The sequence below is a fragment of the Hymenobacter sp. genome (genome assembly GCF_031398885.1).
Classification (GTDB): domain Bacteria; phylum Bacteroidota; class Bacteroidia; order Cytophagales; family Hymenobacteraceae; genus Hymenobacter.
Map to the genome: position 1 here is coordinate 57,672 of NZ_JANNOD010000021.1, position 57,671 is coordinate 115,342.

Genomic DNA, 57,671 nt, shown 5'->3' on the forward strand with positions numbered 1-57,671 from the left:
ACCAGCTTGTGCCAGAGCACCTGCCCGGACGAGTTTAGCTTCAGCACCAACTGGTTTTGGGCGTTACCCGTCACCACCGTGCCGTTGGGCAGCGTCGTCACCGCGCCCACGTTGGGCGTCAGCACCATGTTGCCGGTGGTGGCGCTGACTTCCAGCTCGGCGCCCTCGTCCACCGGCGAAGGCCCCCCGATTTGCCGCACCCACAGCAGCGTGCCGGTGGGCGTGAGCTTGGCGACGAAGACGTCTTTGCTGCCGGCCACGGACGTGAGCACGGTGCCGTCGAAGCTGACGCTGCCCGTGAACACGCCCGACACGTACACGTTGCCGGCCGCGTCGGCGTCCACGCCGCGGGCGTGGTCGAGGCCCGCCCCGCCCCAGTGCTTGTAAAACTGCACCTGGCCCAGGCTGTCGTAGCGCACCAGGTAGATATCGCTGCCGCCGCGCGAAGTGAGGGTGGCGCCCCCAACCTGCACGGTGGCATCGAACTCCCCGGACAAGAGCACGTGGCCGGTGGCGTCCACGCTGATGCCGCGGCCTTCCTCGTGGCCGGTGCCGGGCAGCGTGAAGCCCCGCCGGAAGCGGCCCGTGCGCGAATGGTTGCTGACCCACACGTCGTCGGGACCACCGGCTTTGGCTACCCGGCTCCCATCGGGAAACTGGATGGAGTCGCCGGCGAAAATGCCCGTCGCCCAGACCTCGCCCGTGGCGGAAGTCACCACCTCGTTGCCCGAGTCGCTGCCCCGGCTGCCGAACGTGGACGCCCACACGGCCCGGCCCAGCGAGTCAAACTGGGTCACGTACACGTCGCGCTGGCCGCGGGGCGCGGGCAAGCTCACGCCGGGGTTCAGGGTCAGGGGACCAAAGTAGGTGCCCGTGATGTAGGCCGCGCATTCCGGGCCGTAGGTGTCGAGGTCCACGCCCACTTCGGGGCCCAGCCCCCCGAAAGTGCGCACCATTTGGGCGCTGCCGTTGGGCCGCAGGCGCGCCACGTAGGTGTCGGCCCCGCCGGCGGCCTGCACCGGCGTGCCGGCCAGGGAGAAGCTGTTTTTGAAGTCGCCGGTAATCCAGACCGCGCCCCGCTCGTCCAGGGCCACGCCCCGGCAGTAGTCGTCGACGCCGGCCGAGCCGCCCTTGGTGGCCCAGCGCCAGGTGGCCGGCGCCTGGGCGTAGCCCGCCAGCGCCGTCCCGCCCAGCACCAGGCTGGCGAGCAGCCATTTTTTTAGCAGTTGCATCATAACAAGGCTCTTATTTCCGCTGATTCTTAGGGTAGGACTAGGGTGACGGTTCAGGGCTGCACGAGGATTTTGCGGTAGCCCGCCGGCCCGCCGTTGACGCGCAGCCGCACGTAGTAGAGGCCGGCCGGCCAGCCCGTGGTGGGGAGGCTTTCGCCGGCGCGCAGCTGCACGGGCGGCGCGACCTGCTGCCCGGTCACCGACCAGACGCTGACCTCGGCCCCCGGCCCGGCGGGCCCTTCCAGGTAAATCCGGTCGTGGGCCGGGTTGGGGTAAAGGGTTAAGGACGCAGTGGCGGCCGATTCGCGCACGGCCGTCACCGTCGAGCAGCCGCCGCCAATCTGGGCCCGAATCAGGTCGATGGCCTGCATCGAGACGCCGGACACCCGGGCGTAGTTGGATTGGGTCAGGATGACGCCCGTGATGCCCCGGCAGCGGTCCACCCAGTAGATGGTGCCGAAGGCCCCGGCCCCGCTGAGTTGCTCGGTGTAGCGGGTGGTCGGGTTGTACACGTCCTGCCACGCGCCGAAGCCGTAGTAGATGACGGGCTGATTGTAGGGATTATTATAGGTTGGGTTGGCCGGGTAGGGCGAGGCCAACTGGGGCACCCGGTTGGTTTGGTCGCGCCACATTTCCTGCATCCACACCGAGTCGATGACCTGAGTGGTGCCCACCTTGCCGTTGCGCAAAATGAACTGGGTGAAGCGCATCAGGTCGCGGGCGTTGGAATTGATGCCGCCGGCCAGGCGCGGGTTGGTGGGGCTGCTGAGCTGGTACGTGGTGCTGCTCAGGCCCAGCGGCTGCTTAATACGCGTGGTGAAGAGCGTGTTCCAGTCGGTGCCCGCGGCCACGGCCGCGCATTGGCCGCCCACCTGCATCGAGACGCCGCTGTATTTGAAGGCCGTGCCGGGCCGGTATAGCTGGGGGTCTTCGCGCAGGATGCTGTCCACGCTCTGGGCCAGGGTAATGTTGGTGCGGGCCAGAAAGTCTTCGCCGCTGGTACCGGCCCAGCCGCCGGTATGCGCAAAGTTCTGGCGAATGGTGGAGCTGCCCTTGCGGAAGAACGTGGCCCGCGGCAGGTAGGTGCCAATGGAGTCGTCGAGGCCCAGCACCCCTTCCTGGGCCAGGCGCAGCACCACGGCGGCGGTGATGTTCTTGGTGGCCGAGGCAATGGGGACGACCGACAGGCTGTCGAGCGTGCCCAGCGCCCGGTAGTACACTAGGCGGTTGCCCTGCTTGACGAGGCACACTACGCTGCCGTTGTAGCGGGCCAGGTTGGTGGTGAGCAGCGCGTCCACGGCGCTGAAGTTGGGCGTTTGAGCGCGGGCTCCGGAAAGGGCGCTGCCCACGAGCCCGAGCAGAAGTAGTAGTCGATTCATGACAAGTGCAGCAGTGAAAGAAGGAGTGAACAGGCAGATGGACTGGCCCTTTGGGGAAAAGTTTAAAGAGCAGGCATTATTTAAAAAATACCAGCATCGTGTTAAACCCAACAACCTGTTATGCCTCCAAGCCACCGAAACCGACCTTTTTAATCCTCCTTATTTTACTCGTCATGAAAATGTTCAATCTTCACCACCTGGGTTTGGCGACGCTGGCCAGTGGTATGCTCCTGCTCGCCTCCTGCGATAAGGACCGCGACCCCGCCGCGCTCGAAAGCATAGCTTCCGCTGAAGACAGCGGCGTGGCCGAGGACGAAAACGCCGCCACCAGCGACCTGCTCGATGCCGCCGCCCCGCAGGACGTGACCCAATCCACCAGCGCTACCGTTGCCAGCCCGGCCGATTTGGCCCGCCTGCTCGCCGGCTGCGTCACTCGTACCTACGATGCCGCCACCCAAACCCTGACGCTGGATTTTGGCCCGACCAACTGCGTGGGTCCTAACGGCGTGGCCCGGCGCGGCAAGCTCGTGGCCGTGTTTAGCGGCCCCTACCGCCAAAGCGGCGCGGTGGTGACCGTGACGCCGGTCGACTACTTCGTGAACGACAAGCAGCACACCGGCACCCGCGTGCTGACCAACCTGGGCAACGGCTCCTTTTCCCTGAGCTCCGCCCAGGCCAGCGTCATCACCCCGGAAGGCACCCACCGCTGGTCGGCCGAGCGCACGTATACCCGCACGGCCGGCTTCGGCACCCCCACCATTCTGGACGACAAGTACAGCGTCACGGGCTCGGCCACGGGCACCAACCGCCAGGGCAAAACGTATGCAGTGGTCATTGGGCAGCCGCTGGTAAAGGAATTTGCCGCCGGCTGCGCCCGTCATTTCACGGCCGGCACCGTCACGGTGACCAACGCGCAGGAGAAATCGATGCTGCTCAACTACGACCCGGCCGGCACCCAGGCCTGCGACAATATCGCCTCCGTCACGATTAACGGCCGCACTCGCACCATCCGGCTGCGCTAGGGGCTCCGATGTTCTTTTCTTCCATCCTTATACTTGTGCCATGTTGCTCACTAAAAAAATGCTCTTGTTCGTGCTGACTGTTTTGGGCAGCACCAGTCTTTCGGCCCAGGCGCAGGTTGTGTACTACCGCCGGCCGGCTCCCCGGCCCGTCGTTATCGTGCACCCGGCCCCCCGGCTGCTGGTGCGTCGGGCCCCCGTGGTGGTCGTGGCCCCGGTTCGCCCGGTGTACTACGCGCCCGCCCCGGCGTATGTCGTGGCCCGGCCCCGGACCGTCGCGTACCGGCGTTTCTATTAGCGATTCAGGTGTAGGCTAACGTGAAACCCCGAATTGTGCGTACCGGCCCAGTTCGGGGTTTTTCTTGGCTCTAGCAGCCGTGGTACTCAATACCCGGGCACCTAAAGAAAAGCGCGTTCACCAAAAGAATAGTAGTAAATTCAAGGCGCTTTGTCGTTTCTCTGCCTATCTCTAACCAATCTTGCCGGCTAGCCGGCTATTACCAGTTACGCATCTGTGCTGTGCCAGCCGAAATAGATGCACGATAACTCCCATGCGGCTTTCAACTGCATCTAAATGGCCTTGAGGGTATTGGCCTGAATTAGGAGCGAGTCGGAATAGGATATCGCGCTAATACAAACCCAGTTTACTTGACGGATTATGACTTGGCTTGAGGGACTACTCAGCGCACTCCTGCTCCTGGGCTGCGGCCTGGCCCTCGTCGCCCGCCAGCGCTACCAAGCATTAGTCCGCAAACACAAAATCCTGCAGCGCCTCTACGACAAGGCCGAAGCGCAGCTAAACACGTTGTGGACCGAAAAACGGTCGTAGCAATGAATTTTCGCGGGCGCTCAGCCCTTTCACCAACACACCAGTTGCTGGGCTACTATATGAACCGGAAGCGACTTGAAGCCGCAGGATTTGTCTTCGTGGACTACTTGCCCAGCGGCACCCATTATGACGAGGGCAACCTCTACGTGCTGCTCCAGGGTGGCAAAATCGTGCGCGTCTACTGGCCGAACACCTCCGATGCAGTGGAAGTGGCCACCGGGGATTTATTTGCGCCCGAGATTCATTACAACGGGTCTGTTAGCAATATAGAAGAATTGCTGGTACTTGTCCGAAAAGCTTTGCTGTAAGCGTTTAAAGGGCTTGACGTAATTCTGTTTTGCTATTGAATGCCTGACGTTCCTGCATCCCACACTTTGCCCAATACCTGAATTTTTCTAAAATCTGCCCGAGCGGCTGATGCTGCGCAGCAGTGGATTCTGCAGTAGCTGGTTCCGGTAAGCTCCTTCCACCGCCTGCTTTGCTGGTCCGCGCTTGCCTGCTTCCTGAATCAGGCGGTCGGCTTCCTGCCGCAGCTGCAAGGCATTGACCATTTAGTCGTTAGCCTGCCCCATGGCTCGCAACCGCTCGGCTTCGGTCATGGAGTAGCGGCCGGGGTTCTTGAGCGTGGCAATCAGCTCCACACTCTGCGCCGTCAACTCATCAGTAATCTTCTGGTAGTTGAAGGCGGTTTCGACGTTCTTTTTCTTGAGCACTTCCTCGTAGGAGAGCATCAAAAAGTGTGGGGCAATTCTGTTTCAGGGTAAGTGGCTAATGGCTGTGCTAGCTTCTAGACAGACCAGAAATTTGGACTGCCCCACACTTTTTGATGCTCTCCTAACATATGCCGGGTGCGAAGCTATTGGTTTCCGGAAATGATGGTGGGTTGGGGTGTGAAAACCTGGCAACCCGAGTAAAAGAGCGTGCAGGGGCTGCGTTGCTACAAAAGGCTTTCTTTTTTTAGGACAAGCAAATTTAATTATTAGCACACTGTAAATCAATTAAGTACGTACTTATCGTGTAAATCCGCTCAATAGGGACAAGAACTACATTATTAAGCAGAGGCGGTTCACTTTTGCGCTTGCGATTCGAATTATCTGGCCTGGTTCGGCTCGCTTGGCACATACTGCCCCGATAGTACGTCCTTTGCTTCCATATGAAAATCCTACTCGTTGAAGATGAACCCAAGCTTGCCTCCTTCGTGGGCAAAGGCTTTCGCAACGAGGGCTACGAATTGGACGTGGCCTACGACGGCCGCATGGGCCTCTCGCTGGTGCAGCAGAACACCTACGACCTGGTGATTCTGGACGTGAACCTGCCCTACATCAACGGCTTTGAGCTGTGCCGGCTCATCCGGGCCGACTACCCGCAGGTGCCGGTGCTGCTGCTCACGGCGCTGGATAGCCTCAACGATAAGGTGACGGGCTTTGAGGCCGGGGCCGACGACTACCTGGTGAAGCCCTTCGAGTTCAAGGAACTGCTGCTGCGGGCGCGGGTGCTCACCCGGCGCAGCTCCGAAGCGACGGCCGTGAAGCGCGTGCTGCGCCTGGCCGATTTGGAGCTCAACCTCGACTCCAAGGCCGTGACCCGCGCCGGGCAGCGCATCGAGCTCACTACCAAGGAATATGCGCTGCTCGAATACCTGCTGCTGAACCGCAACCGGGTGATTTCGCGGGTCGATATCGCCGAGAAAGTCTGGGAGTTGAACTTCGACACCAACACCAACATCATCGACGTGTACGTGAGCCACCTGCGCAAGAAGCTCGACAAAGGCTACGACACGAAGCTGATTCATACCGTGGTGGGCATGGGCTACGTGGCCCGCGAAGGGTAACCCAAGAGGCCATGCTGATTCGCAACAAGCTCATTCTGCGCTTTACGCTGCTGGTGCTGGCCATTCAGCTCAGTTTCTCGGCCTTTGTGTACTACTTCCACGCGGTGGCGCGGGAGCAGCGCTTCACGCGCCGGCTGGCGGGCAAGGCCGTGATGACGGCCCGCCTGCACCTGCGCCACCCCACCGACACCAGCCGGGCCGCCCGGGCCTTTCGCCGGCGGGATTTGCTGACCATCGAGCAGGAGGAAATCAGCATCTACGCGCCCGATAACCGCCTGATTTACGTGAGCGCCGACACCGTGCCGCAGGGCGAGAACCGGGCGCAGCTGGCGCGCCTCGACGCGGGCGACCCGCCGGTGCGCTTCCGGACCGGGACGCTGGATGCGGTGGGGCTAACCTACGGGCCGGCGGGCCGGCCGTACCGGCTGTTTGCGGCCGGCTACGACGAGCTGGGCTGGGCGCAACTGGCCAACCTGCGGCTGATTCTGCTGGCTGGCAACGTGGGGGCGCTGGTGCTCATCCTCCTGGCCGGCTGGTACTTTGCCGATGAGTCGCTCAAGCCCATTGCGCGGGTGGTGAAGCAGGTGCAGAAAATCACGGCCCGCGAGCTGAGCCGGCGGGTGGACGAGGGCAACGGCACCGACGAAATTGCGCAGCTGGCCATCACCTTCAACCAGATGTTGAACGGCGTAGAACTGGCCTTTGAGGCTCAAAAGAGTTTTGTGAACCACGCCTCGCACGAGCTGCGCACGCCGCTGACGGTGGCGCTCGGCACCCTGCAAACGGCTCACGCCTACGACCAGACGCTGCCCGAAGCCCGGGAGAGCATGGCCTCGGCGGTGGAGGAGATGCTGCACCTCGTGGCCCTCACCAACGGCCTGCTGGCCTTGGCCCAGGCCGACGAGGCCCTGTTTCGGCGCCAGCTCGTGCGCCTCGACGAGTGCCTGACCCAGGCCGTGGCCCAGTGCCAGGGCCGCTATCCGGGGCGTGCGCTGCGCGTGGATTTCGGTCAGTTGCCAGTTGTGCTTGACACGCCATTTGCGGTAATGGGCAACGCGGAACTGCTGACCACGGCCCTGCTCAACCTGCTCGACAACGCCTGCAAATACTCCCGGGCCGGGGTGCGGGCCACCCTGAGCTACCCCAGCCCAACCACCGTGGAAGTAGCCGTGGCCGATACCGGCATCGGCATTGAGCCCGCCGAGCTGGCCCGGGTGCAGGAGCCGCTGTACCGGGCCGAAAACGGCCGCCACGAGCCCGGCTACGGCATTGGGCTGGCCGTGACCCAGAAAATTGCCCAGCGCCACGGCGGCGAGCTGCGGCTGGAATCGGCCCCCGGCCGGGGCACCACGGTCACGCTGCGGCTGCCGGTTGCTAAAGCCTGAGCGGGCCGCATTTAATGTTTTTTAATGTCGCATTCAGACCGCGTTAATGTCGGGGAGGGTGCTTTGTGGCCTTCCCTGTCGCTAGGCCGCTGCTATGAAACGAGAAAAACGCCCCTGGATGCTGCTCTACCTGCTGGTGGGCGTGCTGGTGCTCTCCACGGGCCTCAATTTCTATTTCCTGCTCCAGCTCGACAACCGGGTGTGGGACCAGGAGATGAAGGCCGAGTTGCAGGACCGCGCCACCGACGCTCAATCGGTGACGTTCCGCCTGCCCGCCGCCCCGCTGGCCTTGCCCGATACGGCCGCGGCCCCGCCGCCCTGACGCGCCGGGTTTTGCCGTTTGCTCACCCTTGTTTTTTGTCTTGTTCCCCTCAATGCTTCCCCGCCAACAACACCTGCTTAACGCCCTGAATGCCTGCCCGGCCGCCCGCAACGAATGCTTCGCCGGCAACTTGGCCGCGCCCGACGGGGCGCCCGCCGCGCGCAGCATCCAGCTCACCCGCGACTGCGCCGACCTGTGCCAGCTGGTGGCCGCCTTCGTGGCGCGGGGCTCCGAGCACGTGAAATTCCTGCTGCGCGAATGCGCCGAACTCTGCCGCGCCTGCGCCGACGAAGAGACCCAGCTGCCCCCCGACTACTGTCGTCGCTGCACCGACGCCTGCCGCCAGGCCGATAATGCCTGCCGCACGGCCTACTAAGGTCGTTTTATCTCTCATTTCTTCCATTTAAGCCTCCCCACGCATGGCTACCGTCATCTCTTTTTCGGCTCTTTCGCCCGCGGCCCAGCTGCTGGCCGTGCGCCCACTGCGGCGCGACATGGTGCGGCGCCTCGGGCCCTCGGATGCTTCGCTGCTGTGGTGGCGGCAGGCGGTGCTTGCCGCCGACCCCGTGCTGGAATGGTCGGCGGACCGGGGCACGGCCATCGTGCGCCGGGGACAGGCGCTGCTCGACCGCGTGGCCCGCTGCTACCTGGTGACCCGGCCGCCGGTGCCCGACCTCATCGACGAAGAGCTGCTGGCCCTGCTGCCGTAGCGCCCAGAATCCCTAACCTATTGATTTTCCCTGCTACCCCCCGCGCCCCGTGGTGCGGCCCTCACCTGACTGTGTCTATGCAAAGCCCCTTGTTGCGCCACCTGCGCCATTATTGTCTGCCATTTTTTGTGGGCGGAAGCGCCTTGCTGGCCGGCTGCGGCCAGGGTAACGCCGAAGCCGAAGCGGCCGCTCCGCCCGCCGTGGCCCTGCCCGTGATGCGCCTGGCGGCCCACGACACGGTGCTCACCCGCGAGTACGTGGCCGACGTGCAGGCCGTGCGCAACGTAGAGCTGCGGGCCCGGGTGAAGGGTTTTCTGGAGAAAATCTACGTGGACGAGGGACAGTTGGTGAAGAAAGGCCAGCCGCTGTTCCGCATCACCGACACCGAGTACCGCACCCGGTTTGACCGGCTGCGCGCCGGGCGCAGCGACGCGAACGCGCAGGCCCGGGTAGCCACCCTGGAATTGGAGCGGGTGCGCATGCTCACCAAGGAGAATATCATCTCGAAAACCGAGCTGGACGTGGCGCTGGCCAAGCTGCGGTCCGCTCAGGCCCGGGTGAAGGAAGCCGGTTCGGGCGAGCGCAACGCGGCCCTGATGCTGTCCTACACCCTGGTGCGGGTCCCCTTTGATGGGGTAGTGAACCGTGAGCCCCTGAAAGTGGGCAGCCTGGTGGACGACGGCACCCTGCTCACCACGGTGACGGATGCGCGCGAGGTGTTTGCCTACTTCAACGTGTCGGAGGCCGAGTACCTGGAGTACATCAAAACCCGCGACCAGGACCCGGCCCGCAGCACCAACCAGGTGCGGCTGGTGCTGGCCGATGGCTCGCTCTACCCCCCGGCCGGCAAGATTGAAACCGTGGAAAGCCAGTTCAAGGCCGGCACCGGGGCCATTGCGTTCCGGGCCCGCTTTGCCAACCCCAAGAGCCTGCTCAAGCACGGCGCCACCGGCAAGGTGCGCCTGGCCAACACCGTGGCCGATGCCCTGCTGGTGCCCCAGAAAGCGGTGTTCGAGCAGCAGGACAAGAACTACGTGTACGTGGTGGACGCCAAGGGCACGGTGCGCCAGCGCAACTTCGTGCCCCAGAGCCGCCTCGACGCCTTTTACGTGGTGAAAAGCGGGCTGAAAGCGGGGGAAACCATCGTGTGCGAAGGCATTCAGGACCTGCGCGACGGGGAGCGCATCACCACCCGGCCGGTGACGCTCAACAGCTTGGCCATGGGCAAGTAGGGGCGCGGCTTTCTGCGTGCCCAACTGTAATTAAAACTCCGAAACCCATGCTCAGTATCTTCATTCGCCGGCCGGTGCTCTCGCTGGTCATCTCGCTCTTTATCACCCTGCTGGGGGTGGGGGCGCTCTTCACGCTGCCCATCACGCAGTTCCCCGACATTGCCCCGCCCTCGGTGACGGTGCGGGCCAAGTACAACGGGGCCAACGCCGAAGTCTGCGCCAAGGCCGTGGCCGTGCCGCTGGAGCGGGCCATCAACGGCGTGCCGGGCATGACCTACCTCTCGACGGTGACCTCCAACAACGGCACCACGCTCATCACGGTGTATTTCGAGGTGGGCGTGGACCCCGACATTGCGGCCGTGGCCGTGCAGAACCGCGTTTCCACGGTGATTGACGAGCTGCCGCAGGAGGTGATTCGCAACGGGGTGATGACGGAGAAGGAGGTGAACTCCATGCTCATGTACCTGAACGTGGTGAGCAACGACCCCGCCGCCGACGAGCAGTTCATCTACAACTTCGCCGACATCAGCATCCTCAACGAGCTCAAGCGCATCAAGGGCGTGGGCCTGGCCGAGCTGCTGGGCAACCGCGAGTACTCGATGCGGGTGTGGATGAAGCCCGACCGCCTGCTGGCCTACCGCACGTCGGTGGAGGAAGTTGTGACGGCCATTCAGCAGCAGAACATCGAGGCCGCCCCCGGCCGCACCGGCGAGAGTTCGGGCCGCGCCCCGCAGATGCTGCAGTACGTGCTGCGCTACACCGGCAAGCTGGAAAAGCCCGAGCAGTACCGCAACATCGTGGTCCGGGCCAACCCCGACGGCTCGGTGCTGCGCCTCAAGGACGTGGCCGACGTGGAATTCGGGGCCCAGACCTACCGAATGGAATCCAAGACCAACGGCCGGCCCTCGGCCGCCATTCGCCTCAAGCAGCTCCCGGGCTCCAACGCCTCGGAAATCATCGAAAACATCAAAATCCGCATGGAGGAGCTGCAAAAAACCAGCTTTCCGCCGGGCATGAAGTACATCATCAGCTACGACGTGTCGCGCTTTCTCGACGCGAGCATTCACGAGGTGCTGCGCACGCTGGTGGAGGCGTTTTTGCTGGTGTTCGTGGTGGTGTACCTGTTTTTGCAGGACTGGCGCTCCACGCTGATTCCGGCGCTGGCCGTGCCGGTGGCGCTTATCGGCACGCTGGCCTTCATGCAGCTGCTGGGCTTCTCGATTAACCTGCTCACGCTTTTCGCGCTGGTGCTGGCCATTGGCATCGTGGTCGATAACGCCATTGTGGTGGTGGAGGCCGTGCACGCCAAGATGCACGAAGAACATTTGTCCGCTATGGGTGCCACGCTGGCGGCCATGAGCGAAATTAGCGGGGCCATCATTGCCATCACGCTGGTGATGTCGGCGGTGTTCGTGCCGGTGGCCTTCCTGAGCGGGCCGGTGGGCGTGTTCTACCGGCAGTTTTCGCTCACGCTGGCCATTGCCATCGTCATTTCGGGCATTAATGCCCTGACGCTCACGCCCGCCCTGTGCGCGCTCATGCTGAAAGAGCCGCAGGCTGATTCCGAGCGCACGGGTCTGCTGGGCCGCTTTTTCACGGGCTTTAACCGCCGCTACGAGGCCTTTGCCGAGCGCTACCAGGGCCTGGTGCGCTGGCTCTCCAGTCGCCGGCTCATCACCACGCTGCTGCTGGTGGGCTTTTTCGTCGCCACCTGGGGCATCAGCCGGGTGCTGCCCACGGGCTTCATTCCGAGCGAGGACCAGGGCATGGTCTACATCAACGTGACCACGCCGCCCGGGGCCACGCTGGAGCGCACCACCAAGGTGCTCAACGAAGTACAGCGCATCGCCAGCCAGCTCAAGCCCGTGGAGTCGGTGTCGACGCTGGCGGGCTTCTCGCTGATGAACGACGTGTCGGGGGCCAGCTACGGCATGGGCATGATTAACCTCAAGGCCTGGGACAAGCGCACGGAATCGGTGCAGGACCTAATGAAGCAGCTCACCGCCCAGACCCGCCACCTGACCGACGCCAACATCCAGTTTTTCACCCCGCCCACGGTGCCGGGCTTCGGCAACGCCTCGGGCTTCGAGATGCAGCTGCTCGACCGCACCGGCCGCAACGACTTGCAGCAGACCGACCGGGTGGCCCAGCGCTTCCTCAAGGCCCTGGCGAAAGCGCCGGCCGTGCAGGGGGCCTTCACCGGCTTCGACCCCAACTTCCCGCAGTACCTCATCCACGTCGATGCCGACCTGGCGGCCAAAAAGGGCGTGAACGTGGCCCAGGCCATGAGCACGCTCCAAACCCTGATGGGGGCCAACTACATTTCCAACTTCATCCGCTTCGGCCAGATGTACCGCGTCATGATTCAGGCCGACCCCGGCTACCGCTCCACCCCCGAGGACCTGCTGAAGCTCTACGTGAAAAACGACCAGGCCCAAATGGTGCCCTTCGCCGCCTTCACCAAGCTGGAACGCGTGTACGGCCCCGAGCAGCTCACCCGCTACAACCTCTACAACGCCGCCCAGTTCAACGGCGAGGCGGCCCCCGGCTACAGCTCGGGCGACGCCATCAAGGCCGTGGAGGCAGTAGCCGCCAAGGAGCTGCCGCGCGGCTACGTTTTCGAGTGGAGCGGCATGACCCGGGAGCAGATTCTGAGCGGCAACCAGGTGCTCTACGTGTTCGGCATCGTCTTGATTTTCGTGTACCTGTTGCTGGCCGCGCAGTACGAGAGCTTCGTGCTGCCCCTGCCGGTGCTGCTGAGTTTGCCCACCGGGGTGTTCGGCTCCTTCCTGTGCCTGAAGCTGCTGGGCCTGGAAAACAACATCTACGCCCAGGTGGCGCTGATTATGCTCATCGGCCTGCTGGGCAAAAACGCCATCCTCATTATCGAATTCGCGGTGCTGCGCCGCAAGCAGGGCGCCTCGGTGCTGGATGCGGCCGTGGAAGGGGCCCGCTCGCGCCTGCGGCCCATCCTGATGACGTCGTTTGCTTTCATCGCGGGCCTGATTCCGCTCTGCATCGCCAGCGGGGCCGGGGCCATGGGCAACCGCTCCATCGGCACGGCGGCGGCGGGCGGCATGCTCATCGGCACGCTGTTCGGCGTGGTGCTCATTCCAGGATTGTACGTGCTGTTTTCGCGGGAGAAAAAAACCGCCCAGCCGGATGAGGAGCCGCTGGCGGAAACGGAAAAAACCCCTGCACTCACGGCCGCTGCTCCGGCCCACGCGACTGCTTAGCCTGTTCTTATGTTTGTTTATTCATCTGGTTTTCTCCGTTCTTTCCTGCGTTTTCTCCCCCGGCTGGCCGGCCGGGGCGGCGGATTGGCGCTGCTGACGGGGGCGCTGCTGACGGGGGCGTTGCTCGGCGGCTGCACGGCGGTGGCCCCACCCGTTGCGTCGCCCCGCGCTACTGCCTCTCCCTCCACCTTTACCGCCGTTGCCAATGCGGCCGATACAGCCAGCGTGGCGCAACTTTCGTGGCGGCAGTTCTTCGCTGATTCGGCCCTGGTGGCCCTCATCGACACGGCCCTGCGGGCCAACCCCGACCAACTCATTGCCGTGCAGCGCGTGGAAGAGGCCCGCGCCGGTCTGGTGGCCGCCCGCGGGGCGCTGCTGCCCATCGTCAGTGCCGGGGCCACCGGGAGCTTCGACCGTTTTGCCGATTACGCCGCCCTCGGCCAAACCAGCACCAACGACGGCCGGGAATTGCCCAACGGCGTACCCAACTTTTTCCTGGGTTTGCGCAGCAGTTGGGAAATTGACCTCTGGGGCAAGCTGCGCCAGCGCCGCCAAGCCGCTTTTGCGCGGGTGCTGGCCAGCGAGCAGGGCCGCCGCCTGGTGCAAACTGCCCTAGTGGCCCAGGTGGCCAGCCTCTACTACGAGCTGCTGACCTACGACAACCAGCTGGCCGTATTGGGCAAAAACCGGGCGTTGCAGGAGCGGGCCGTGGAAATCGTGAAGCTGCAAAAGCTGGGCGGCCGGGCCACCGAGCTGGCCGTGCAGCAGTTCATTGCCCAGCTGCTGCGCACCCGCAGCCTGCAGGTCGAGGCCGAGCAGCGCATCGTGGCCACCGAAAACACCCTGAACCGCCTGCTGGGCCGCTACCCGCAGGCCATCCGCCGCGGCCGGGCGCTCACCGCCCAAACGGTGCCCGCCGCCGTGTCGGCCGGGCTGCCCAGCGCCATGCTGCTGCGCCGGCCCGACGTGCAGCAGGCCGAGCTGGAACTGGTGGCCTCCCGCGCCGACGTGGCCGCCGCCCGCGCCGCCTTCCTGCCCTCGCTCACGCTGGCGTCTTATTTAGGCGTGAATTCCTACACGCCCGCGCTGCTGCTGCAAACGCCCGGCTCGCTGACGTTGGGCCTGCTCGGCGACCTATCAGCTCCGCTGCTCAACCGCAGCCTGTTCCGGGCCAACTACCGCCGCGCCGCCGCCCAGCAGCAAGCCGCGTACTGGAACCACCAGAAAGCCATCCAAACCGGTTTTGAGGAGGTAACCACCGACCTGCGCGGGCTGGAAAACTACCGCCGCGCCGCCGACCTGCGCCAGCAGGAAGTGGCCGCCCTCACCCAGGCCGTGGCCGTTTCCAACAAACTCTACTCGGCCAGCTACGCCAATTACCTGGAAGTGGTGACGGCCCAGCGTAGCGTGCTCGACGCGGAGCTGAACCTGACGGCCGCCCGTCGCCAGCAGTTCCTGCTGCTCATCGACCTATACCGCGCCCTGGGCGGCGGCTGGACAAGGCAGCCGTAGTCCAGCCGCATTTTCTGGCCAGTTATACCGGCAGCCCTGGCTTTTTTTCGTACGCTGGGTACCGCTTCCTGTTTACTGCCCATGCCCGACCCTCTTTCCCTTACTGACCGCCTAGCCCTGCAACGCACCCGCCTGGCCAACGAGCGCACGTTTCTCACCTACGTGCGCACCAGCCTGGCCATGCTCGGTTTCGGGCTGGTCCTGATTCAACTGCATCCCGTGCGGACGGGTGCACTCGGCTACGGGGCCGTGCTGGCCGCCGCCGTGGTCATGCTCACCGGTTTTATCCGGTTTCGGCAGCGGCGGCGCGAAATCGAGGCTTGTTGACGCACATGGGCGGAGGTCATCCTGCCCATCCGCGGAGCACAGCTTTGGCCTTAAAGGAATTTTACCGCCCCGCTGCTACGAAAAGGCCAGTTACACTCACCGCTGCACGAGCAGCTTGTGCGTGGAACGCTGCGCCCCGGCCGACACCCGGACAAAATAAATGCCGTTCGGCAGGTGCGAAACGTCCACCATGCGCTGGTTGCGCGTGGCGGAAACGCGCTGGCCCAGGGTGTTCACAATGTCGGTGGTGAAGTCAGCGGCCGACGGCGGGGCGATGGTAATGGTGCCGGAAGCCGGGTTGGGATACACCGCGACGGCGGGGGCGGCCGCGGGGTTGGTGGCGGCCGTGACCACGCCGCAGCCCGCGTGGGTGAGCATGTACACCCAGGCTGGCGTGTAGTACGGCACCTTGCAGATGGTGGCCGCCGCCACGTCCACGGCCACCACGTTGTGGGCGCTGCCGCCCGTGAGGCCGGCCAGCGACGACAGCAGGACGTGGCTGTTGTTGTAGGCGCCGTTGCTGGTTTCGAACACGGCCGGGGCGGGCGCAAACCGGTCGATGCCGAGCCGCCGGAATATTTCCAGCTGCTGGGCCGGGGTGCAGCCCTGGTTATCGGCCTGGTGCGTGAGGGCGTAGGAGCGGCAGGTGGGGGTAGCCGAGGGCCGGTTTTCCCAGGCCGCGGCCTTGCGCAGCGGCGCGACGAAGTAGTCCTTCGGCGCGGCGAAGAGTACGGCCCGGTCCACCACGGTTTGCTTGGCGATGAAGGCCGCGTGGCCGCCGCCCTGCGAGTGGCCAGCCACGGCGATTTTGGTCCAATCCGGCGCATTACCGCTGTAAAACTGGCCCCAGCCTTCGGTCGGGAAGTTGGTGTGCAGGTATTGCAGCGCCCTGAGCACCCGGTTGGTGATGGAGTTGGCCGCGTCCACGGCCACGAGCGGGGTGCGGTCAGTCCCGTCGATGACTTCGCCCCGTACTTTATCGAAGCACAGGCTGTCGGAAGAGCCGGCGCAGAGCGGGCTGATGGTGGCGTTGCTGTAGCTCAGGCCCAGCGCGTGATAGCCCTGCTCGGCGGCCAGCTTCTGCACCCCATCGTAGCCGAAGGGACTGGAGTTGGAGCCGGGCAGGAACAAGAACAGCTTGTTGCGCGGCGCCACGGCGGTGTTGACGAAGGTCTGGTGGTAGCCAAAATCGTTGCTGATGCCGGCGTCGGTCAGCGACGGAATCACCACGCGGTGCTTTAGCCCGGCCACGACGGGAGTGCTACCAGCCGGGTTGAAGAAGGCCGTTTTGCTGGCCCGCAGCGCGTAGGCCGTGTTGTGCGACGGATTATCGTCGGCATCGTAGCCGCCGACGTACACGAAATCCGCGTCGTTGACGAAAGGCGAAGCCGCGATGGCGCGGGTGGAATTGAGCACCGTGAGCGGCCCGAACATGGTGTTGTCGATGCGTTTCAGCGAATACGTGACCGCGGCGCCCACCTGCTTGCGGGTCAGGTAAAAGGCGTCGTCGCGGAGGTTGGCCGGGTGGTGCTGGAGCGTGATGGTGAGCACCGAATCGGCCGTGACCGGCTCCGTCACCCAGGTCATCTCGCTGTTGGCCACCACGTAGTACTGGCCGGGGTAGCCGAAGGCAGCGGTCAGAGCAATGTCCACGTCGTACTCCGTCGCCACTGGGTAGGGCAGCGTGGCGCTGGGCGTGACGCGGTAAATCCGGCTCACCGTGCCTTCTAGCGCAGCCAGCAACGCTTGGCCCGGTCCGGTGGGGTTCTTGATGGTGGTCAGCCCCCGAAACCCGCTGCTGCCGCCCGGCACCGCCACGAACGGGTAGGAAAACACCGAGGTCCAGGTCGGGTTGGGGCCGTCGTTGCGCTTCCAGATGTTGGGCGCGATGGCGCAGTACAAATCCCCGTTGCACACCGCGAACGCCATGGGCCGGCCCACGAAGCCGGAAAACTCGGCGGCGGCCGTGTTCCAGGCGATTTTGCCGGGCCGGGTCGCGTCATAAGCCCCCGAGATAAGGCCGTTGGGCAGCGAGCCGGCGAAAATCCGGTCCACGCCCGTCACCTTGTCGCGGTATACGATGAAGCTGCGAATCGTCCCGTCGTTGTCATTGCCGCCGGTGGGGTTCGCCGGCACGGTGCCGATGACGGTTTCGGTCCAGGCGGCGGGCGTAGCCGCATCGTTGCGGGTGTACACCGACAGGATGCCGGTGAAGTCGCGGGCGGCGGCAATCAGCACCGTGTCCGGGGCGCTGAGCGCGGTCCCGGTCTGGTCGGTGCGGAACACCACCGATTCCAGCGCCGTAATGCCCTCGTTGCGCTTGCGCTCGCGGCCGGTCAGGTTGGGGAAGAAGGTGTTGAAGTGCTTGTCGAGCCGCCAGGGGCCGGTGGGCGCGTCGAGCCGCACGATTTGCGCCCCGATGAACGAGTCGCAGGTGCCGGTGGTGTCGTCCTTCCAGGTTTCGGTGCCGCCAAACAGCCGGCCTTTGTGGGTGGCCAGCACCCGCATTTCGGTGCCGCCCATAAAGTTGCCGCCGGGGTCCACGGTCCCGCTCGTGTAGGAGCGGGAGAATTGGGCCCGGGCTCCGCCGAATGTGCAAGCCAGGGCCAGAACGCAGAGTAACGTTTTCATATCGATGGGAGGAAATCAATTTGGGAATAAAGAATAACCTGCGAGAATCTCATGCTTCGTCTAGCGTCCGCTTGCCGAAGCATCTCTACTCGGAACATCTTTACTACGCAAGTAATCCAGTCGATTCAACGAAGTGGTAGAGATGCTTCGACTGCGCGAACGCCAGATGAGCATGACGTTCTTTTTGTCGTTTTTTGCATAGCCTCCAAAAACCCAAAACCAGCCTACAGCCCCGTCTCGCAGCGGCGCACCCGCAGAATCGTGGTCGGGTCGAGCACGTTGTCGGGGGTGGCGGCGTCGTCCACTTCGGTGTAGTAGATGTAGAGGCCGGCGGCGGTGGGGTAAGGCTCGGGGTCGGTGCGGGCCCGCACCGAGTTGTCCGACACCATCTTGTAGGCCGGGGCGGTGCTGCTCACCGTGGCGAGCCAGATTTCGGCCGGCCCGCCCGTCGTTTCCAGCGGCGACGACGAGGCCATGAACGTGATGTAGGACTTGCCCTTGTAAATCACCGGCTCCGGCGAGCCGATGTTGGGGTACGCCGGGTTGGTGGAAGGGCAGCGAAACTGCTGAAACGGGGCGTAGGCATTGCTGCCCGGCGCGGTTTCCTTGAACACCTGAATTTCATTACCGTTGGCCTTGGCGAAAAACATGCGGGCGTTGCCCTGGTCGGGCGCCCGCCACATGTAGGGCCGCGAGTAGGTGGTGCCGCTGGTCTGGGTAAGCTGCACAGGCGCGGCCGTGGGGTTGGCGGGGTTGAACAGCCCCACCTGATTGTTGGGCAGGATGCCGGTCAACACCTGCTCGTCGTCGGCCCAGTGCGCGTCGCTAAAACTGGCGATGGAAAACTCCGTGCCGGGGTTGTCGAAAAATTTGTACTTCGTGGTGCTGGTGCCGGGCGAAGTCGCGCACTGAAACGCGGCCACGTTGTCGTTCGGGTTCTTCGTGGCCCGCGGCAGGAAGCGGTTGGGCGTGGTCATGAGCGTATTCAGCGCCCAAGTGGCGCCGGGAGTACCGGCCGCACCGGTTTCGGTGGCCACGGCCACGTAGCGGCTGCCGCCGCTGTTTTTGGTGTACACGATGGCCGCGCCCGCCCGGCTGAAGGCCCACTCGCCGGCATTGAACGTGGCCGTGAGCGGCACCACGTCACCGCCGTCCACCAGCGTCTGCTGCCCGTTGGCCACGGCCAGCTTGCCCGTCACGGGGTCAATGGCGCACACCCAAATCTTGTGGTCGGTGATGGACTGCCAACAGATGCGCCCGGTGTAAGGGTCAAATTCCGGGTCCCCAATCTGCGCCCGCGCGTCGCTCACCAGGATGCCGGTGGCGCTGTCCGGGACGTTGGGTGTGGGGGTAACTTCTTTTTCTTTGCCGCAGGCGCAAAGCAGGAGCAACAGGGCTGCTGCATGGAGGTTTTTCATGATGAGGGGTGTGGATTTACTAGCTAGGGTGCGGGGGCGCATCCTACAAACAGGGAGCGGAAAACCGCCCTGGTTTTATTGAATCACTATTTTCCTCGTCACTTGCCCGCCGTCCAGCGTGATGGTCAACACGTACAGGCCCGCCGGCAGGGCCTGCACGTCCAGCGTTGGCGCACTGGTCCGCCGCACCACCTGCCCGGCCATATCGGCCAGGGAAGCGCTGCGGAAGTCGTGGGTTTTTACTTCGATGGTGAGCACCGAGCGGGCCGGGTTGGGGTAGGCGCTCACGCCGGCCGCATCGGCCCGCAGGTTGCGTGTGCTCGTCGGGTTCAGGCCGAAGTCGCCCCGGTACACCCAGGCGGTTTGGCTGGCCGGCACCCCGTTGCTGTCGTAGCCGCCGGCGTAGAGCACCTGGCCGTCTTCCGAGGCAAAGGGCGACGCGCACAGCGTGCGCACGGCCAGCAGCGTGTCGGTGGGCGTAGTGCCGTTCTGGAGAATGTTTTTCAGGGTGTAACCGACCGCCCCGTTCACGATGGCCCGCTCGTAGTACATGCCGTCGATGCTCCAGCGGTCCACGTTGGCGCGGGGGCCGGGGGTGGTGTAGCGGGCCTCGAAGCCGATGAGCTGCACGGTGGCCTGGCGCAGAGGGTTGTACCAGCTCAGCAGGTTGTCGTTGTAGGCGGCCAGCACCCCGTTGATGGGCGTACCCAGGCGCTGGGCTAGGTCCGGGGCGTAGCTGAACTCGATTTGAGCCACGCCGGTGGCCGGGTCGAGGGTGCGGGCGCTGCCGGTCCAGGAAAACCACAGCACCTGGCCGGGGCCGCCGGGGCGGTCCACCGCCGAGAGCCCGCGAATGTCGGCGTTGGTGCTGCCCTGGTTGTCGGTCCAAATCTGGGTCCAGCTCGGGCTGGTGGCCGAGTCGTTGCGACGGTAGATGCGGGCCACGCCGTTCTCGGAAGTGCCGCAGTAGAGCACCCCGTTCAGCTCCGTAAAGCCCATCACCCGGAACTCCTGGCCCACGGCCAGTTCCGGGATTATTGTCCACGCTATTTTGGTGGATAAGCCGGGGGTGTACACGCCCCGCAGGATGCCCGTGGTTTTGAGGCCCAGAAAAATGTACTGGCGGTTGGCCGCCGCGTCGTAGTGCATCCCCGCCGCCCGCACGCTCACGTCGGCGCCGGGGTAGGTGAAGGTGGTGATGCTGTCCTTCACCCACGTGTTGGCCGCGTCGTCGCGCAGGTACACGATGAGCCGGCCGTCGCCGTTGCCGGGGTTGGCCAGCAGCACCGTGTCGGGCCGGGCCAGCAAGTTGCCGTTGTTATCGCGGGTAAAGATGAACTGCTTGAGGTTGTTCATCCGCAGGCTGCCCGGAAACTCTTGCTCCTCCTGCCACGGGGCGGTGGGCGAAGCCTTGCTTAGCAGCTGGCAGCCGGCCACGGGCAGGGTGCGCCGGCTTTCCATCCAGTAGCTGTTGCCGGCGTAGAGCCGGCCCTTGTGCGGCACGAGGTGCAGGATTTCGGTGCCGCCCAGGTACTGGCCCGCCACCGTCTGCCCGGCGGAGTAGGACTTGGCCCATTGCTGAGCAGCCGCAAACCGGCAAGGGAGCAGCAGCGCAAACAAGGCAAAGTACAATATTTTCACGGGCGTTGGGGGTGAGGTTCAGCCCTTCAGACAAGACCAGCAGGAACAGGTTTACCCCCCGGGAAAAGAATTTTTATTTGGGAATCAAGCGCTTAAACCCTGAAGACAAATCTTCCTCTATGGTAAAAAGCCACTCCACTGCCCCATGCGCCATTTCCTGATTTTACTATTTGCTGCCGCTGTATTACTAGGCAGCGCCGCCTGCACCAAGAACGACGGCCCTTCCCCCACCAATACCTACGGCGAGCCCACCACTGCACAGTACAAGACGCTGCCGGGCACCGACGCCAACCTGTTGAGCCTGGACATGTACACCACCGGGGCCACTACCGGGATCAGCGCCGCGCCGCGCCCCGTGGTCATCTGGGTGCACGGCGGCGGCTGGCGCCAGGGCGACAAGGCGCAGCAGCTGGCCAACAAGCTCAGCCTGTTCAGCTCCTTGGATTACGTGTTTGTGAGCGTCAACTACCGGCTCAGCCCGTCCTCCTTCGAGCTCAACAACCCCAACCGCATCAAGTTTCCGGACCACAACCACGACGTAGCCGACGCCGTGCAGTGGGTGTTCAACAACATCGGCGCGCACGGCGGCGACCCGGCCAAGGTGGTGCTGCTGGGCCACAGCGCCGGCGCCCACCTGGTATCCCTGACGGGGACGAGCCCGCAGTTTCTGCCCGCGCGCGGCCTGGCCCTGAACCGGCTGAAGGGAGTGGCCAGCATCGACACGGATACGTACGACCTGACTGGGCAGGGCGGGGAGGACATTTACCAGAACGCTTTCGGCAACGACCCGGCCACCCTGCGGCAGGCCTCGCCGATGACCCACGTGGCCGCGGGCACCGCGTACCCCCGGTTTTTCGTCGCCAAGCGCGGCGCCGCCGGGCGCGTTGCCAACGCCAACGCTTTCATCAGCCAGTTGCAGGCCGCGGGCACCGTGGTGAGCCAGGTAGACGGCAGCCGCTACGACCACGAAGGCGTCAACAACGCCATCGGGGAGCCCAACGAAACGGTGGTCACGCCGGCGCTCCGGACTTTTCTGGAGGACTGTTTCCAGTGAGTCACGCAAGTGGTGACTCACTGTTGGTACGCAGCACGAGCCACACGATGCTGTGCTTGTCGGGTGCCGGCAGCTGGAACAAGTGAGCGAACAATTCATTCGGCAAAAGACGACGGCGCTTAACTCGCTGGAAGCTTTGCAGCAGCACCCGGTGGCAAATGCTCAGGCCGAGCAGCATCTGCGCAGGGCGCTCAGCTGGTTGGAGGGGCAAATCCAGGGGGTGGAAACGGGACTGGTCGGCTTGTTAGAACAACACAATGACCGGGAAATGCCCTTGCTGATGCCAAAACTTCCTGAGACGCATTGGCTTTAATGGTTGCGCTGGCACCTACCGCCGCCGGTCGGGAGCGGTAGTGGGGAAGCTCAGCACGTTACACATCTCGCGCAGGCGGCTACGGAGGCGGTCGCCGTAAAGGGTTTCCAATTCGGAGGCGTTGAGGTTACTGGTAAGGTGGGTGCGCATCCGGTGAGTAACAAACCGGTCGTAGCGGTCAAGCAGGATTTCGGCCAGCACATTGCACTCGTTGCCGTAGAGGCGGGCGTTTTGCTCCACGCCGAGGTCGTCGAAGCAGTACGTGACGGGGTGGCGATGGTCGGGGCCGTGGCCAGCACCATAGGAACGGGCCATGAAGGCCTGGGCCCCGTAGCGGTCGAGTACGGCGAAGCCTTCGGTCAGGAAGCGGCGAGCTACGTCGCGGGCCGGGACGACGCGGTAGGCGGTTCGGGCGTTGCGCTCGAAGAAGCGCATGGCGGCGGTTTTGCCACACCCCACGGGGCCAAGCAGCAGAATTCCCTTGCCAGGGTCGAGACCCAAGGCTGTTTGAGTAGGAGCGTCGCCGGCGAAATGAGCCAACAGGCGTCGGTACACGGACTCGTTGTGGGCATCGAGCTTGAAGCCTGGGACTTGGGCGGCGAATTGGGCAAGGAAGTGTCGCCACAGGGCCTCAAAGTCTGGAGACTGGCTCATAGCGGCTCGTTGTAGTTTTTGGTGCCACCAGAATGCAGGCGCGGCGTGGCTCCGGTTGCCGGGCTGGCGGCGGCCGGGGCTTTGAAGCGGTCAGCGTTGAGGAGCCAGTTGCGGGCAGCGGCGGGCCAGTCGGCCATTGCATGGCGGCCGACGCGCCAGCCGTTGGCCTGGTAGTAGTTGCAGAAGCGGGTGGCTTCGGCGGCGGCCACCGTGGTGTTCGTATCGGGCTGCTGTGTGAAGTAGGCGATTACCTCGGCCAGCGTGGGGCATTTAAACGCGCCGCCGACGGCTGGCGGCGTGGGAAGGGGGGGGCGCGCAACGGGGGGGATGGGCGGCGGAACCGCGCCGGCAGGGTGCAGCTCATCTTCAACTTCAAGCTCGGGCGCTAGTGGCCCTCCTATCTCCCATTCATTATTATCATTCTTTTTACCTAATAGGAGTGCCTCCATTTCGGTGAAGGAAATTTCGGGATAGGCCATACGGTTTGGCGGAATGGGGGGTGCGGAAAACCGTGCGGCAGGGTTCGATAAATCGGGTGGGGCTGACGATTTATCGGCAGGAGTCGGTGCCAGGCCCGCGGCCGGGCGCAACAGGCGCTGGTTGCTATGGGCGGGGTCGGTGACAGTGGCAAGATGGCCGCGCTCGATGAGCTGGCTTATCCAGGTGGAGACAGTAGCACGGCGCACCTGGTAGAGCCGGGCAAAGTAGTCGTTGGTGGCCCAGCAGTAGCCGCGCTGGGCGCAGAGGGCGGTTATTTCACCGTAGAGTAGGCGGGCGGCGGGCGGGAGGGCCAGGTCGTAGCGGACGGCGGCCGGGATGACGGCGTGGGTGGTAGGCAGCGGGGTCATGGTGCGGGCCGCCTACTTGCTACGGTTTTCTTCGAGCATCCGCAGGATGTCGTCGGACTGGTAGTACACCATGCCCCCAACCTTGGTGAAGGGCAGCGTACCGTTCACGCGCAGGTTTTGGAGCGTGCCGGGCGAGATGCCAAGCAACTCCCGCACTTCGGGCGACTTGAGCCACTTCTTTTGGAGGCTGCTGCCGGCCTGGGCAGCGAAGAGCTTTTGCAGCTCCTGAAACAACTCTTGCTTGAATTCGGCAAGGTCTTCGGGGGTGATGATGCGGGCAGCCATACGATTTGTGGGCGTTTGATGATGCCGACAAAGGGATGGTTTCAGGGCATGCGCCGCCAGTTATAGGGGTTGTACAACCCCCTGCAACCCATTTGATTTACAGGGCAATAATTTTTATTTATAGGAGTAGCTAATTTGATTGGTCGTTAGTCGGCTGTCGCACGGATTGGAGCATTTTGGCTACCAGCTTCTCGACGGCCTGGCGGGTGCCTTCTTCAGAATTATAAAAATTGGCAGCCAGGCTTTTTTCGGAAATGCGTTCCTGACGGGCAGTACGAAAGTTGGTGGCCAGCATTTTAAAGAGGTCGCGCTGGCTGGCTTGGCCGAAAACCCCAGCGTCGTAAAGAGTACGTAGCAGCTGAGCCATTTGAGCGACCGACAACGGGGTGAGAATTCGGGCGGCTTCCGAAGCGGCGGCCGGGGCCGAAGCGTTGGTGGCCTGCACCAGGTGGCTGAGGTATTCGTGCTCGGCTTCGAGCCAGTTGATGAGTTGGGTTCGGAGCGGCGGTAACGTGGGCACGTAAGCGACTTCGGTGGCGGGCTGGAGCTGGCGGTAGCGGGTGAGGTAGCGCAGGATTACGGGTACTTGGTCGGCGAGCTGGTCGCCGGCGGCTTCGGCCTCTGCGCGCACGTAGTCTTTGACCAAGCGAAAGAACTGAGGCGCGTTGAAATTGTAGCGCAGCAGCAGGCGGCCCAGGTTTTCGGGCGTGAGGGACCAGCCGCGCTGCAGACGGCTGTGCAACTCGCGGAGTAGCAGCCGCGGGTAAAGCAAATCCTGGTAGCTTAGGCTGGTATCCTGGACGGTGATGAGCAGGCAGTTCAGGCACTCGCGTACGGGTGCCAGCAACGGCTCGGGCAGGCCTTCGGCGCTGTGCAAGGCCAGCAGCACGGCCGCGAGCGGGGTTTGCACGTCGGCGAGGGCCTGTATCAGGCGGCGGTAAGATAGCGGCGTGGTGAGATTGAGGTGTTCAGGAAAGCTTTGCTCGAAATAGGCCAGCAGTTTTTCCAGTTCCACATACATCAATTGGTGAACCTCAGCCAGCGAATAGAACTGCGGGGTGCCGTAGTAGTCGGCTCGGCGGGCGGGTTCAAGGTACTGGCGGACGTGGGTCAGCAGATTTTGCAGGGTCCGCTGGTGCTGCTGCACGTAGCGCGTGACCGCGGCGGTATCTGGGCGCAGCAGGGCGCAGGCGGGCAGGGCGCGGTGCAGGCGGGCGGCCTCGTCGAGTAGCTGCGTGTGGTAATAGAAGTAGCGGGCTTTGGTGGCGGGCAGGCTCTCGAAGCTACTGGCGGCGGTGAGTTCGAGAAAGAACTGGTCGCCGACCCGGTGGCAATTGGCATCTTGCAGCTCGGGCAGGGAGAGGCTGAGGCGGGGCAGCGCGTCGGCCAGTAGCAGGCCCAGGGTGCGCGGCTCGGGGCCGGTGGGTACGGCGGGCAGGCCTGGCAGGTCGTTGAGTTCGAGAAATACGAATTCGTCGTGGCGCTGGTAGGTAAACTCGCCGAGTTCGGAACCCAAATACTGGACTTTGAAATGGCGGACGTAAGCGGTGAAACGGTGGCGCAGAAAATTGCGATGGGTCGTTTGTTCAGAAAGCCGGAAGCTGGCAGGAGACAAATCACCGGAGACGAGCCGGGTGAGCAGGTCGAGTTCGTAGGGCACTCGGGTAGTGGGTTACAGTTTGTGGGCAGGATTGGTAACACAAACGTAACATGAGGTCGGGCATTCGATTTCCTGCAAGCTGAGGTGGTTTTGCCTAAATAGGTAAGGATGAACTCATACTTTATTTTGGATATTAGTGGGCAGAAACTGAATGAGCTGAACTAAGATGCCGTTGAGGTCGCGCAGACCAGCCACTACCTGCCCCTGGGCATTTAGAGCAGGGTGCAACACGGGCACAGCTCCGTGGGATAGAGCATGGTCGAAGAGTGATTGCACATCGGTGGTAGTGATATCGAGGTGAAAGGCTGGTGGGTCGGCCAAAAAGGAATTGGGACGATGAGGACCGAAGGTTTCTTCCTGTGCGTCGTGGGCCACGAAGATGAGCGACTGGCCCGCCACCTGGAAGTGGGCCGAAGCAGCATCGGGTGATATTGCTGCAACAAAGCCGAATACCTGACGATACCATTCGCAGGTTTGCCAGATGTTGAGTACGTGAATGACAACAGCGGATAGTTGGGGAGCCATATGATATTGCTTTTATTTCAACGTGAAGAGCTACTATAAGTCGTATAAGCGCTAGGGGATATCTTGTTTCCAGGAATTAGGCAAACGACCAAGTAGTCTGGCCTTGCACCACTTAAATTGTAATAAGGCTCCAGATGCATCACGTTAAACAATTCTCTAAAATCGTTGACCGGAGCCCCACCTCCTTTAGTGCTAATGTCGAAAACTACCAATAAACCTAATTGATGATAAGCATGAACGTAGGTTTGGGCTTGTGCTAAATAGTGCGCTTTGATGGAGGCCCAATCTGGTTTATTATCCTCTTTCTTCACCTCTACCGGAAAAACGAGTCCCCCTTCAGTATAGACAATATCAATGCGCCCACTCCCGATTATGTCAGCGGGTTCGTAGCTGTAATAAGCCGCTCTGCTACCCGATGTTAAAGCGGTGTAGAGATGATTCTGAAATGTTTCTTCTTGGTCAGCAGCAGGGTCATATAGGTGAGGAAAAAACTTTTTTGGCTGGGTTCCCGCTCGGTAAGCGTACGATATAACATCCGCCAGCACACGCAGAAAAGTGGCCCGGCTACGGGAAGGATACGCAGGCAGCACCCGCTGTATTTCTCGGGAAAGCAAGCTCAACACCTCGTCACCCACTGGGAAGCCTGTTTCGTAATCCACAAAACTAACTTGCTGCGTTTCCGGCAAATAGCGGAAGGTCAGATTCAATACTGACTGAAGGTCATCTTCGCCAGCCTCGCGCAGAGCCGCCACGTCTTCTAGAATCCGAGCCGGTTCAATTTGTGGAAAAACGCTGATTAGTTGCGCTACCTGGCTGGTGGTATCGACCGCGCTTTTTTTTTTCAAGGGCACCCTCCAAATCCTGTAAAAAGGCGGACAGCGGCAGGTCCTGTTCGCCCAACTCAGTTAGTACCGCGGCAATCTTGAGCCGGCACGCCGATAGATTCTGCACGTAGTAATGATGAATCACATTTGATGCAATGCCATCGGCGAACTGTTGGTAAGAGCCTTGAAGCGTACTGCTGAGCGAATCTATCAATGCAATGTCATTGCAATGCTTGCTGAGCTTGGAAAACTCTCGGCGGTAATCTGTCCAAGACGATTCCGTTGCTGTTTTCTCGCCTATCAGTCGCAGGTTTTCGAGGCCGTGTAAAATGTGCCACTCCAATAATTGCGCGGGGTGTTGCCAACTCCATAGCTGACGTTGCCACAACAATGTATTGAGGTCGGCCAGCAGTGGCTCGTACTGCTCACGCCGCTGTCCCAGTAGTCCAATCAGGCAACCAACCATCATGCTGAAGAACTGGGCGTCTACCCGGTTTTCGGCTAACGCTTGGGCTTGTTGAAAACAATGGTTGGCCTGTGCTAGCTCTTCATAAAATTGGTGCTCCGAGGCTTGGCCAGCACGGTACAGAAGGTGTACCAACCCTTGGCGGTAGTAAGCTTCCGAGACAATTTCCTCGTCGGTATTACCAAGGGCATTTACCAGTTCGGTGTATACTTCAGCGTCATCTCCAGAAAGCAAAAACAAGTACTTGAGCTTACAGACACTGATGTAGCGCTCCTCATCTATCTCTACATCAAGCAAAAAGTCTCGGGCGAAATCGAGGCGCAACACATTGGCCAAGGCTAATTCGCCAATCCACTCAAGGGCTTTTTTACGCACGTAGTGGTTGGAGTCGTGCTCGTAAACGGAACGCAAGAACCCTTTAATGGCACGTTGCTCGGCAGGCACGGCTATGCTGTCCCAAGCAAGCTCATCGAACCATTCGATTCGACTGTCTACTGCTTGGGCGCTGAATTGGGCATAGTTTAGCGAAGCCAGCACGGGTAACTAGAAAAAATATTCGCTCCTTCTTCGTACGTCCACTTTCTCTGCCACTGCTGCCGCCTGCAACTCCCGCTGCGCCGTGCCAACAAACACCTGTAGTTCCTTGCCGAGTGCCGACTCAATGTAAGCCAAGGTTTCTTTAAGACCTTCTAAGAAGGTCTGGTCGGCTTCTTCCCCAGCAGGCGAGTCGAGCATGATAAACCGAGGATGGCGTCCATTTTGAAATTGAACATCCATATCGATTAGGGCAATGTATAGCCCCAGTTTCGCACGCAACTGTTCACCAGGTGAAAGCTCGTCAAATTTAAAGTCTTGCTCGTGTTTGGTAAAGTGAATACGAAAATCCCCATCGATGGTCACTTGTTCGTAATGCAGCAGGCCAAAGGCTTTCAGGTGCTTGAGGTATAGCCCTTCCAATTGGCGCAGCAAGGTTTTACTGCGTTCCGCCTGCATGGCTAGCAGTTCAGTGCGCGCTATCTCCAGCAGTTCCACTTTCTGCTCCATCTCGGCCAGTTGTGCATCAGGCCCACCGCTTGGTGCAGCCAGCGATACCAATTCCGCTTCAACTGCTGCTTTGCGCACGTTTAGGGTAGTCATTTCTGCTACCGTGGCCATGACATCCACAACTTTGGCTTGAGGTGCCCGCGAAGCCTGCTCGAGCTTCCCAATCTCGTCTACCACCGGTTGTAAATGAATACCGCCCAACCGCTGGCGCTTATCTCCCAGCTCACTTTTCAGCTGACCTTGTTTGTGACGAAGGTCAGCAAGTTTCACTTTGAAATTGTACTCGTCATCTTTAAAAGCCTGTGCTTCGGCCTTTAGTTGCTCCAATTGTTCGGCGTATGCTTCGGGTTCTATGGCTTGCGCGGGCACCTGATGAGTTCTGCACAAACGGCAACTGCCGGTTTTCTTTTCCTGAACTACCAACGACGACTCGACATCGTGACTGCAGCTAGGGCATGTTTTAATTTCCAAGCTGTTGAAGAACTCTCCGAACTGCTCATACTCGGCCAAGTCATTGATGCGTCGGTTTCTCTTATTCATCTCCACACCACTGTCGTGCATCTGTCGCTGGGCACGAAGGGCCTGTTTTTCGAGTTCATTATAGTCGTTTTCCCCGCGAATGATATCCGCGTTTAGCGAGGTTTGCAACTGCGATAAGGTGTTGTAGCGGTTGCGCTCAATTTCCAATTGGCGCAAGGTGCCGGCTTGCGCAGGCACATTACTGGCTTCAAGGTTTTGGGTGAGCAGGGCCACCTTGCGGTGATTCTCTTGCAATTCGGCCTGAAGCTCAGCTGTCCGGGCGGGGTCGGCCGCTGCCTGAGGCGTTGCCTGAATTTTACGAAGGCCGATGTCGTTTTTCAGGTTATCGACTTTCACCTTCAGTCGGTTGATAGGATATGTCAATTCTAACCCCAACAACATCTGAAAGACAAGCTCCGATTGGTTGCCGTAGAAAAAGGAGTTGTCGTTGGCTTCGAGAAAAATGGATTTAAAGTACGTTTTCCAGCTTGCCGTCGCCGTGAGTAGGTTGGGGTTGTCTTTTTGAGAAGCCCGTTGGGTACGTTGCAACCGATAGTAGTCAAATTCGCGAAAAAACAGATTCTCAACGAAATCAGCGTAACCTGCTAAACTGCCTTTATAGCTTTGGGCTGCTTCTACTTGCTCGAGAGTAAATGCTTGCAGAGCTTGCCGGTTGGCATTGAAGAACCGATAGACAGCGCTTCTATCGGTATCACCTTTTGTCATATGAACGGTGTAGGAATTACCGCCTATTTTAAATTCAACCCACGCTTCGCGCAGCCAGCCCATAATTTCCTTATCCAAGCTGTCGTTGCCGGAAAGAGCAAGCTTTAGTACTTTAAAAATGCTGGTTTTGCCTTTGGAGTTGTCGCCTACCCATAGGTTAACCCCATCTGTCATGGAGCGGACGTACTCGAGTACTTCGCCGGTGTTTTTAACACCAGAAAAAGCGACCGATAAAACACGCAGGGTCTTACCGATAGACCTTGGACTATCGCGCTGGTAGGCATCTTCGTCGAGAGCAAGCAACTCCTGAATTTGATTCAGCGCCATTACGCCATTTGAGCGCTTGAAAACGAGCTTACTTAACTTCTCCAATTCGGTTGATGCACTCATAGCATATTGTTGAATAAGGCGTAATATTCAGCGCGGACTCGCGCTTCAATGTCCTGAATGTAGTCCCCTAGCGGCGTGTCTCGGTATTCTTCGATGGCGTACTGCCGGTTTTTTAATTGAGTACCAGAAGCGTCAGCGAAATACTGCTTGATTAATTGACATCGGCTGAAATACCATTGGGCAGGCGCTACATTAGCAAGTCCCTGCTGAATTTTGTGGACGCCGGTTTCGGTAATGAAGTAGGCCTTGCGTATGTCTTTTAGGCCTAGGCTTGTTTGCTTCCTGAAATCCACCAGACCCACTGATTTAAGAAACCCGATTATATCATCGAGGTCCTGGTATGCGCCAAAGAAAAACCGCTTCATCTCGTCGGTGCGCAGTTCAGGTTCACCGTTATTGAAAATGCTGCTAACGATTCGCTGCGCGTCGACTGCGCTAGGCACCCCGGTTTCCTTATGCAGACGTAGTAACTCAAAACACAGGTAGCTCGGATAGCGGATGAGGAAATCTATTTTTTGAATTTTCACCTCCGAGTAAAATACTCTAGCTAAACTGGGCTCCAATGCATTGAGATATTCTTCAGAAAAGAAGTAAAGAATCAACAAAACACGTAACCGCTCCTTGTAAGGGACTATTTTCATACTGCACTGATTGATATGACCTAATAGAATTGCTAGTTTTGTGGTTTTTATAGAATTATTCCAGCTTATGAATACCCGATTCTATTAGCAGTGCACCTGTCAAGCTAACTTTTGGCCTCAATAGTTTTCACTTAACTGCGACCCAGCACCACCGCTTCGGCGTGCTTCACCAAGCCCGCTAGTAGCCACCGAAAGGTAAGGTCAGGGGCGGGCTGGGTGACGGTGGTGGGCGTAGAGTTGGTGGCCAGCAGTAGGCAAGCGGCCGAGTAGAGGTTTTCGTGTATCAGCCGACGGCATAGGATTTCGTAGCGCTGGGCATAGGACGTACCGCCCTGGGGTGTGACGAAAACCGGGTCCACGGCGAAGTAGGGCTGGTTGAGCTTAACCGGGGCATGCACTCTGGGGCAGTCTTCGAGTAAGAAGAGGTAGCCGAGAAATGGGCGTGGGCCGGGGCCGAAGCGTTGCTCGCGGTAGGCCTTCCACACGTCCTCAGCGCTGCCCACGGCTTCTTCGACGCGGTTGTTAGCGTTGTTGCCGAAGGAGGGGCCGACCTGGCTTTTGAACTCCAAGGCAGCAACGAGCTGGCCATTGGAGAAGATGAGCATATCCCATTTTTTCTCGGGGCGGTAGTAGCCGGGGATTTCCAGGCGGCCCTGGGAAACAGCATCTTCGGAGCGGCCAATCTTAATGTCGAGGTTGGGCAGTCCCACGAGGCGTAGCGCGCGCACGATAAGGGCTTCGAGCGCCCCCATCTGACCGCCAGCAGTTACGGCGCTACGGGTGCCGGCGTCGAGTTGGCCGGTAGCCTGCTGTCGGGTGCGGGCTTTGTCGCGGGCATCCCAATAGTATTGCACGGCTATTTGCAGCTCGGCATCGAGTGTTTGGAAAAGGGTGTCGAGGGGACTGGGCACTGGGTAGAATTTTAATCAAGAGGCCAGAGGTGGCCGATGCCGTAGACGGCGACGGCGGCGCGGGTAGCGGCCGCCACATCGCGGGTTTGGAAGGCTTCGCGCAGCGCAGCCGCCTGGGCTGGGGTAATAGCGGCCGGGGCCGGCACCCGGATTTTGCGCAGGTATTGGGCCTGCATTCGAAGGTAGCCGCCGCGCATTCGCACCCCGTAGCACTCAACGAAGAACGTGCCGATGTCGCTCAGCAGCAATCCTCCCAATACTTCGAGGTCCCACCCGTTGGAAACGACAAAGTACAGGTTGTGGTCGGGGTAGGTGCCACCGGAATCGAGCACCGGGAAAAGCGTGTTTTTAATGTCGGGAATGTAGAGCTTGGGGCGTAGGTACAGTTGCGCGTCCACTTTGTCGATGGTACGGTACCAGGCGGCGGGGTTCTTTTGAGCCACGTGCCGGGCTTCGAGGCGGGCACGGTGGCTGGCCAGGTGAGTAGCCAGGCGTGGGGTAGTGGTGAGGTCAGTCAGATGGCCCTGGTGCCAAGGGCTGATGAGCCACTGGCCGCCCCAGGTGAGGCGGCCGGTACGGACGTCGGCCGGGCGGACCAAGCGCAGTTGCTGGGCCGGCTCCACAGCGTCGGGGTCGTCAGTGAAGAACACGGCATCGGCACCGGTAGCTACGCCAAGGCCCACGCGGGTGCCAGTGACAGCAGATTCTAAGGGGCCAAAATGACTTTCGAGGTGCGCGAGCAGCGCGGCGCGGGCGGCGGAGGGGCGGGTCCAGGGCTCGCCGGGCGCGAACCAGCGCGGCAGCCGCCGGGCCGTGAGGCCGGGCAGCGCCGGGCCGTCCAAGGCCGTGAGGCTGCGCACTACGTCGGCCGTGGGCACTTGGCCGATGGCGGCGGTGGCGGTGGCCACCACAGACGGCCCCTGGGCGGCGCGGCGGATGACGGTGATGGCCGGGTAGGCACTCACTGCATCGTCGAACGCATCGGCCTGGTGCAGTTCGAGCACCGTTTCAACGGCGAAGCCGGTGCCGACGTAACGCCGCAGGGTTTCGCCGTACTGGTTCAGCATCCAGCGGTCGGCACAGATGAAGGCGCACACGCCGCCGGGGCGCAGCTGGCGCAGGGCGGCTTCGTAGAAACCCACATATAGGTCGGCCCGGCCCCGCATCGTGGGAAAGAGCTGTCGGTAGGCAGTGTTTTGAGCTTCAGGGATGCTTTCGAGGCGCACGTAGGGCGGATTGCCAAGGACGAAATCCAGGCCGGGGCATTCGTCAAATAGGCCGGGGGCGTGGGCTGCGGGGCCGGTGGTGCGGCCCACCACCAGCAGGTAATCGGCCTCAACCAGCCAGGCGTTCAGCAATACGGTGGCATCGGGGTCGGGCACGCCGGCCTGCTCCAGAACGGTAGCCAGCTTCCGGCGGCACTGCTGCAGCGCAGCGGCGTCGAGGTCGTAGGCCCGGAGCGAATCAAGGCAGTCGAGCCAGGGGCGGCGCTGGCTGCGGCACGAAGCCAGCAGGCGCGTGGTCATCGGCACCAGAAACGCTCCCTCGCCGGCCGACGGCTCCACGGCGCGGGCATCGACCAAGTTGCGCGGGGCCGCATAGCCGGCCAAGGCCAGCACCAGGTGCACGGCCCACGGCTTGGTATAGACGGCTCCTAATGATGGAGCAACTTCGATTTCTGGCTGCATGAGGGTACTTACTCTTGGAAAGATAATCTTTACGCGCTTAGCTCTCGCAGGCTGTTGGTCGGCACAGCCGGTTTGGCTAACCGCTCTTCCAGCCGGTCCATGTCTTCGCCTACTTTGTGCTCCACCACTTTGGCATAAATCTGCGTGGTGCGCAAATTTTTGTGACCGAGCATCGAGCTAACGGTTTCAATGGGTACCCCGTTGGTAAGCGTGACGGTGGTGGCAAAAGTGTGGCGGGCGATGTGGAAGGTGAGCGGCTTAGTAATGCCGCACATATCAGCCACTTCCTTCAGATAAGCATTCATTTTCTGGTTGCTCTTCACCGGCAGCAGCCGCTCTTTGGCCAGGCACTCAGGGTCCTGGGCGTACTTGGCCAGGATGGCCAGCGCTGGGGGCAGCAGCGGTACGTTGGAGCGGGTTTCGGTTTTGATGCGTTGGGTCATTATCCACTTTTTGCCGTTGATGCCGGTCAAAATATGGTCGGGCGTGAGCTTGAGCACGTCGGCGTAAGCATAGCCGGTGTAGCAGGAGAACACGAAAATGTCGCGTACCTCATCGAGCCGACGAATCGAGAAGGGCTTTTCCACCATGCGCGCCAGCTCCTCGGTGCTGAGGAATTCGCGGGTTACTTCCCGAATCGAGTGCTTGATGCCCACGAACGGGTTCTTGTCGAGCCATTCGTAGGAGAGGGCCAGCAGCACCGTTTTCTTGAGGTACTTGATGTAGTTCATGGCCGTGTTGTGCTGGATGCCCTCCACGGTCTTGAGGAAGTGCTCGAACTCGGTGATGAAGCGCCGGTTGAGTTGGTCGAGCGGCATATCGGTGCGCTGGTACTGCTGTTTCATGAACAGCTTTACCTTCTTCAGGCCCACCCGGTAGCGGCGCAAAGTAGCCGGGGCATAGTCGGTGCCGACGCGCGCGGCCACTTGGGCATTGTGGTAATCCAGCACCTCCATGATGGATTTGGAAGGCGCGACCTTATTCAGAAAAGCATTCTTCAGCAGCTCCGCCGTCACGGGCTCGTCGCCGCTGAGCAACTGGTTGAATTGCTTGTTGAGCTTGGCCCGGAGGGTATCGAGGTACGTGTTCAGGGTGCGGGCATCCTCTTTCGTGCCTTTCACCTTGCCGGCACCGCCTTCCCATCTGCTGGGCAGTACGCTACGCTTTGCGGAGATTTCGGCCCGTTGGCTGGCAACCGTCATGCGAATGTAGACGGGGGCTTCACCGGTGGTCGGGTTCGTTTTGGAAGTGCGGAGGAAGAAGAGAATGGTCAGGCTGTGGCTCATAAAGAAGGCGCTTAAAGTGTCCTCAGAATAGGAAGTGTTTCAGCGCCAAAGCGACCTGTTTGCCAGCGCGTTACCATCAATCCGGTGAACTGCACAACTTGTGTTTTTATTAGTTCACCGCTTGGTTCACCACTTTCTTGATTTTGGGTGAATGATTTCATAACGCAAGATAACAAAAAAGCCCCAAATCATACGATTTGAGGCTTTTTGAATGAGTTTGGTAAACAAACGGTGGAGATGCAGGGATTCGAACCCTGGTCCAGACAAGGAAATCAACGTGCTTTCTACGTGCGTATCTAGACTTGGATTTTCATGAAATTCCAGGCGCCCATCAGGCCTTTGAAATTCCCCTAGCTGCAGTGGAGTTTCGCCCCCGAGTCACAGCTCCTCGGAGGCTATTTTCTACTTACGACGCTCCGAACTCCCAGGTGTAGAAACTTACCCGGGCGGAACGATGGCAATTACCTAATTCTGAATTAGGCAGCCATGGCGTACGAATAGTCGCCAGTTGTTGTTTGATAGATTTTTTTACGGGAGAGCTTCCATCAACTCCCGGCACGCTTACCCGCAATTTGCGCAAGCTGTCAATTCCGGTCATCCCCAAATGGTAAAGAACGAGTCCCGCTTCTGAAGAGGCGGAAGGCAAAGATACGCGCCGGTCGCGGGAAATGTTCCGGTCCCGGGAGATGGCGTGCGCCGGCCGAGCCCGGCTGACCGGACCCGCGCCCCGGACCGGCCCCGGCGTTCCTGCGGCAGCATCTAAGCTCCAGCACCGTTCGGCGCTCCAGCTCCCGAAGCAATTGCCCCGCCGCCGCGCCACCGCCGACGCGGTGGCGCGGCACGGGCCCGCCCGGTGTGGGCACGATACCGATTTGTTATCAATTGGCAGCAGGCATATTCTTTATTATTCGGATAACATAAGTGAAATAACCGGGGCAGAATTTTGCATTGCGTGGTCCCAGAGCCGCGCCGCTTCGCTGCGCAGACCTTCTGATTCTCCTCTGCCCGGTGGCGACCAGCCCCGCTTCGGAACGCCGAGCGGGGCCGGCGCCCTCCCGCTTGCAACGGTGCATCCATTCCAACCCAATTTTGCTATGAGACAATTTTTTACCCCTGCCCGCACGGGCGGGCCGCGCCGGTTGGCCGGCCTGGTGCTGCTCCTGGCCTTGTGCGCATTCGCCCGCCCCGCACGGGCCCAAACCCGGACCGTGCAGGGCCGGGTCGTGACGGCCAAAGGCGACGCGCTGCCGGGCGTGAACGTGCTGCTCCAGGGCAGCTCGACCGGCACCACGACCAGCGCCGGCGGCGACTACTCGCTGGCCCTGCCGGCCGACGCGACCGCGCCGGTGCTCGTGTTTTCGTTCGTGGGCTTTCAGGCGCAGCAGGTGCCCGTGGGCAGCCAGGCCACCATCGACGTGACACTGGTGGACGATGCCCAGCAGTTGAAGGACGTGGTGGTCATCGGCTACGGCACGGCCACCAAGCAGGACATCATCGGGTCCGTGAGCTCCGTTAAGTCGGAGGAATTCAACCAGGGCGTGCTGATTTCGCCCGCCCAACTGCTGCAAGGCAAAGTGCCGGGCCTGAACATCACCAAGAGCGGCGACCCCAACCAGCGGCCTTCGGTCGTGCTGCGCGGGCCGTCCACCATTCGCACCGTGAACGGGGGCGTCACGGAGCCGTTCTACGTCATCGACGGCGTGCCGGGCGCTTCGGTCGACCTGCTGGCGCCCGACGACATCGAAAGCATCGACGTGCTGAAGGATGCGTCCTCCACCGCCATCTACGGCACCCGGGCCGCCAACGGCGTCATCATCATCACCACGAAAAGGGCCAAGCCCGGCCAGGCCCGGCTTACCTACAGCGCCTACGGCGCGATGGAGAAAGTATCGAAACAGATTGACATGCTGAATGGCGACGAGCTGCGCCAGTACCTGCTCGACAACGGGGTGCGGCCCCTGGCCGTGCCGCTCGACGACGACGGTTCCAACACCAACTGGCAGGACCTGGTGCAGCGCACCGGCTACTCCACCAACCACAACCTGTCGTTCGGGGCCGCGGCCAACAACACCGAGTACGGGGCGAGCGTCAATTACCTGAAAAACAACGGCGTGTTGAAGCGCACTTCCCTGGAGCGCACCATTTACCGGGGCTACATCAACCAGCGATTTTTCAACAACCGGCTGAAGCTGGGCATCAACTTGGTGAACAGCACCACCACCCAGAACGATGTTCCGCAGGCCCAGCTGCTGCCGGCCATGCTGTTCTACCTGCCCACGGTGGGCCCGTTCAACCCCGACGGTACTTACAAAGAGAATTTTGCCCGGACGGGCAGCGGCACGCTCAACCCGCTGTCGCTGCTGGACAACAACACGTTCGTCACCAACGACACCCGGACGCTGATAAACGGCATCGTGCAGGTCGACATTCTGGAAGGGCTGAAGTTCACGCTCACCGGCGCCGCCCAGAAAGACCAGAACAACCTGAATAGCTACCTCAACCGGCAGTCGGGGCTGGCCGTGAACCTGGGCGGGGTGGCCCGGCGCAACGAGTACCGGACCACCAACGACGTGTTTGAGTCGTACCTGAACTACGACCGGGATTTCGGCAAGCACGGCGTGAAGCTGCTGGCCGGCTACTCCTTCCAGCAGGACCGCACCAACGACGGGTTCGGGATTACGACCCAGAACTTCGCCAGCGACGCGCTCAGCTACAACAACCTGTACCTGTCGAACCCGTCGTCCCTCGCCCAGATTGCGTTCGACAACAACCCCATTTCCACCCTGCGCCTGGAGTCGCAGTACGGCCGCGTGCAGTACCAGTACGCCGACCGCTACCTGGTGCAGGCGTCGTTGCGGCGCGACGGCTCGTCGGCCTTCGGGGTGAACAACCGGTACGGCCTGTTTCCGAGCGCGGCCGTGGGTTGGCGCATCATCAACGAGCCGTTTATGACGGGCCTGCCGATGGTTTCGGACCTGAAGCTGCGGGCCGGGTTCGGGGTGTCGGGCAACAGCCAGGGCTTCGACGCGTTTTCGGCCATCCTGATTTACGGCACGCCGCCCGGCAACACCAAGTACCTGAACAACGGCGTGATTTCCAACGTGCTGAACGCGGTGCGCAACGAAAACCCGGACCTGAAGTGGGAAAGCACCGCCACCACCAACGTGGGCCTGGATTTCGGCCTGCTCAACAACCGCATCAGCGGCTCGGTGGATGTGTACCTCAAAAAAACCAGCGACTTGATTAACGACGTGCTGCCCGTGTCGTCGACGCAGTTTCAGTACACCACCTACACGGCCAACGTGGGCAGCATGACCAACAAGGGCGTGGAAGTGGTGCTGAACCTGGTCCCGATTCAAACCCCGAATTTCACCTGGCGCTCGTCGCCGAATTTCGCGCACAACGTCAACAACATCGATAACCTGTCGACCGACCGGTTCACCATCCCGTTCATCCAGACCGCGGTGCTCGGCGGCAAGGGCCAGAGCTTCAACTACAGCCAGATTGTGCAGCCGGGCTCGGCCCTGGGCACGTTCAAGCTGTGGCACTACGTGGGCAAAAACGAGGCCGGCGTGAGCACCTTCCAGCGGGCCGACGGCAGCATCACCCCCACCCAGCCCCTGACCACCGACATGCAACTGGCGGGCAGCGCGCAGCCCCGGTTCATCTACGGCTGGACCAACAGCTTTGCCTACAAAGGCTTCGACCTGAATTTTCTGGTGCGCGGCGTGTACGGCAACAAAATCCTGAACGCCACCCTGGCCGCGCTCAACAACCCCGCCGACTCGCGCCTCCAGAACATCCCGCGGTTCACGCTAGGCGAGTCGTTCAACGACATCAACGGCTACCTGATATCCGACCGTTTCCTGGAAAGCGGCTCGTACCTGCGCATGGACAACGCCACGCTGGGCTACACCATCAAACCCAACACGCCGAGCGTCAAAGCCGTCCGGCTCTACGTGTCGGGCAACAACCTGTTCGTGCTGACCGACTACCGCGGCATCGACCCGGAAATCAACATCGGGGGCCTAACGCCAGGCATCGATAACAACAACTTCTATCCGAAAACCCGGACGCTCATCGTCGGGCTCACCGCTTCCTTTTAGGGGGTGGGCCACTTAAACAAACCGTCATGCAGAGCGCAGCGAAGCATCTCGCTCGGGAAAGTAATCCAGTCGTTGAACGAAGCACGCCAGATGCTTCGCTGCGCTCTGCATGACGGTCCAGTTTAAGATAATTGATTCAAAATCCTTCCAAGGGGCAGTTTTCCTCATTGCCGAAAGAAATTCAGATGAAAAAGCAAGCTCTAGTTCTCGCCGTGCTGCTCCTGGTGCTGGGCACCAATTCCTGCAAAAAACTGGACGTTCCGGTCGAGTCGCAGTTCGTGGAGGCCAACTTTCCCAAGACCGTAGCCGACTACAACGCCTCCATCGGGGCCATCTACTCCAACCTGTCGTCCAACTTCGCGGTGAACTACTGGCGGATGCAGGAGCTGGCCACGGACGAGGCCATCCTGCCCGCCCGCGACGGCAACTTCGACGACGGCGGCCAGTACCGGCAGCTGCACTACCACACCTGGACGCCCGACCACCCCAACGTCAATGGTATTTGGCAGTGGGCATTCGGCGGCATCATCACCTGCAACCGGCTCCTCAACATCACCAACACGTTCGGCTTCCCGCCGGCCGAGCAAGCCGCCAAGCTGGCCGAAATCCGGGCCATGCGGGCGCTGTACTACTTCTTTCTGATGGACCTGTACGGCAACGTGCCCATCATCACCGATTACCCCATCCGGGACGCGCCGGCCACGCAGGACCGCGCGGAGGTGTTCCGGTTCATCGAAAGCGAACTGCTGGACGTGGTGCAGCAATTGCCCGCCAAAACCAGCGTGGCCGCCACCAGCACGCTCCAGTACGGCCGGCCCACCAAGGCCATGGCGTTTGCGCTGCTCGAAAAACTCTACCTCAACGCCCCGGTGTACACCGGAACCCCGCGCTACCCCGACGTGGTGAGCATGGCCGACAGCGTGCTCAAAAACCCCAACTACAGCCTGGATGCCCGCTACCGGGACATCTTTCTGCCGAACAACGGCCCGCAGATTCGGGAAACCATCTTCGCCATTCCCTACGACCAGCAGATTCCCGGCAATCAGTTCACGCGGTTCGGGTTCTTCTTCTTCCTGGCCAATGCCTACGGCTTCAACGTGGGCCTGAGCATTGCCATGAGCACGACGCCCGAATTTTACGCCCGGTTCAACCTGCCCGGCGATTTTCGGACCACCACCTGGCTGGCGGGCCCCCAGTTCGTGCCCGACGGCAACGGCGGCTTCACGACCACGCCGGTGAACTACCCCAACCCGGCCACCCAGCAGATTGTCATCAACCCGGTGCTGACCCTGGTGCCGGGCAAGCCGATGGACCTGGGCAACACCCTCGCCGCCCAGTCGCAGGGCGTGCGCTCCATTAAGTATTACCCCGACCCCACCATCATCCAGGCCACGCGCCTGAACGGCAACGACGTGCCGGTGTTCCGCCTCGCCGACGTGCTGCTGATGAAGGCCGAGGCCATTCTGCGCGGGGCCGCGCCCACCACCGTGAACGGGGAATTGCAAACGCCGCTATTGCTGGTGAACAAAATCCGGGCGCGCGCCGGGGCTCAGGCCGCCACGTCCATCGACCTGAACGGCATGCTTGACGAGCGGGCCCGGGAGCTGTTCTGGGAAGCGTGGCGGCGCAACGACCTCATCCGCTTCGACCAGTTTGAAGTGGAATACCCCCTGCCCAACGACGTGCTCAAAATGGACAAAAGCGCCTTCCGCCGGCTCTATCCGGTGCCCACCAACGAGCTGCGGCTGAATACCAACCTGCGGCAAAACCCGGGCTATTGAGCGGCCGCCTTCAGGGATAACCTCACCCCCTGACCCCCTCTCCGCATGAGGGGGGGCACCGGTCTTGGTCAGTTAAAAGTTAAAAGTGAAGAGTTAAAAAGCAGGCGACACGTTTAATCCTTGTCCGGTGCCCCCTCTTTTTGGGAGAGGGGGTCAGGGGGTGAGGTTGCCCCGCCCGAGTTGCCGCGCGGCACGATGTTCTTGATTTCCCAACGCACAGAAAAGCCCATGAAATTGCTGTTTGCCTTCCTTGCCCTGGTGTTTGCCTCAATTTTCAGCGCCGAAAAAGCCGGGGCGCCGCTCATGAATCAAGTCCAGGTTATCGGGTCGCACAACAGCTACAAGCAGCTCATCGACCCGAAGCTGTTCAGCATGCTCCACGGGATGGATTCGACGGGCATGAACAAGATTGACTACGGCCACCTGACCCTGACCGAGCAGCTCAATATGGGCCTGCTAGCGTTGGAAATCGACGTATACGCTGACGCCAGTGGCGGTAAGTACGCCCACCCCAAGGGCCTGGAATGGGTGCCCGGCCAGCAACCCTACGACGCGGAGAAGGTGATGGAGCAGCCCGGCTTTAAGGTGCTGCACGTCCAGGACATTGATTTTCGGAGCAACTGCCCCACCTTCAAGCTGTGCCTGGCGGAGCTGAAGCGCTGGTCGCTGGCCCACCCCGGCCACAACCCCGTCTTCATCACCATGAACGCCAAGGACGAGCAAATCAAGCGGCCGGGCTTCACCGTGCCCGAGCCCTTTACCGCGGCAGTGTTCGACCAGCTGGACAAGGAAATAACGGACAACCTGGGCGCGAATCTCGTGATTACGCCGGACCGGGTGCGCGGGAAATATGCGACGCTGGAAGCGGCCGTGCTGAAAAAAAACTGGCCCACGCTGAAGGAAGCCCAGGGAAAATTCGTGTTCATTCTGGACGAAACCGGCCCCAAGCGCGCCGCCTACATCGAAGGCCACCCGTCGCTGAAAGGCCGACTGCTGTTCGCCAATGCTGAGCCCGGCACGTCGGAAGCTGCCATCCACATCATGAACGACGCGAAGAAGGACCTGGCCGCCATCACCGCCCTGGTGAAGCAAGGCTACATCATCCGCACCCGGGCCGACAGCGACACCCAGGAGGCGAGGAGAAACGACAAAAGCAGCTTCGCCGCGGCCGAGCGGTCCGGCGCGCAAATCATCAGCACGGACTATTACGTGAAGAGCACCCGCTTCAAGTCGGATTACGTGGTGAGCTTCGACGGCGGGAAATATTACCGCCCAAACCCAGTGCTGGCGCAGTAGCTGCGCGCTGCATGACGTTCTCTCTGGTTCATTTTCAAATAGAATGCGTCATTGCAGAATCATTGGGTTGACGCTGGGCTTTTTGGGCCTAGCCCTGACCGCTCAAGGCCAGGCCTACCACCAGTACGTGGACCCCATGATAGGCTCGGAGGGCCTGGGGCGGGTGTTTATCGGGCCATCGTATCCGTTCGGGATGGTGAAGCCGGGGCCCGACTGCACCTCCAGCCCCAACAGCGGCTGGCTGGCCGAGCCCGTGCCGGTCACCGGCTTCGCGCAGGTGCACGTGAGCGGCACCGGCGGCGGCCCCAAGTACGGCAACATCCTGCTCATGCCCTTTAGCGGCGCGCTCGATAAGCTGGACCAGGCCGCGCACCGCGAAAGCGAGGACGTGGCCCTGGGCTACTACCGCGCGGTGCTGGTGCCGTCGCGCATCAAAGTCGAAATCACGGCCTCCCACAAAGTCAGCTTCTACCGGCTCACGTACCCGGCCAAGCAAGCCAAGGCGCTGAAGATTGACGCCGGGTTTTTCCTCGGCGAGCAGCCCGTGCCCGACGCCCGCGAGGCCCAGCAGTTCGTGGGCTCGGAAATCGAAGTGGTGTCGGATACCGAAATCCGGGGCTACAGCCGCATCCGGGGCGGGTGGAACAACGGCGGCGCCTACACGGTGTATTTCGCGGCGGTGTTCGACGCGCCGGTGGCGGATTTCTCGACCTGGAAGGGTACGAAGCTGTTTCCGGGCCAGCGGGCGCAAGTGGATTCGGGCGAGAAAACCGGGGCGCTGCTGCACTTTAAGGACGGCGGGCCGGATTCGGTGAAAGTGAAGGTGGGCATCTCGTTTCTGAGCACGGCCAAGGCCCGCGAAAACATCGGCGCGGAGATTCCGGGCTGGGACTTTGGGCCGGTGCTGGGCCGGCTGCGCAGCCGCTGGAACGCGCTGCTGGGCCGCGTCGAGCTGGACAAAACCACCCCGCCCGACCAGCAAAAGCTGTTCTACACCAGCCTGTACCACACCATGCTCATGCCCGTGAACCGCACGGACGAAAACCCGCTCTGGACCAGCGCCCAGCCCTATTACGACGATTTCTACGCCATCTGGGACACCTTCCGCTCCTCCAACCCGCTCATCACCCTGCTCGCCCCCAAGCAGGAGGCCGAGATTGTCAACTCGCTGATTAACATCTACCAGCACGACGGCTACCTGCCCGACGCCCGCAGCGGCAACGCCAACGGCCGCACCCAGGGCGGCTCCAACGCGGAGGTGCTCATCGCCGACGCCTTCGTGAAAAAACTGCCCGGCATCGACTACGTCCAGGGCCTGGCCGCCATGCTGAAGGACGCCACCGTGCCGCCCGGCGGCAACGAGGAGCAAGAGGGCCGGGGCGGCCTGCCCGAATACAACCGCCTCGGCTACGTGCCCCACGGCGTGCCCCGCGCCGGCAACCGCACCCTCGACTACGCCTACGACGACTTCTGCATCGCCACCGTGGCCAAGGGCCAGGGCCAGGACGCCGTGTACCAGCGCTTCCGCCGGCAGGCCAGCAACTGGCAAAACCTGTGGCGCGACGGCTACCGCAACCACGGCGCCACGGGCTTCATCATGCCCCGCGACGCCGCTGGAAAGTGGCTCGACAGCATCCCCTACGGCACCTCCAACATCCAGAAGCCCCGCTTCGTGTACACGCCGCTCATGCGCGAGTACCCGTGGTACGTGTGCCACTGGTGCGGTTTTTTCTACGAAGCCACGTCCTGGGAATACTCGCTGAGCGTGCCGCACCAGGTGCCGGTGGTCATCGCCAAGTCGGGCGGCAACGCGGCGTTTCAGGCGCGGCTCGACACCCTGTTTGAGAAGCGCTACTACAACGTGGCCAACGAGCCGTCCTTCCTCACGCCCAGCCTCTACCACTGGATTGGCCGGCCCGATTTGAGCAGCCGCCGCATCCGGCGCATCATCGCCGACAACTTCAATACCACCCACTTCGGCCTGCCCGGCAACGACGATTCCGGGGCCATGTCCTCGTGGCTGGCCTTCCAACTGCTGGGCCTGTACCCCAACGCGGGCCAGTCGTACTACCTGCTCAACGCGCCGCTGGTGCGCCAGTCGGTGCTGCACCAGGAGGGCGGCAAGGACTTCACCATCACCGCCCGCAATTTCTCCCCCACCAACGTCTACATCACCGCCGCCCGGCTCAACGGCAAGCCCTTCAAACAAGCTTGGATTGAGCACCGCGACATCGTGCGGGGCGGCGAGCTGGTCCTGGAAATGGGCGCGCAGCCCTCTACCTGGGGCACCACCATCCTGCCACCCGACGGCAGCAAGCTGTGAGGCCTGCGCTCGCTCCGCCTGACGCCGGGACCTCACCCCCGGCCCCTCTCCCGCGGAGTGGGGAGCCTGACGACTTGTAGCCGTGCTACAAGGTGCATTTCCGGTGCCCCCTCTCCGCGGGAGAGGGGGTCAGGGGGTGAGGTTGCCGGGCGAACGAGATGCTTCGTTCAGCATGACAGTCTCCTAAATCATTAATACACCTGTTGCTCACCAACCATGAAAAAACTCCTGCTCCCGCTGCTGCTCCAGGCCTTCAGCTTCGCGGGCCACGCCCAGGCGCTGAAGCCGGCGGTGGGCGTGGGCACCACCTTCTCCTATCGGCTCGACCTGCACGGCCAGGGCGCGCCCTTCGAGCTCACGGTGAAAAGCATCCGCGACACGCTGAAGCTGGGCTGGCAAATCCGCAGCCTGGCCACCGGCACCTACGCCGTGTCGCCCGAAGCCTGGCAAAACGCCACTTCCCTGAACATGGCCCAGCCGCAGCCCTTCGTCACCGTGCCGCTGCCCAACCACCAAACCTTCCTGATGCTGTCGAAAAAAGCCTTCGCCGACCTGTTGGCCCAGCGCCGCTTCACCTACGACCGCACGGTGTACGTTCTGAAAGACGACCTGGCGGCCAATCCCTTGCTCGTGAAAGGCCAGCCGCTCGACGTGCTGCACGTCGTCGCCCAAAACGACCCCACCGAATTCTGGATTCTGAACAACGCAACCTTTCCGATTATCTGCCAGATAAAGCACAACCCGCTCGGTGTTGACTTTTTACTGAGCGCGGTGAAGTGATGGTCGTTTTATCGGCGTTTGAAATCTGCCATCCTTCATGCAGAGCGCAGCGAAGCATCTCGCGTGCTCCGTCCGCCCGCAACCTCACCCCCTGACCCCCTCTCCTCAAGAGAGGGGACACCGGTCTTGCGCGGGCGGCAGGCTCCCCTCTCCGCGGGAGAGGGGCCGGGGGTGAGGTCCCGGCGTCAGATGGCGCGAGCGAGATGCTTCGCTGCGCTCTGCATGACGTTCTTGTTTAATAAGGATTACTCATCGTCGTCCTCGTCGCGGCCGCTCAGGGCGGTGGGGTAGGGCTGGCTGCCTTTGGTCGAAAACCAAATGATGCGGTTCATCACGTCGTCGCGGCCGTTGTCGATGTGGTCGAATTCGGGGCCGGCCGAGAGGCGGCCGAAGCGCCGGGCCGCGCCGGTGAGCTTGCTGAGCGGCGGGTTGAGCCGGTGGATGGCGATGCGGGCGGGCAGGCTGCGGAAGGAGCGGGGATTGGGCCGGTCGGTGAAGCAGTCGAACATGGGCAGCGCCGTGGCATCCATGATGTTCATGGGCGGCAGGCCCAGAATCTGCTCAATGGAGCGTACCATGCAGGTCTGGTTGTAGTTTTTCGACACCGTGCGCCGCAGCCGGCTGTAGGGGCTGACCACGAAGCCCGTGGTGCGGTAGGCCGACACGTGGTCCCAGCCCGCCTGCGAGTCGTCCTCGGTCACGAACACGACGGTGTTTTTCCAGAACCGGCTTTTGGTCAGCGCCGCAATCATGCGGCCCAGGGCCAGGTCGTTGTCGGCCACCATGCCGCGCGGGGTGGGCATGCCGGGCCGGGTGCCCACCGTGTGGTCGCCCGCCAGGGCGATGACCGACAGCTCGGGAAAGGCGTCGCCGGGCTGCCGCTCGAAGTCGGCCAGCTCCTTGATAAACGCCCCGGCCCGCAGCTGGTCGGTGATTTTCAGGTCGTCGGCCCCCGGGTAATTGGGCGAGAGCAGCGGCCGCACCCGCGAAATGGTGCTGGTGTTGGTGAAGGCCAGCGGCCGGCCGGCCCGGTAGCCGTCGTAGATGTCGGTCCAGCTCAGCTTGGGGTCGTAGTGCGGCTGGCAGGCCTCGCCGTAGATGCGCACGGTTTTGCCGTGGTCGGCGGCGTTGTTCCAGATGAAGCCAGCCTCGCCGTACACCAGGGCGTCTTCTTGCACGTGCGGGTAGCTGCGAAACCAGGCCCGCACGTTCTTTTCCACATAGTCGGTCACCATTGCGGCGTCGGTCCACTGGTGCCCTTCGGCCGAGGATTTGCCGGAAACATAATAGTTGTCGAGCAGCAGAAACTCGCGGGCCAGCTGGTGCTGGTTGGGCGTCACGCTGTCGCCGAACACGCACAGCGACGGCATCCCCCGGCCCTCCGGCAGGTCGCCGAGCACCTGGTCGTAGGTTCGGTTTTCCTTGATGATGTAGACCACGTGCCGGAACACCGACGGCTCGCCGATGCGCGCGGGCATGGGCCGGGGCCGCACGCCGGGGCGGGGCCGCAGCCGGGCCAGCGCCTGCCGGAAGCTCAGGTTGAGGCGCCGCACCCGCGCCGTGTGCTCGGCCAGCTGCGCCGCCGTGGGCAGCGGAATCAGCGAAACCGTGGCCCGCTGGCGGTGCGAGTTGTACACGGTGGCCCCGCCGCCCGGCAGCTCGTCCAGGGTGCCGCCGGCCCGCCGGATGTCCTGGCTGCTCGTTCGCGCCCCTTCGCCCTCCAGGTTGCTCACGAACAGCGTGCGGGCCCCCAGCGCCAGCCCGCCCGGATATGCTTCCGTGGGAATGAAACCTTGCACCCGGCTGGGTCCGGCCGCCCCAGCGCCGCCCGCCGCCCGGCCCAGCGCCACCACGGCCACGGCGTTGTCGAGGCCGTTGGCTACGTACAGCGTCGTCCCATCGGCACTAATGGCCAGGGCGTTGGGCGTGTCGCCGCCGAAGCCCTGCGGCCCCGGCGTCAGCTGCACCCCAATGTCTTCGCTCACCTGCCGACGGGCCGCGTCGAGGACGCTCACCCGGTCGCTGTTGCCGTTGGCCACGTACACGTAGCGGCCGTCGGGGCTGACCAGCAGGGCGTTGGGGTGCAGGCCCACCGGCAGCTCGGCGCGCAGCTTGCCGTCGGCCTGGTCAAATACCGAAACGGTGCCCTGGGCGGTGGCGCCGGTTTTGGGGTCGATGTAGGCGCGGCCGTAGGGCACCCCGGCCGTTTCGCGGCGTAGGGTGTCGGTTGGGGCCGGGCCGCCCCAGTTGCTCACGAACACCTGCGGGCCCGCCAGCGCGAGGCCGTAGGGCGCCACGCCGGTGGGCCGCGTCCACACCGGCTGGCCGGTGGCCAGGTCCAGCTTCACCACCTGATTGTTGCCGTTGAGCACCACGTAGAGGTAGCGGCGGCCGGCCTCGGTGCTCAGGGCCAGGTCGTTGGGCAGGGCCAGCGGCGCCCCCACCGGCGCGAACGGAAACGCCCGGCGAATGCCGAGCCGCCCGTCCGCGTACACGGCCTCCAGCACGTAGGACTGCTTGTTTTGGCCATTGGCGGCGCTCCAGAACAGGTGCAGCCCGTCGGGTTCGTGGGCCACTTTCAGGCCGGCGTAAGTGCTCATCGAGCCGCGGTAGCGGACGTCGTCGGCGTAGGTCCAGCGGGCCACCACGCGGCGCTGGGCGGTGTCGAGCAGGGCAATGCCGTAGCGGTCCTCCACGGCGAGCAGCGGGGTGTCGGGCACCAGTTGCAGGTCCAGGCTGTGGTTTTCGAGGTTGGGGTCGCCGTAGGCTACCACGCGGCCGGCGGGGGATACCAGCCGGTTGTAGGGCAGGAGCAGTTCCGGCAGCCGGTTGCGGTGCAGGGTGCTGTCGTCGTAGGGGCTGTGCATATCCAGCTCCTCCCGGCTCACTGCCGGGTCTTCCTTGACTTTTGGGCCCGAGCACGCCGCCAGGCCAGAGCCCAGGCCGGCCAACAGCAGGTAAATGCACAGCGAACGGAAGTTCATGGGTACTTTTTGGCGGTAACGGGTGTTGCTACAAAAGCCCAAAAGACTGGCGGCAGCGTTTTTTCATCATTATCCCAGGGTTTCCAATCTGCTCGTTGGGCGCTTTTCGGGAAGGGGAAGGTCGGATAGTTTTGCCGGGGCTTTCGGTGCCGGCGGTGCATTTATGCGGTCCGTATCGGGTAACTTTGTCAACAGAGCTTATGGATAATTTCGTCGTTTCGGCCCGCAAGTACCGCCCTTCCACGTTTCGCAGCGTGGTGGGGCAGCAGCACGTCACCACCACGCTGCAAAACGCCATTCAGAGCCAGCACCTGGCCCAGGCGTTTCTGTTTTGCGGCCCGCGCGGAGTGGGCAAAACCACCTGCGCCCGCATCCTGGCCAAGACGATAAACTGCACCAACCTCTCGGCCGAAACCGAGGCCTGCGGGCGTTGCGCCTCCTGCGTCGCTTTTCAGGAAAACGCCTCGTTCAACGTGCACGAGCTGGACGCCGCTTCCAACAACTCGGTCGAGGACATCCGCTCGCTGGTGGAGCAGGTGCGCTACGCCCCGCAGGCCGGCAAGTACAAAATCTACATCATCGACGAGGTGCACATGCTCTCGAACGCGGCCTTCAACGCCTTTCTCAAGACGCTGGAGGAGCCGCCGAGCTACGCCATCTTCATCCTCGCCACCACCGAGCGCCACAAGATTATCCCCACCATCCTCTCGCGCTGCCAGATTTTCGACTTCAGCCGCATCAAGGTCGAAGACATGCGCGAGCACCTGCGCTACGTGGCCACCCAGGAGGGCATCGCGGCCGAGGACGACGCCCTGCACCTGCTGGCCCAAAAGGCCGACGGCGGCCTGCGCGACGCCTTATCGATGTTCGACCAGATGGTGACCTTCGGCGGCAACAACCTCACCTATAAGGAGGTGGTGCAGAACCTGCACATCCTCGACTACGATTATTACTTCCGCCTCGTTGACAGCCTGCTGACCGAAAACCTGTCGGCTGCGCTGCTCTTGCTGGATGAGGTGATGCAGAACGGTTTCGACCTGCACAACTTCGTGGTGGGCACCGCCGAGCACCTGCGCGGCCTGCTCGTGTGCAAAGACGCCGTGACCGTGCAGCTGCTGGAGGTGTCCGACGGCATCAAGCAGCGCTACGTGCAGCAGGCCCAGGCCGCGCCGCTGGCCTTCCTGCTCTCGGCCCTGAACCTCATCAGCCAGTGCGACCGCGAGTTCAAGCAGGCCAAAAACCAGCGCCTGCACGTCGAGCTGGCCCTGATGAAGCTGGCCTACCTGAACGGGGCCGTGCAGTTCGTCCGCGAGCTGAGCCCGGCCGCCAACGGGACCGCACCAGCCAACGGCGGGGCTAAAAAAAAAACTAGTGACCTAAATGGTGGGGGAGAAGCAGCCCCCGTTGCCCCAGCTCCAAGCAGCAACGGCAGCAACGGGCACGCCCAATACGCGCCCATAGCTTCGCCGGCCGCCATCACGCCGGCCGCTTCCTTCGCTTCGCCTGCTGCTTATGCAACTGAGTCGCCGGCCGCGGCCTATGAGGCGGCAACGCGGCCGGCCGTTTCCGCGGCATTGCCCGAATTCGAAGCCTTGCCCGCTGGCCGGGTAGCCCCGCCCGCCGACGGCCCCGAGCCGTTACCCGTCGAAAGCGGCGTGGAGGAGCTGCACGACACGCTCAGCATCGAGGCCGACCCGGCGCTGGCCATCTCCGAGCGCCACCAGATGCGCGACACGCTGCCGCACGTCGAAATTGGCGTGCCCAGCTTCGAGGGCCTTGAGCCCGCCCCGCGCCCCGCGCCGGCCGCGGCCTTCGCCAGAATTCCCAGCCTGGCCAACAAAATGCCGAGCCTGAAGGATTTGAGCAGCCGAACCGCGGCGGGCTCAGCGGCTTCGGCCGTGGCCGAGCCGCCGTTCACCAGCGGCCCGTTGACGGCCATTGACCCCGATTTGTTGCAGCGGGCGTGGCAGGAAATAGCCGAAGAGCGCCGGTTGCAGGAGCGGATGAGCGAATACTGGGTGCTGAACCGGCCCGTGACCGCCAACGCCGACCACGCCATCGAGCTGACCGTGGACAACCCCATTCAGGTGGACCAGTTCAACGAAATGCGGGTAGAATTCCTGGCCGAGCTGCGCCGCCGCACCGGCCACCCGCGCCTCACGGTGCAGCCCGTGGTGGCCACTGCCGCACCCAGCGCCCGCAAGCTCTACACGGCCACCGACAAGTTCGAGTACCTGGCCGAGCGGTTTCCCGCGTTGCGCGAGGCCAAACAGCGGCTGGGGCTGGAAGCCGATTTCTAGCGCAAGGTTGCGCAAAGGAGAAGGGAGGTTTCGCAAGGTTTGACCGAACGTCAACTTTGCGAAACCTCCCTTCTCTTTCGCGCAACTTTGCGCGTCAGGATTCTGCAATCGTTTGGGGAAAAGATACTAGTAACACCCGCGGAGGCGCTTGAGGCCGGAACAATCTGCCAAGGTATGATAAAAATTCGTTTTTTATTCCCCTATCAGCCAGCTACCTTTGTTTTTTGAACCACTCCAGCTACCCGCCCGCGTCTTTCGTGAAAAACAACTTTTTGCTGCTGATTCCGGCCCTGGCGGTGCTGGGTCTCGCCACGCAGTGCCAATCGAGCAAGCCGGCCACTGCTGTTCCAGCGCCGCCGCTTGCCGCCACCACGCCCGCCGCCAAGGAATACCGCTACGAATCGGTGCCCGGTGACCCGCTGGGCGTGCGTATTTACAAATTGGAGAACGGCCTGACGGTTTACCTGTCGGATTATAAGGATGCTCCGCGTATTCAGACCTATCTGGCCGTGCGGGCGGGTTCCAAGAACGACCCTGCCACGGCCACCGGCTTGGCGCATTACCTGGAGCACATGGTGTTCAAGGGCACCTCGAAGCTGGGCACCCAGGACTGGCCCCGGGAAAAAGCGGAGCTTGACAAGATTGAGGCGCTGTATGAAGTGTACCGCGGCCAGCGCAACGACCCGGCCGCCCGCAAGCGCACCTACCACCAGATTGACTCAATTTCGGGCGTGGCGGCCAAGTATGCCGTACCGAACGAGTACGACAAGGTGATGGGCGCCATCGGCGCCAAGGGCTCGAACGCGCACACCTCCAGCGAGGAAACGGTGTACCAGGAGGACATTCCGAGCAACCAGTTGGAGAAGTGGGCCGCCATCCAGGCCGAGCGGCTGCAGGAGATGGTGCCGCGCCTGTTCCACACGGAGTTGGAAGCGGTGTACGAGGAGAAAAACCGGGGGCTGGACAGCGACTTCAACAAGGAGTTTGAGGCGCTGAACGCCGCGCTGTACCCCACGCACCCCTACGGCACGCAGACGACCATCGGCACGATTGAGCACCTGCAAAACCCGTCCATTACGGAGATTAAGAAGTATTTCGGTCAGTACTACGTGCCCGGCAACGTAGCCCTGTGCCTGAGCGGTGACCTGGATTACGACGCCACCATTCGGCTCGTCGACAAATACTTTGGCGCGCTGCCGAGCAAGCCCGCGCCGGTGTTCAACGCCCCGGTGGAAAAGCCGCTCACCGCGCCCATTGTGCGCGAGGTGTTGGGGCCGCAGTCGGAAAACGTGATGCTGGGCTACCGCCTGCCCGGCAAGGCCACCCGCGACGGCCTGCGCCTGCGCATGTTGGATAAAATCCTGACCAACGGCCAGGCCGGTCTCATCGACCTCGACCTGAACCAGCAGCAGAAGGTGCTGGAAGCCGCTTCGTTCACCGACCTCAACGACGACTACTCCACCCACGTCATCTACGGCACGCCGCGGCAGGGCCAGAAGCTGGAAGAAGTGAAAAGCCTGCTGCTGGGCGAACTAGCCAAGGTGAAAGCCGGCAACTTTCCCGACTGGCTGATTCCGGCCATCATCAATAACGACAAGCTGAGCCGTACCAAGGGCTACGAAAGCAACGAGGCCCGCGCCAGCGCCATGTACGAGGCGTTTATTGAGCGCATCGACTGGAAAGACTACCTGAAGCAGCAGGACGATTTCGCCACGATTACGAAGGCCGAAATCGTCAAGTTTGCCAACGACAACTACGGCGAGAACTACGCCAACGTGTTCAAGCGCACCGGCACCGACCCCAACAAAGTGAAGGTGGTGAAGCCCGCCATCACGCCCGTGCCGGCCAACCGCGACGTGTCCTCGGCCTATTACAAGCAGTTGACGGCTATGCCCAGCACCGAGTTGCAGCCGGTGTTCGTGGATTACAAAAAGGACATTCAGGAAACGGCCCTCAGGCCCGGCCTGCCACTGTACTACACCAAGAACAGTGAAAACGGCCTGTTTAACCTGTATTACATCCTGGACGTGGGCACCAACAACGACCCGCGTTGGGGCTTGGCCGCCGACTACCTGCAGTACTTGGGCACCGGCCAGTATTCGGCCGCGCAGCTGCAGCAGGAATTCTACAAGCTGGGCTGCTCGTTCAGCGTGAGCAGCGGCCCCGACCGCATTTTTGTGACCCTGAACGGCCTCGACGCCAACCTGGAGCCGGCCCTGAAGCTATTCGAGCAACTGATAAACGCGCCCAAGCCCGATGCCGCCGCACTGAAAAACATGGTGGCCGGTACGCTCAAGCAGCGGCAGGATGCCAAGCTGGAGAAGGGCGTGATTCTGAACGCGGCCATGGTGAACTACGTGAAGTACGGTCCCAAAAACCCTTTCACGAATGTTCTTCCCGAGAAAGCGCTGAAGGCAATCAAGCCCGAGCAGTTGACGGCGTTGATTAAGAAGCTGCCGACGTACCAGCACCGGGTGCTGTACTACGGGCCGCGTCCAGCCACTGACGCTGCGCCAGCAGTTATCAAAGGAACTCCTACTGCTGAGGCTCCAACAGACGTGCTGTATCCGGGTTTGCTCTGGACACTCCGCAATGGTCACAAAACGCCCGCCAAGCTTACGCCTGCCCCCGCCGCCAAGGACTTTGCCGAGCAGCCGCTGAAGGATAAGAAGGTGTACTGGGTAGACTATAACATGGTGCAGGCCGAAATCCTGTTCCTGACCAAGGGCGACTTGTACAACAAGGAAATGGTGCCCACCGTGGCGCTCTACAACGAGTACTTCGGTGGCGGCATGGGCAGCATAGTGTTTCAGGACCTGCGCGAGAGCAAGGCCCTGGCCTATTCTGCTTCCTCGCGTTATTCAAATGCCGACAAGCTGGGCCGCTCCAACTACAACCTGAGCTACATCGGCACGCAGAGCGACAAGCTGCCCGAGGCCATGGCCGGTATGGAAGCCCTGCTCACCGACATGCCCGTGGCCGAGGCCAACCTGGAAATCGCCAAAAACGCCATCCGTAACAGTATCAGCACCGAGCGCATCACCAAGGGCAACGTGCTGCTGAGCTACGAGCGCGCCCGCCGCCTGGGCCTCGACTACGACCTGCGCCGCGACGTGTACGCCAGCACCCAGAAAATGACCTTCGATGAGTTGAAGAAATTCCAAACCACCAAGGTCAAAGGCCAAAACCAGGTCATTCTGGTTATTGGCGCCAAGGACCGGCTGAATTTCAAGGAGCTGGCCAAGTACGGCGCCGTGCAGCAGCTCACGCTGAAGGAGATTTTCGGCTATTGATTTTCTAGTTGCCAGTTGTTGGTTGTCAGTGGTCAGGCTGGCGGCCCTGGGGGCGTCCCGTCACCTGCAACAACCGACAGCTTCGTGTACAAACTGACAACTGACAACCAACAACTGACAACTAATTTCCCACATGGCAGAGCAAAAAATCACCATCAAAAACGGCAAGCTGAACGTTCCGGACAAACCCACCATTCCCTTCATCGAAGGCGACGGTACCGGGCCGGATATTTGGCGGGCTTCCAAACTCGTATTCGACGCCGCCGTTGAGAAGGCTTATGGGGGCAAAAAGCAGTTGATGTGGAAGGAAGTGCTGGCCGGCGAAAAAGCGTACAAAGCCACCAACAACTGGCTGCCCAACGAAACTCTCGACGCCTTCCGCGAATACCTGGTGGGCATCAAAGGCCCGCTGACCACGCCTGTGGGCGGCGGCATCCGCTCGCTGAACGTGGCCCTGCGCCAGGAGCTGGACCTCTACGCCTGCGTGCGCCCCGTGCGCTACTACGACGGCGTGCCCTCGCCGGTGCGCCACCCGGAGCTGACTGACATGGTCATCTTCCGCGAGAACACCGAGGACATTTACGCCGGCATCGAGTACATGTACGGCACGCCCCAGGCCCAGAAGATGCTGGAATTCTTGGTGGACGAGATGGGCGTGAAGAAAATCCGCTTCCCCGAGTCGTCCTCCTTCGGCATCAAGCCGGTGAGCAAGGAAGGCACCGAGCGCCTCGTGCGCGCCGCCATCAACTACGCGCTGCTGCACAAGAAGCCCTCGGTGACCATCGTGCACAAGGGCAACATCATGAAGTTCACCGAAGGCGCCTTCAAAACCTGGGGCTACGAGCTGGCCGAAAAGGAGTTTGGCAACAAGGTGTTTACCTGGGCGCAGTACGATAAAATCGTGGCCAAGCAGGGCGTGGCCGTGGCCGATGCTTTGCAAAAGCAAGCCGCCGACCAGGGCAAGCTCATCATCAAAGACAGCATCGCCGATGCCTTCCTGCAACAGATTCTGCTGCGCCCGTCCGAGTACTCGGTGGTGGCCACGCTGAACCTGAACGGCGACTACATCTCCGACGCCCTGGCGGCCATTGTGGGCGGCATTGGCATCGCGCCCGGCGCCAACATCAACTACGTCACCGGCCACGCCATCTTTGAAGCCACCCACGGCACGGCCCCCAAATACGCCAACCAGGACAAGGTGAACCCCGGCTCGGTCATCCTCTCCGGCGTGATGATGCTCGAGCACCTGGGCTGGAAAGAAGCCGCCGCCCTCATCAACAAGGGCCTGGAAGCCGCCATCGCCGCCAAGCGCGTGACCTACGACTTCGAGCGCCAGATGGAAGGCGCGACCCTGCTGAAAACAAGCGAATTCGGCCAGGAGATTGTGAAGAACATGTAGTAGCTTGGCTGTAGCTTAAGCAACAATAGAAACCCCCGCGTCGGCTTTGGCTGGCGCGGGGGTTTTTGGTTGAGCTAAAAATAACAGCGGTGGTCCAAAATGAAGTGGCGGAATTATTTCAACTAATTGTGACGAGTAGAAAAAATGCTTTTACACTTCATTGACTGCATTTTTAAGCAGTTAATGAGTTTAGCTATGCTGTAAATTACTGCCCTTATTTGGCCCATGCGAACAGCGCACGTTGAAGCCCGGCGAGTTTGACGTTTAGCGCATACCGCCCCACCACGGCCTGGGCCGTGACCTTCGACGACAGCACCGTGCACGTCCAACTCCCTGATGGCCGCACCGTGAGCGGGCGGCGACTGTGGTTTTCCCGGCGGCAAGCGGCGCGGCCGGCCCAATGCCTGCGGGTAACCGGGCCGGGCCCGCGGCACCGCGGCCGCGTTCCCCCGGGCCGTCTACCTTTACCCCCGCGGCTTTTTCAGGGCCGTCCCGTCCCATGGCCGACCCTTCGCACGATGAAATCAGGCAGGACCTGCTGACCAACCCGCGCTACGCGGCCCTGTTTGCTCCTTATCATCCCGACGCCGTGGCCCGGTTCGCGGCCAGCTACGCCAGCAGCAAATCTCAATGGCAGTTTCGGGGCGCCCAGGCCGAAGCTTCCCAGGCCCACGCCCTGAGCCGGCTCAGCGAAGCGGCCTACAACCGGCTGTGGGACATTCAGCGCAAGAAGCTGTTCGACCTGCAGTGCCGCTGGCGCGCCGGCCAGGTCACGATGCCGGGCCTGGGCTGCACCTTCGATTTCAGCGAATACGACGCCGCCATTGAAAACTGCCCGGTGCTGGACCCCATCAGCCCCGACGAGTTGGCGCTGTACTGCGAGTTCGTGCGCCAGGCCCCCGAATTCGACGAAGACGTGCTCGACTGCTACGGCGGCGACGGCGTCTTGCCCCGCGACTGGCAGGACTATGCCCCCATGCGCCTCCACGCGCAGGAAGAGGCCAACGACACCCCCGACCACGAGCGCGAGGGCGAGGCCCCGCCCGCCTGGTACGACTTTCACAACCTGCGCACCGGCCTCGCCCCGCTTTTGCACCTGCCCGACCTGCGCGGCCCCCGCGAAAAACCCTACCTGCAGGCGTACTGGGCCAACCGGAGCGCACAACACGCCGCGCAACCTGCGCCCGCGCCCCCCGCCGACCCGCGCCCCGCCTACCTGACTGCCGACCAGCAGGAAGCCCTCTGCCACGCCTTGCTGCACCATTTCGAAACCCCCAAGCTGCGCCGCCAGCAGGCCGCCTACCTCACGCAGCAAGCCCACGAAGACGCTGACGAGCAAGTAGAGAACGATTTCGCCTACCTCAAAGCCTGCGGGCCGGACGAAGCGGTGGCCATTGAGCCCGCCGCCGACTGGCGCGCGGCCCTGCGCCGGGCCGTGGTCGAAACCCGACGCCACCAACTGTTGGCCCACCTGCCCCAGGTCTACGAAGCCTACCAGTTGCGGCAGGAGCAGGGCATCAGCCACCCCCAGGCCGAGGAGCCGGAGTGGCGCAGCACCCAGGGCCGTGACCAGCGCAAATGCCTGCTCGATGGCCGCGAGCTGCTGGGCGAGCCGCGCACCTTTGATTTTTGAGGGACTTACATCTTCGGCCTTCCCCTGCCAACCCAACCAGTCGCGAGCCGCCTCCGCGGGCGGCTCGCGGCTTGCGGCTGGTTGTAGCCCACCAGCGCAACCGCTACTTTCCGCTCTTTTTCAACTCCCGAAACACGTTGTTCAGCCCCTCGGCCCAGGTCGGGTGGGCAAAAATCATGTCTTGGAGCTGCTGGTATTTCAGCCGGCCGGCCATGGCCACTTCGATGACGGCCATGACCTCGCCGGCGTCGGGGCCCAGTAGGGTGGCGCCCAGCAGCCGGTCGTCGCTGCCGACCAGCACCTTCCAGAAGCCGGACTCGTAGCTGGTGTGCTGGGCGCGTCCTATCGTGCGCACTGGCATGGTGGCCACGCGGTAGGCCACTTTTTTCTCCCGGGCTTGCCCTTCGCTCAGGCCGATGCGCGCCATCGGCGGGTCGGTGAACACGCAGTAGGGGAGGGGCCGGTCGCGGGCCGAGCGTTTGCGGCCGTGCAATAGCGCATCGCGCACCACGCGGTAGTCGTCGTAGGCCAGGTGCGTAAACTGCGGGCCGGGGTGAATGTCGCCCAGCGCGTAAACGCCCTTCACGTTCGTTTGCAGGTTGTTATTGACCAGGACGTACCCCTTCTCGTCGGTTTTCACGCCCGCGAAGCCCAGGCCCAGCTTGTCGGAATTGGGGGTGCGGCCGGTGGCCACCAGCAGGTGGGAGCCGCGCAGCCGCCGCTCGCCTTGCGCCGTACTCACCGAGAGCGTGATAGTGCCACTGGGGCTGCGGCTCACGCTGCGGGCCCGCGCGCCCAGCACAAAGTCTATCCCCTCCTTGCCCAGCGTGGCCTGCAAGCCCTGGCACACGTCATCGTCTTCGCGCTCCAGCAGCTGCGGGCCCGCCTCCACGATGGTGACGCGGCTGCCGAAGCGGCGGAACATCTGGCCAAACTCCAGGCCGATGTAGCCGCCGCCGAGAATGAGCAGGTGCTCGGGCAACTCCCGGAGGTCGAGCAGTTGGGTGGTGCTGAGGTAGCCGGTGTCGGCCAGCCCGGCCACGTCAGGGATGGCGGCGCGGGTGCCCGTGTTGATGAAGATGAGCGGGGCCGTGAGGTCGCGGGTACTGCCGTCGGCCAGGGCCACGTGCAGGGCGTGCGGCGCGGTGAAGGCGGCGTGGCCTTCGAGCAGGGTAATGCCGTTCTGCTGCTTGATCAAGTTGGCCCGGACGCCTTTGCGCATTTTGCCAATCACGGCG

The 57,671-nt window shown here is 62.2% G+C and carries 46 protein-coding genes and 1 other RNA gene (2 of these 47 cut by a window edge); 24 read left to right on the plus strand and 23 right to left on the minus strand.

Going from position 1 to position 57,671, the window contains the following annotated elements; translation table 11 throughout:
* Both RMO51_RS03045 and RMO51_RS03050 read right to left on the minus strand, forming a co-directional pair.
* A protein-coding gene (locus tag RMO51_RS03045) for a hypothetical protein (RefSeq protein WP_310391871.1) crosses the window boundary here: on the minus strand, positions 1 to 1,235 show its 5' portion. Its footprint begins 448 nt before the window's first position; the window shows 1,235 of its 1,683 coding nt (coding positions 1–1,235); its start codon is at positions 1,233 to 1,235; its stop codon lies beyond the left edge, outside the window.
* Between the two features lie 50 nt (positions 1,236 to 1,285).
* Complete coding sequence (locus RMO51_RS03050) at positions 1,286 to 2,611, minus strand: serine hydrolase (protein WP_310391873.1); 1,326 nt, start codon at positions 2,609 to 2,611, stop codon at positions 1,286 to 1,288.
* Positions 2,612 to 2,784: 173 nt separating this feature from the next.
* Here RMO51_RS03050 and RMO51_RS03055 point away from each other — a divergent pair, with 173 nt between their 5' ends.
* The 4 genes from RMO51_RS03055 (at position 2,785) to RMO51_RS03070 (ending at position 4,767) form a co-directional block, all read left to right on the plus strand.
* Positions 2,785 to 3,633 carry a hypothetical protein gene (locus RMO51_RS03055; RefSeq protein ID WP_310391875.1) on the plus strand — a complete coding sequence of 283 codons (849 nt, stop codon included), beginning with the start codon at positions 2,785 to 2,787 and terminating at the stop codon, positions 3,631 to 3,633.
* Positions 3,634 to 3,673: 40 nt separating this feature from the next.
* Positions 3,674 to 3,928, plus strand: coding sequence for a hypothetical protein (locus RMO51_RS03060; RefSeq protein ID WP_310391877.1), 255 nt, complete (start codon positions 3,674 to 3,676; stop codon positions 3,926 to 3,928).
* Positions 3,929 to 4,288: 360 nt separating this feature from the next.
* Positions 4,289 to 4,459: a hypothetical protein gene (locus RMO51_RS03065; RefSeq protein ID WP_310391879.1), complete on the plus strand. Its 171-nt coding sequence runs from the start codon at positions 4,289 to 4,291 to the stop codon at positions 4,457 to 4,459.
* 59 nt (positions 4,460 to 4,518) lie between these two features.
* Positions 4,519 to 4,767 (plus strand): hypothetical protein, encoded by a 249-nt coding sequence (locus RMO51_RS03070; RefSeq protein WP_310391880.1) that lies wholly within the window; start codon positions 4,519 to 4,521, stop codon positions 4,765 to 4,767.
* An 87-nt stretch (positions 4,768 to 4,854) separates the two neighbouring features.
* On the opposite strand, the gene RMO51_RS03075 is transcribed toward RMO51_RS03070, so the two are convergent.
* A complete protein-coding gene (locus RMO51_RS03075; RefSeq protein WP_310391881.1) occupies positions 4,855 to 5,010 on the minus strand; it encodes a hypothetical protein in 156 nt (51 codons plus the stop codon).
* Positions 5,011 to 5,193, minus strand: a complete 183-nt coding sequence (locus RMO51_RS03080; protein WP_310391882.1) for a hypothetical protein — start codon at positions 5,191 to 5,193, stop codon at positions 5,011 to 5,013.
* Between the two features lie 419 nt (positions 5,194 to 5,612).
* Here RMO51_RS03080 and RMO51_RS03085 point away from each other — a divergent pair, with 419 nt between their 5' ends.
* The 9 genes from RMO51_RS03085 to RMO51_RS03125 all read left to right on the plus strand — a co-directional run bounded on the left by RMO51_RS03085 (position 5,613) and on the right by RMO51_RS03125 (position 15,014).
* Positions 5,613 to 6,290: a response regulator transcription factor gene (locus RMO51_RS03085; protein WP_310391883.1), complete on the plus strand. Its 678-nt coding sequence runs from the start codon at positions 5,613 to 5,615 to the stop codon at positions 6,288 to 6,290.
* 11 nt (positions 6,291 to 6,301) lie between these two features.
* A complete protein-coding gene (locus RMO51_RS03090) occupies positions 6,302 to 7,675 on the plus strand; it encodes an ATP-binding protein (RefSeq protein ID WP_310391886.1) in 1,374 nt (457 codons plus the stop codon).
* A gap of 94 nt (positions 7,676 to 7,769) precedes the next feature.
* Complete coding sequence (locus RMO51_RS03095) at positions 7,770 to 7,997, plus strand: hypothetical protein (RefSeq protein ID WP_310391888.1); 228 nt, start codon at positions 7,770 to 7,772, stop codon at positions 7,995 to 7,997.
* A gap of 52 nt (positions 7,998 to 8,049) precedes the next feature.
* Positions 8,050 to 8,373, plus strand: a complete 324-nt coding sequence (locus RMO51_RS03100) for a four-helix bundle copper-binding protein (RefSeq protein ID WP_310391889.1) — start codon at positions 8,050 to 8,052, stop codon at positions 8,371 to 8,373.
* Between the two features lie 43 nt (positions 8,374 to 8,416).
* On the plus strand, positions 8,417 to 8,707 hold the full coding sequence (locus RMO51_RS03105; RefSeq protein ID WP_310391891.1) for a hypothetical protein: 291 nt from the start codon (positions 8,417 to 8,419) through the stop codon (positions 8,705 to 8,707).
* 77 nt (positions 8,708 to 8,784) lie between these two features.
* Positions 8,785 to 9,939, plus strand: a complete 1,155-nt coding sequence (locus RMO51_RS03110; RefSeq protein ID WP_310391892.1) for an efflux RND transporter periplasmic adaptor subunit — start codon at positions 8,785 to 8,787, stop codon at positions 9,937 to 9,939.
* Positions 9,940 to 9,986: 47 nt separating this feature from the next.
* Positions 9,987 to 13,175, plus strand: coding sequence for an efflux RND transporter permease subunit (locus RMO51_RS03115; RefSeq protein ID WP_310391894.1), 3,189 nt, complete (start codon positions 9,987 to 9,989; stop codon positions 13,173 to 13,175).
* 9 nt (positions 13,176 to 13,184) lie between these two features.
* Positions 13,185 to 14,687, plus strand: coding sequence for an efflux transporter outer membrane subunit (locus RMO51_RS03120; RefSeq protein ID WP_310391895.1), 1,503 nt, complete (start codon positions 13,185 to 13,187; stop codon positions 14,685 to 14,687).
* An 81-nt stretch (positions 14,688 to 14,768) separates the two neighbouring features.
* Positions 14,769 to 15,014 (plus strand): DUF202 domain-containing protein, encoded by a 246-nt coding sequence (locus tag RMO51_RS03125; protein WP_310391897.1) that lies wholly within the window; start codon positions 14,769 to 14,771, stop codon positions 15,012 to 15,014.
* A gap of 96 nt (positions 15,015 to 15,110) precedes the next feature.
* On the opposite strand, the gene RMO51_RS03130 is transcribed toward RMO51_RS03125, so the two are convergent.
* The 3 genes from RMO51_RS03130 to RMO51_RS03140 all read right to left on the minus strand — a co-directional run bounded on the left by RMO51_RS03130 (position 15,111) and on the right by RMO51_RS03140 (position 20,704).
* A complete protein-coding gene (locus tag RMO51_RS03130; protein WP_310391899.1) occupies positions 15,111 to 17,645 on the minus strand; it encodes a T9SS type A sorting domain-containing protein in 2,535 nt (844 codons plus the stop codon).
* Positions 17,646 to 17,869: 224 nt separating this feature from the next.
* Complete coding sequence (locus RMO51_RS03135) at positions 17,870 to 19,063, minus strand: hypothetical protein (RefSeq protein WP_310391901.1); 1,194 nt, start codon at positions 19,061 to 19,063, stop codon at positions 17,870 to 17,872.
* A 75-nt stretch (positions 19,064 to 19,138) separates the two neighbouring features.
* Complete coding sequence (locus tag RMO51_RS03140; RefSeq protein ID WP_310391902.1) at positions 19,139 to 20,704, minus strand: T9SS type A sorting domain-containing protein; 1,566 nt, start codon at positions 20,702 to 20,704, stop codon at positions 19,139 to 19,141.
* Between the two features lie 145 nt (positions 20,705 to 20,849).
* Here RMO51_RS03140 and RMO51_RS03145 point away from each other — a divergent pair, with 145 nt between their 5' ends.
* Together RMO51_RS03145 and RMO51_RS03150 are read left to right on the plus strand one after the other, a co-directional pair.
* Entirely contained in the window at positions 20,850 to 21,758 is a 909-nt protein-coding gene (locus RMO51_RS03145) for an alpha/beta hydrolase (RefSeq protein ID WP_310391904.1), read from the plus strand.
* Positions 21,759 to 21,840: 82 nt separating this feature from the next.
* A complete protein-coding gene (locus tag RMO51_RS03150) occupies positions 21,841 to 22,071 on the plus strand; it encodes a hypothetical protein (RefSeq protein WP_310391906.1) in 231 nt (76 codons plus the stop codon).
* A gap of 15 nt (positions 22,072 to 22,086) precedes the next feature.
* Here RMO51_RS03150 and RMO51_RS03155 read toward each other — a convergent pair whose 3' ends face one another.
* The 14 genes from RMO51_RS03155 to ssrA all read right to left on the minus strand — a co-directional run bounded on the left by RMO51_RS03155 (position 22,087) and on the right by ssrA (position 35,140).
* Entirely contained in the window at positions 22,087 to 22,725 is a 639-nt protein-coding gene (locus RMO51_RS03155) for an ATPase (RefSeq protein WP_310391908.1), read from the minus strand.
* Positions 22,722 to 23,573, minus strand: a complete 852-nt coding sequence (locus RMO51_RS03160) for a helix-turn-helix domain-containing protein (RefSeq protein ID WP_310391909.1) — start codon at positions 23,571 to 23,573, stop codon at positions 22,722 to 22,724. Before RMO51_RS03160 ends, RMO51_RS03155 begins: the two co-directional genes overlap by 4 nt.
* Positions 23,574 to 23,585: 12 nt before the next feature.
* Positions 23,586 to 23,858 carry a helix-turn-helix domain-containing protein gene (locus RMO51_RS03165; protein ID WP_310391910.1) on the minus strand — a complete coding sequence of 91 codons (273 nt, stop codon included), beginning with the start codon at positions 23,856 to 23,858 and terminating at the stop codon, positions 23,586 to 23,588.
* Positions 23,859 to 23,988: 130 nt separating this feature from the next.
* Positions 23,989 to 25,518 (minus strand): hypothetical protein, encoded by a 1,530-nt coding sequence (locus RMO51_RS03170; RefSeq protein ID WP_310391912.1) that lies wholly within the window; start codon positions 25,516 to 25,518, stop codon positions 23,989 to 23,991.
* Between the two features lie 114 nt (positions 25,519 to 25,632).
* The gene (locus tag RMO51_RS03175; RefSeq protein WP_310391913.1) at positions 25,633 to 26,043 is read right to left on the minus strand and encodes a VOC family protein; all 411 of its coding nucleotides are present in this window, start codon (positions 26,041 to 26,043) and stop codon (positions 25,633 to 25,635) included.
* A gap of 17 nt (positions 26,044 to 26,060) precedes the next feature.
* The gene (locus tag RMO51_RS03180; protein ID WP_310391914.1) at positions 26,061 to 26,888 is read right to left on the minus strand and encodes a hypothetical protein; all 828 of its coding nucleotides are present in this window, start codon (positions 26,886 to 26,888) and stop codon (positions 26,061 to 26,063) included.
* Positions 26,818 to 27,870 carry a hypothetical protein gene (locus tag RMO51_RS03185; protein WP_310391916.1) on the minus strand — a complete coding sequence of 351 codons (1,053 nt, stop codon included), beginning with the start codon at positions 27,868 to 27,870 and terminating at the stop codon, positions 26,818 to 26,820. Before RMO51_RS03185 ends, RMO51_RS03180 begins: the two co-directional genes overlap by 71 nt.
* Positions 27,871 to 27,876: 6 nt before the next feature.
* The gene (locus tag RMO51_RS03190) at positions 27,877 to 30,012 is read right to left on the minus strand and encodes a hypothetical protein (protein ID WP_310391919.1); all 2,136 of its coding nucleotides are present in this window, start codon (positions 30,010 to 30,012) and stop codon (positions 27,877 to 27,879) included.
* The gene (locus RMO51_RS03195) at positions 30,009 to 30,653 is read right to left on the minus strand and encodes a hypothetical protein (RefSeq protein WP_310391921.1); all 645 of its coding nucleotides are present in this window, start codon (positions 30,651 to 30,653) and stop codon (positions 30,009 to 30,011) included. Before RMO51_RS03195 ends, RMO51_RS03190 begins: the two co-directional genes overlap by 4 nt.
* 131 nt (positions 30,654 to 30,784) lie before the next feature.
* The gene (locus RMO51_RS03200; RefSeq protein WP_310391923.1) at positions 30,785 to 31,564 is read right to left on the minus strand and encodes a PaeR7I family type II restriction endonuclease; all 780 of its coding nucleotides are present in this window, start codon (positions 31,562 to 31,564) and stop codon (positions 30,785 to 30,787) included.
* Positions 31,565 to 31,575: 11 nt separating this feature from the next.
* Positions 31,576 to 33,252 carry an Eco57I restriction-modification methylase domain-containing protein gene (locus RMO51_RS03205; protein WP_310391925.1) on the minus strand — a complete coding sequence of 559 codons (1,677 nt, stop codon included), beginning with the start codon at positions 33,250 to 33,252 and terminating at the stop codon, positions 31,576 to 31,578.
* Positions 33,253 to 33,281: 29 nt separating this feature from the next.
* Complete coding sequence (locus RMO51_RS03210; RefSeq protein ID WP_310391927.1) at positions 33,282 to 34,538, minus strand: site-specific integrase; 1,257 nt, start codon at positions 34,536 to 34,538, stop codon at positions 33,282 to 33,284.
* 11 nt (positions 34,539 to 34,549) lie between these two features.
* A complete protein-coding gene (locus tag RMO51_RS03215) occupies positions 34,550 to 34,699 on the minus strand; it encodes a hypothetical protein (protein ID WP_310391929.1) in 150 nt (49 codons plus the stop codon).
* Positions 34,700 to 34,767: 68 nt separating this feature from the next.
* Positions 34,768 to 35,140, minus strand: a transfer-messenger RNA (tmRNA) gene (ssrA, locus tag RMO51_RS03220).
* Between the two features lie 492 nt (positions 35,141 to 35,632).
* Between ssrA and RMO51_RS03225 the strand changes: the two genes are divergently transcribed.
* The 5 genes from RMO51_RS03225 to RMO51_RS03245 all read left to right on the plus strand — a co-directional run bounded on the left by RMO51_RS03225 (position 35,633) and on the right by RMO51_RS03245 (position 44,824).
* Positions 35,633 to 38,644, plus strand: a complete 3,012-nt coding sequence (locus tag RMO51_RS03225; protein ID WP_310391931.1) for a SusC/RagA family TonB-linked outer membrane protein — start codon at positions 35,633 to 35,635, stop codon at positions 38,642 to 38,644.
* Between the two features lie 185 nt (positions 38,645 to 38,829).
* Entirely contained in the window at positions 38,830 to 40,425 is a 1,596-nt protein-coding gene (locus RMO51_RS03230) for a RagB/SusD family nutrient uptake outer membrane protein (RefSeq protein ID WP_310391933.1), read from the plus strand.
* A 228-nt stretch (positions 40,426 to 40,653) separates the two neighbouring features.
* A complete protein-coding gene (locus RMO51_RS03235; RefSeq protein WP_310391935.1) occupies positions 40,654 to 41,721 on the plus strand; it encodes a phosphatidylinositol-specific phospholipase C1-like protein in 1,068 nt (355 codons plus the stop codon).
* A 43-nt stretch (positions 41,722 to 41,764) separates the two neighbouring features.
* On the plus strand, positions 41,765 to 44,044 hold the full coding sequence (locus RMO51_RS03240; protein WP_310391937.1) for a GH92 family glycosyl hydrolase: 2,280 nt from the start codon (positions 41,765 to 41,767) through the stop codon (positions 44,042 to 44,044).
* A gap of 216 nt (positions 44,045 to 44,260) precedes the next feature.
* On the plus strand, positions 44,261 to 44,824 hold the full coding sequence (locus RMO51_RS03245) for a hypothetical protein (RefSeq protein WP_310391939.1): 564 nt from the start codon (positions 44,261 to 44,263) through the stop codon (positions 44,822 to 44,824).
* A 245-nt stretch (positions 44,825 to 45,069) separates the two neighbouring features.
* Here the strand turns inward: RMO51_RS03245 and RMO51_RS03250 are convergent, their stop codons facing one another.
* Positions 45,070 to 47,808, minus strand: coding sequence for a bifunctional YncE family protein/alkaline phosphatase family protein (locus RMO51_RS03250; protein ID WP_310391941.1), 2,739 nt, complete (start codon positions 47,806 to 47,808; stop codon positions 45,070 to 45,072).
* A gap of 200 nt (positions 47,809 to 48,008) precedes the next feature.
* Here RMO51_RS03250 and RMO51_RS03255 point away from each other — a divergent pair, with 200 nt between their 5' ends.
* The 4 genes from RMO51_RS03255 (at position 48,009) to RMO51_RS03270 (ending at position 56,433) form a co-directional block, all read left to right on the plus strand.
* Positions 48,009 to 50,108 (plus strand): DNA polymerase III subunit gamma/tau, encoded by a 2,100-nt coding sequence (locus RMO51_RS03255; protein ID WP_310391942.1) that lies wholly within the window; start codon positions 48,009 to 48,011, stop codon positions 50,106 to 50,108.
* A 224-nt stretch (positions 50,109 to 50,332) separates the two neighbouring features.
* Positions 50,333 to 53,401 (plus strand): insulinase family protein, encoded by a 3,069-nt coding sequence (locus tag RMO51_RS03260; RefSeq protein WP_310391944.1) that lies wholly within the window; start codon positions 50,333 to 50,335, stop codon positions 53,399 to 53,401.
* Positions 53,402 to 53,534: 133 nt separating this feature from the next.
* Complete coding sequence (gene icd / locus RMO51_RS03265; protein WP_310391945.1) at positions 53,535 to 54,800, plus strand: NADP-dependent isocitrate dehydrogenase; 1,266 nt, start codon at positions 53,535 to 53,537, stop codon at positions 54,798 to 54,800.
* Between the two features lie 499 nt (positions 54,801 to 55,299).
* Complete coding sequence (locus RMO51_RS03270) at positions 55,300 to 56,433, plus strand: hypothetical protein (protein ID WP_310391947.1); 1,134 nt, start codon at positions 55,300 to 55,302, stop codon at positions 56,431 to 56,433.
* A gap of 103 nt (positions 56,434 to 56,536) precedes the next feature.
* Here the strand turns inward: RMO51_RS03270 and RMO51_RS03275 are convergent, their stop codons facing one another.
* Positions 56,537 to 57,671 carry the 3' portion of a mercuric reductase gene (locus RMO51_RS03275; RefSeq protein ID WP_310391950.1) on the minus strand. It continues 278 nt past the right edge of the window, so the window shows 1,135 of its 1,413 coding nt (coding positions 279–1,413); the start codon falls outside the window, past its right edge; it ends in the stop codon at positions 56,537 to 56,539.

Excerpts from the sequence above, each read along its gene's own strand:
- RMO51_RS03050 (WP_310391873.1), bottom strand. The coding sequence starts at position 2,611 with ATGAATCGACTACTACTTCTGCTCGGGCTCGTGGGCAGCGCCCTTTCC.
- RMO51_RS03055 (WP_310391875.1), top strand. The coding sequence starts at position 2,785 with ATGAAAATGTTCAATCTTCACCACCTGGGTTTGGCGACGCTGGCCAGT.
- RMO51_RS03060 (WP_310391877.1), top strand. The coding sequence starts at position 3,674 with ATGTTGCTCACTAAAAAAATGCTCTTGTTCGTGCTGACTGTTTTGGGC.
- RMO51_RS03065 (WP_310391879.1), top strand. The coding sequence starts at position 4,289 with ATGACTTGGCTTGAGGGACTACTCAGCGCACTCCTGCTCCTGGGCTGC.
- RMO51_RS03070 (WP_310391880.1), top strand. The coding sequence starts at position 4,519 with ATGAACCGGAAGCGACTTGAAGCCGCAGGATTTGTCTTCGTGGACTAC.
- RMO51_RS03075 (WP_310391881.1), bottom strand. The coding sequence starts at position 5,010 with ATGGTCAATGCCTTGCAGCTGCGGCAGGAAGCCGACCGCCTGATTCAG.
- RMO51_RS03085 (WP_310391883.1), top strand. The coding sequence starts at position 5,613 with ATGAAAATCCTACTCGTTGAAGATGAACCCAAGCTTGCCTCCTTCGTG.
- RMO51_RS03090 (WP_310391886.1), top strand. The coding sequence starts at position 6,302 with ATGCTGATTCGCAACAAGCTCATTCTGCGCTTTACGCTGCTGGTGCTG.
- RMO51_RS03095 (WP_310391888.1), top strand. The coding sequence starts at position 7,770 with ATGAAACGAGAAAAACGCCCCTGGATGCTGCTCTACCTGCTGGTGGGC.
- RMO51_RS03100 (WP_310391889.1), top strand. The coding sequence starts at position 8,050 with ATGCTTCCCCGCCAACAACACCTGCTTAACGCCCTGAATGCCTGCCCG.
- RMO51_RS03105 (WP_310391891.1), top strand. The coding sequence starts at position 8,417 with ATGGCTACCGTCATCTCTTTTTCGGCTCTTTCGCCCGCGGCCCAGCTG.
- RMO51_RS03110 (WP_310391892.1), top strand. The coding sequence starts at position 8,785 with ATGCAAAGCCCCTTGTTGCGCCACCTGCGCCATTATTGTCTGCCATTT.
- RMO51_RS03115 (WP_310391894.1), top strand. The coding sequence starts at position 9,987 with ATGCTCAGTATCTTCATTCGCCGGCCGGTGCTCTCGCTGGTCATCTCG.
- RMO51_RS03120 (WP_310391895.1), top strand. The coding sequence starts at position 13,185 with ATGTTTGTTTATTCATCTGGTTTTCTCCGTTCTTTCCTGCGTTTTCTC.
- RMO51_RS03125 (WP_310391897.1), top strand. The coding sequence starts at position 14,769 with ATGCCCGACCCTCTTTCCCTTACTGACCGCCTAGCCCTGCAACGCACC.
- RMO51_RS03130 (WP_310391899.1), bottom strand. The coding sequence starts at position 17,645 with ATGAAAACGTTACTCTGCGTTCTGGCCCTGGCTTGCACATTCGGCGGA.
- RMO51_RS03135 (WP_310391901.1), bottom strand. The coding sequence starts at position 19,063 with ATGAAAAACCTCCATGCAGCAGCCCTGTTGCTCCTGCTTTGCGCCTGC.
- RMO51_RS03145 (WP_310391904.1), top strand. The coding sequence starts at position 20,850 with ATGCGCCATTTCCTGATTTTACTATTTGCTGCCGCTGTATTACTAGGC.
- RMO51_RS03155 (WP_310391908.1), bottom strand. The coding sequence starts at position 22,725 with ATGAGCCAGTCTCCAGACTTTGAGGCCCTGTGGCGACACTTCCTTGCC.
- RMO51_RS03160 (WP_310391909.1), bottom strand. The coding sequence starts at position 23,573 with ATGACCCCGCTGCCTACCACCCACGCCGTCATCCCGGCCGCCGTCCGC.
- RMO51_RS03165 (WP_310391910.1), bottom strand. The coding sequence starts at position 23,858 with ATGGCTGCCCGCATCATCACCCCCGAAGACCTTGCCGAATTCAAGCAA.
- RMO51_RS03175 (WP_310391913.1), bottom strand. The coding sequence starts at position 26,043 with ATGGCTCCCCAACTATCCGCTGTTGTCATTCACGTACTCAACATCTGG.
- RMO51_RS03190 (WP_310391919.1), bottom strand. The coding sequence starts at position 30,012 with ATGAGTGCATCAACCGAATTGGAGAAGTTAAGTAAGCTCGTTTTCAAG.
- RMO51_RS03195 (WP_310391921.1), bottom strand. The coding sequence starts at position 30,653 with ATGAAAATAGTCCCTTACAAGGAGCGGTTACGTGTTTTGTTGATTCTT.
- RMO51_RS03205 (WP_310391925.1), bottom strand. The coding sequence starts at position 33,252 with ATGCAGCCAGAAATCGAAGTTGCTCCATCATTAGGAGCCGTCTATACC.
- RMO51_RS03210 (WP_310391927.1), bottom strand. The coding sequence starts at position 34,538 with ATGAGCCACAGCCTGACCATTCTCTTCTTCCTCCGCACTTCCAAAACG.
- RMO51_RS03215 (WP_310391929.1), bottom strand. The coding sequence starts at position 34,699 with ATGAAATCATTCACCCAAAATCAAGAAAGTGGTGAACCAAGCGGTGAA.
- RMO51_RS03225 (WP_310391931.1), top strand. The coding sequence starts at position 35,633 with ATGAGACAATTTTTTACCCCTGCCCGCACGGGCGGGCCGCGCCGGTTG.
- RMO51_RS03230 (WP_310391933.1), top strand. The coding sequence starts at position 38,830 with ATGAAAAAGCAAGCTCTAGTTCTCGCCGTGCTGCTCCTGGTGCTGGGC.
- RMO51_RS03235 (WP_310391935.1), top strand. The coding sequence starts at position 40,654 with ATGAAATTGCTGTTTGCCTTCCTTGCCCTGGTGTTTGCCTCAATTTTC.
- RMO51_RS03240 (WP_310391937.1), top strand. The coding sequence starts at position 41,765 with ATGCGTCATTGCAGAATCATTGGGTTGACGCTGGGCTTTTTGGGCCTA.
- RMO51_RS03245 (WP_310391939.1), top strand. The coding sequence starts at position 44,261 with ATGAAAAAACTCCTGCTCCCGCTGCTGCTCCAGGCCTTCAGCTTCGCG.
- RMO51_RS03250 (WP_310391941.1), bottom strand. The coding sequence starts at position 47,808 with ATGAACTTCCGTTCGCTGTGCATTTACCTGCTGTTGGCCGGCCTGGGC.
- RMO51_RS03255 (WP_310391942.1), top strand. The coding sequence starts at position 48,009 with ATGGATAATTTCGTCGTTTCGGCCCGCAAGTACCGCCCTTCCACGTTT.
- icd (WP_310391945.1), top strand. The coding sequence starts at position 53,535 with ATGGCAGAGCAAAAAATCACCATCAAAAACGGCAAGCTGAACGTTCCG.
- RMO51_RS03270 (WP_310391947.1), top strand. The coding sequence starts at position 55,300 with ATGGCCGACCCTTCGCACGATGAAATCAGGCAGGACCTGCTGACCAAC.